The sequence below is a fragment of the Litoribacter ruber genome, assembly GCF_018500185.1.
GTDB lineage: Bacteria > Bacteroidota > Bacteroidia > Cytophagales > Cyclobacteriaceae > Litoribacter > Litoribacter ruber.
Genome location: NZ_JAHBGI010000005.1, coordinates 227,709 through 285,379, shown reverse-complemented (window position 1 = coordinate 285,379; position 57,671 = coordinate 227,709). Strand labels below are relative to the sequence as shown.

Below are 57,671 nucleotides of genomic sequence, written 5' to 3'. Positions count from 1 at the left end.
ATTCCCTTTTTCAAAGACTCGAAAGAAATAAGCATATGCGCCAATGGTACACCGATGATTCTTAAAACCGTGCTGTCGGTAAGGTCTCTCTGCAATCGGCTGATGGGAAGTTTGGCTGCCAGGTGCTCCAATAAGGCGTTGGCAATTCCAAGGTTTCCTTCTGCATTTTCAAAGTCGATCGGATTGACCTTATGGGGCATGGCCGATGAGCCCACTTCACCTGCCTTGATCTTTTGCTTGAAGTAATTCATGGCCACATATTGCCAGATGTCTTTGGAGAAATCAAGCAGGATGGTGTTGATGCGTTTCAGGGCATCAAATTGAGCGGCCAGGTTGTCATAATGCTCGATCTGTGTGGTAGGGAAACTCCTTTCCAGGCCGAGGTATTTGCTTACGAAATTTTCGGCAAATCCGTGCCAGTCATTTTCTGGATAAGCGATGTAGTGGGCATTCATATTGCCGGTAGCCCCACCGAATTTGGCAGAATACGGAACCTGCTTCAATAGTTCCAGTTGCTTTTCCAACCTGTTGGCAAATACAAGCATTTCCTTGCCAAGCTTGGTAGGAGAGGCCGGCTGACCGTGCGTTTTAGCCAGAAGGGAAATATCTTTCCAGTCCGTGGCCATCTTTTTTATCCCGGCCAAAACTTCATCAAAGGTTGGTAGGATGACTTTTTCCAAGCCTTCTTTCATCATCAGAGGCGTGGAGGTATTGTTGATGTCTTGGGAGGTCAAGCCAAAATGTATGAATTCCTTATACTGCTCCAGACCCAGCCGGTCAAATTTTTCCTTTAGGAAATACTCCACGGCTTTCACATCGTGGTTGGTGGTCTTTTCAATTTCTTTGATGTTCTGAGCGTCCTCCTCATTGAAATCGGCAGCGATTTTGCGCAGCTTACCGAAAAGAGAGGAGTCCACTTTTTCAAGTTGTGGAACGGGCATTTCACACAATGCGATAAAATATTCCACTTCCACGTGGACCCTATATTTGATCAGGGCAAATTCGGAAAAGTAATCGCGGAGAGATTCTGTTTTGCTCCCATACCTACCATCGATGGAAGAGACTGCAGTCAGCGTATTTAAAGTCATGAGTTTAGCTTGATTGGTTATTGACAGTACAAAGTTAAATCAAAAGGATAGAAATGGGGCACAAAGTTGAACTAAGTTAAAAAGAACTAGCGCATAGGGGGCGGGGGTGAAAAAAAACACAGATTACACGGATTTCACAGAAGGGGGCAAAATTCGGTCACAAAGTCTCTCAAAGTTTTAATTAAGTCGCACAAAGTAAAATTAGGCACTTTCTTTATACCCTCGACACTTTTTCTCTGGGACCTCTGTGCCTCTGCGGTTTTTTATTAATCGTCTTGTCGTCCTTGGTCCTTCGTATTTCGTACTTGTGAAAACATCTGTACTCTGAGATGTTTTATTAAAGGGTGAATGAATTTTTTATGTATAGAGTAACTATTATCATGTTTTTTCTATTTTTTCTAAGCCTTCAGGCCAGGGGGCAGACGGATCCGGATGGGTATGAATTTGAGGTGGAGATTTTTGAGATCGATGATGACATCAAAATTGATGGACGATTGGATGAGGGAGCTTGGGGCAGGGCCAAGAAAGTTACCGGCTTTATCCAGCAATTCCCTGACGAAGGGGACCCGCCTGCAGAGGAAACTGAAGTCAAAATCATATATGACCAGCGAAACCTATATATAGGAGCCAGGATCCACGATACCACAGAGAGTCCGCATATCATTTCTTCCCTGCAGCGAGACTATGATTTTTTTGAAAATGATGCCTTTGGGGTTCTTCTTGGCCCCTATGATGATGGGGCCAACGGTTTCTTTTTTGCTGTGAATCCTTTGAATATCCAGCTTGAAGCTTTGGTGACCAATGGCGATAATCTTCAGGAAGTGTAGGACAACCGGTGGACTTCTGCGGTGCAGGTATATGATGACTATTGGGAGGTCGAAATTGCCATTCCCTTTAAAACCCTTAGGTTTAATGAGGGTACAGATTATTGGAGGATAAATTTTATCCGGAATGACCGGAAGAATTTCCAGGCCTCCAGTTGGACGCCGGCTCCCATCCACCAAAACCTGATCAATTTAGCCTTTACCGGCTATATGCTGTGGGAAAACCCTTTGAGAAGTCGAGGACCCAATATTTCGGTCATTCCCTATGTGGCAGGTAACACCATGAAAAACCATGAAGCCGGTACCCCCTCGGAGCAAGGGGCGGCAGCCGGCTTGGATGCTAAAATAGCGGTAACCCCTGCCCTTAACCTGGACCTGACCCTAAACCCTGATTTTTCCACCGTGGAGGTAGACCAGCAACAGACCAATTTGGACAGGTTTGAGATTTATTTTCCCGAAAGGAGGCAGTTCTTTCTGGAAAATGCTGATTTGTTCTCTGATTTCGGTTTTACTTCCATCCGGCCATTTTTTTCAAGGAGGATCGGGATTGCTACCGATAGCTTGGGGCGGACTACTGAAAATAGGATTATTGGCGGAGCGAGGCTGAATGGGAAGATTGGGGATAACTTTCGGCTGGGGCTGCTGAACATGCAGACCGCCAGGGAGGAGGGTGTGGGATTCCCGGGGCAGAACTTCACCGTGGCTACCTTTCAGCAGAAAATGTTCTCCCGATCCAATATTGCCGGAATTTTCGTCAATCGGGAAACGACCAGCAGACTGGAGGGAGGCACATCCTTGCCAGATTACAACAGGCTCATCGGGCTCGACTATAATTTGGCCTCTCCAAACGATAGGTGGAATGGGATATTTTTTGTCCATAAGACATTTAGTCCGCACCTAAGTGGGGATGACTATTCCCATGCGAGTTATTTGAGATACAATACTAGGAGATTTGAAATCACCTGGAACCATGAGTATGTGGGTGAAAACTTCAATGCCGAAGTAGGCTATGTGCCGAGGGTGGGGTACTGGAGATTGGAACCCAGTGCGGAGTTTAGGATTTACCCCTTGGGGACTGCGGCTCAAGTGCATAAATTCAAAGTCTATTATGATCTATATAAAGACAGTAATTTTGGATTAAAAACCGACGAGAGGTTTACCTTCAATTACCGGATGGAGTTCAGGAATACGGCCTATTTGAATTTCAGGCTTTACAATGAATTTATTTACCTCTTTTTCCCATTTGACCCCACCCGTACCGATGGGGAGCAACTCTCGGAAGGCACTACGCATCAATACACCCGGGCAGGGGTGACTTTTGTGTCGGATGTAAGAAAGCGACTGAACTTTTACGCCAGTACTTACTATGGTGGTTTTTATAACGGGACTAGGGCATATTTCCGAAACGAGATCATCTACAGGGCCCAACCCTATGGGTCAGTTTCCCTTTTTGCCGAATTCAACAGCATTAATCTGCCAGAACCGTATAACAGTGCAAACCTCTGGTTGGTAGGGCCGAGGTTTGAGATCTCCTTCACCGAGGAGCTTTTTCTCAGTACTTTTATCCAATACAACAACCAGATTAATAATATCAACCTCAACACCCGTTTTCAGTGGAGGTTTAAGCCTGTTTCGGATCTGTTTATTGTATATAGGGATGATTACTTCCCCAACCTGCAGGTCAAAAACCGATCTGTTGTGCTGAAGTTGACTTACTGGTTGAATTTGTAGATAGAGAGAAAAAATGGGTCACGAAGAAAAAAATGGGTTACAATGAGGGCACAAAGGGGAATTGAAAATTAGGAATGAGGAATTAACGGTGCCTTTGTACCTAATTCTCCATTCAAAATTAATAAATTGGACACAAAGGGCTCCAAGGAAAAGAAGGGCACAAAGAAATGGACTGAAAGGAAAAGGATCACCCGTCACGCCTGTGCGCCGTGGAGTACCCCACTCTCCCATTCATGTACCAAAATTAGGGGGTTCAAACTTTCTTTTGCCGAAAATAATTCTTGAGGGTTTTGGGGTGGAATAAATCTATACTTTTGCGGCATGGTAATGAGGTTAGGAATCTTTTTGGTGATGTTTTCCATGCTGTCCCCGGTTTTGGCTGGGAAGGGTGATAAGGATAAAAGAAGGCCATTTGAGATGAATGTGGTCAAGACCGATCAGGAGATGAGGATTGATGGGCAGCTGGATGAGGATATCTGGTCTGAGGTGGATGCCGTGAGTGGTTTTGTGCAGCAATTTCCCGATGAAGGTGACCCCGCCACGGAGATGACCGAGGTAAAGATGGTCTATGATGACAACTTTTTGTACGTTTCGGCGGTGATGCATGATAAGACTCCTGGAGCCAACATCGTTTCCTCTCTGAAAAGGGACTTTATTTTTGCCGATAACGATGCCTTTGGCGTCATCCTAGGCCCCTATGATGACGGCAACAATGGTTTTTTCTTCTCTGTAAACCCTTGGAACATCCAGCTTGAAGGCTTGGTCAACAATGGGACCTACGTTTCTGAAGTATGGGACAACCGCTGGTATTCGGCCGTGCAGCGGTATGAGGGATATTGGACTGTGGAAATAGCCATTCCCTTCAAGACCCTGAGGTTTACGGAAGGCACCGATTATTGGAAAGTCAATTTCATCCGAAATGACCTCAAAAACTTTGAAACATCCTCCTGGGTGCCAGTGCCTATTAACCAACGGATTACCAATTTAGCTTTTACCGGATATATGAATTGGGAGCATCCCTTGAGGAAAACCGGCCCCAATATCGCCTTGATCCCTTATGCTGCTGGAAATACGGCGAAGGATTTCCAAGGCGGCACTCCTTCCGAACAGGGCGGTGCGGTAGGTATGGACGCCAAAATTGCGGTGACACCATCATTGAATCTGGACCTGACCGTCAACCCTGACTTTTCCACTGTGGAGGTGGATCAGCAACAAACCAACCTCAATCGTTTTGAGCTTTATTTCCCGGAAAGGAGGCAGTTTTTCCTGGAAAATGCCGACTTGTTTTCCTCTTTTGGGTTTCGACAGATTCGTCCCTTTTTCTCGCGGAGGATAGGTATTGCCACCGATAGTATGGGGAGGTCTTCAAACAACAGGATACTTTATGGAGCCAGGCTAAATGGAAATGTTGGGGACAATCTGAGGGTAGGTCTATTAAATATGCAGACCGCCCAAGAGGATGCGATAGGGTTTCCAGGCCAAAACTATACAGTGGGGACGTTTCAACGCAAGGTTTTCAGTCGATCCAGCATTGCCGGGATATTTGTCAACCGGCAGACCACCCACGTTTCGGAGAGTGGCACGAGCATGCCGGAGTTTAACCGGATGGTAGGGGTGGATTATAACTTGGCCTCGAGTGACAACAAATGGAACGGCAAGTTTTTTTACCACCAGAGCTTTAGCCCCCACAAAAGAGGGGATGAATATACCCATGCGTCTTATTTGGGGTACAATACCAAGAACTGGCATATCATGTGGAACCATGAGTATGTGGGCGAAAACTACAACGCCGAGGTGGGTTTTGTGCCCCGCCGAGGATATTGGAGACTTGAGCCGAGCATACAGTACAGATTTTTCCCGAAGGGGAAAAAAGTGCTACAGCATAGCTTCAGAGTAAGTTACGATGCTTACACAGATCGGGATTTTGGAATGCTGACAGATGAGTGGCGGACTTTTAACTACCGCTTGGAATGGAAAAATACATCTAGCTTGAATTTTAATCTCTTTAACGAGTATGTGTATTTATTTGCTCCATTTGACCCTACGCGGACGGGCGGTGAGAGATTGGCAGCAGGGACGGATTATAGGTATACCCGTGCCGGGGTGACTTACACGTCCGATACACGGAAGTTTTTCAATTACAGCATGCAGGTGTATCACGGGGAATATTTTAATGGCGATAGGTTTTATTGGAGGACAAACCTGAACTATAGAATCCAGCCCTATGGTAGTATTTCCCTGTTTGCGGAGTACAACAAGATTGACATGCCAGCCCCCTACAACAGTGCCGACCTATGGCTGGTGGGACCAAGATTTGAAGTTTCTTTCACCGATGAACTGTTTTTGAGTACCTTTGTTCAATATAATAATCAGATTGATAATCTAAATATCAATACTAGATTCCAATGGAGGTTCAGGCCGGTTTCGGATCTGTTTATCGTTTACACGGATAATTATTTCCCGGAGTACATGCAGGTAAAAAACAGATCGCTGGTCTTGAAGTTAACCTATTGGATTAATGTTTAATTAAGAAATATGCTATGCGAAATAGGGAAATAAAGGAATGCGGTACCTATTTCCTTATTTCTCTTTTAATTTATATTGCGCAAATGTTCAACTTATTCAGGAAAAAGAAAGAAGAAAAACCGAAGGGTAGCCAGTACCTTTCGCTGAAAATAAGAGAAGTGGTAAGGGAGACCCCAGATACGGTCACCCTATTTTTTGAGCAGCCAGAGCCTTATTTGGATTATAAGGCGGGTCAATTTTTGACCGTTATCCTGGATATCGATGGCAAGGAAGTGAGGAGGAGTTATAGTCTTTGTACCTCACCCTTCATGGATCCCCACCCTGGTATTACGATCAAGCGGGTGAAGGACGGGCTGGTTTCCAATTTCTTGAATGATAAAATGTTTCCCGGCAAGACGATTACGATTCTCAAGCCGATGGGGAATTTTACCACTGATTTGCATTCCAAAAACAGACGGCATTTCACCATGATTGCTGCTGGAAGCGGAATCACCCCCGTGATGGGGATCATCAAATCCCTACTGGTAAATGAACCAGAGTCCAAGATAACGTTACTTTACTGTAGTAGGTCCGAAGATCAGATTATCTTCAAAAAGCCTCTTGAGGACCTGCAGGGAAAATACCCTCAACTTGATGTGGTGCACAATCTTACCCAGCCTAGTGATAGCTGGAAAGGGCTAAGGGGCAGGATAGATGCTGAAAAGATCAAGGAAGTGCTCTCCACCCGTGCTTACCCTGAGGCTGAAAGCAAAAAGTTTTACCTTTGCGGTCCGGAAGCTCTGATGGCTACGGCCAAGGATACCTTATTGGCTATAGGGGAGCGCAAGGAGGATATTATTCAGGAGAGCTTCTACACTTCAGCTTCGGAAGATGCTGGTGATCCTACTGCTCAGGGAGTAGGGGAGGTGCCAGAGTTGGCCCGTACCGTTTTGGTGATGCTGGAAGGACAGGAATACAGCTTTGAAGTCACGCCTGATAAGACTATCCTGGAGGCCGGTCTTGATGAGGACCTGGACATGCCATACAGCTGCCAGAGTGGGCTGTGTACCGCCTGCATGGGCAAGCTGGTATCGGGTGAGGTGAAAATGGATGAGGATGCCGGGCTTTCGGAAAGCGAAAAAGAGGAGGGATATATTCTTTGCTGTGTTTCCAGACCGATGAGTGGGGATGTTAAAATAGCTATAGAATAAAAGAATAACCGCAGAGGACCAGAGGGCGCAGAGAAGAATTATTTTTGTGTTCTTTGTGTCTTTGTGGCTCAAATATAAGATGGAAAAATTAGTTAATCTAAAAGCCAGGTTCCGGGTGCTTGAGCGGAATGTACTCATTCTTACAGGACTGCCTTTGCCGGCATTTGCGTTTGCATATTTGCACACCAACAGCCCAAATATGGAGTTGAATCTGCCGGAATTACCTGTTTTGTTGGGGACAGTACTGTTGAGCTTGGTAATTGCATTTTTGGTATTGCAGTGGTTCAATTTCCACCAAGGGATCAAGAAAGTCAGAAAAAGCGAAATTTCTCTTGAAGAAAAAGTGGACAGGTATTCAGTTCTGACTATGCAGCGGTTTTACAAGCTCTTTTTCATAGGTTTTGCCTGTGCCATTGGTCTGCTGTTTTATGACAGTGCAGGCTTTACGATCGCCTATGCTGTAACCTTGGTGTACGTCTCCCTTGGCAAGCCTACCCCCGACCGCATCGCCAAGCTTTTGAGGCTTAAGGGCGAGGAAAAGGACTTGATTTACGCTATTAATCAGCGGGAGTAGGGGTTTCCCTTACTTCATTATTCGTCATTCGGCGTTCATCATTCATTATTATTTAAATATCGAATAATGAACAGTTCTCTTTTTCTATTGTATAAGCTCAAAAGTGTGGATTACAATTTCATCCTCTGAGATCCCTTCTTTTTCAGGATGGTTGGCTATAAGGTTAAGACCATTTTCGGTAATAAATGATAAATGGGGTAAATAGGTGTTTTCCTTGACCTTGTGTTCGGCAATCAAATTGAATTCTTTGTCGAATACATTGACAATAAAATATGGAAGAAATAAGCTGTAATCCATCCAATTGGCATTTTTAGGTAACTCTTCCCCAGGCCAGGCCAGCTCATAAAAAACATCACGGTAAGGATCATAGTGGAATGAGTGAGAGGCAGAAGTCCTGATCAATTCATTCATGTACTGGTCCACACTTTTGGAAGTGGCTCCTTCTTCATACTCATTGGAGTATTTGGTCAAAAGCGTGGAGGGAAGTTCTATGATTTCAGTTTCTTCTGATTTTATGTCATAAATATAAAGCTTTCTACTATACAGGTGTTTGAAATAAAGTTTGCCATCATGACTACAGATAGCGCTTTGTGATTTTTGCTTTTGTCCCTCAATAAGTTCACTGCCATACCGGAATGATAATGGAGAAATCGTAGCTTCACTTATGTCCAAGTGCAGGAAAGGGATGTATTCATTTAAAATTTGTGAACTCAAGGATTCAAAGGCAATGTAATTGGGAGGACTTTGGAAAAATAGCTTACCGTCCGATACGGTAAATTGCGTTCCATATCTGCTTAAAGAACTTGTGGGGGAATAAATTTCTGTGGGGTGGTCATAATCGAATTTGTTAAGCAGTTTTCCCTCATTATTTACTAAGGAGATTATATTTTTGTGAGAGGCAGGTATAAAAATACTGTCCTCCGAATGTATATGAAAGCCCAAAACATTCCCGATTCCATTGGGTCCTTCATATTCATATTTAAGCCATTGTGAAGACCTTCCTGTCTCCAAATCAAATTTACTGATTGAACTTCTATTTTGATTCCACCAGTAAAGATTGCCTTCGTGATATTGGACCGCAAAGGTGCTGGGGTCCACGTTGCTGCCAATTTTGATTGACAGACTATCGGATAGAATTAAAGAGTAGGCTGGTGAAATTTCTGAATTTTCACAGGAAACCAAAAATGTCAAAGAGAAAAATAAAATAATTGCCTTATACATTGTTTTATATTTAAAGGGAGGATAATTACCCTCCCTAAATTTAATTATTCTACTACAGGGCCATCATCACAACTTGGCTTTTGTATTGCACAATATGGACCAGTTGCCAGGTTTTCGCACGAAAATGTAGTTTCATTCCAAACCCACCAATCACTTGCATTCACGTTAAGTGTTAAGCCAAATGATAATAGTGAAACTCCCAAAATTAGTTTTACTTTTTTCATAGAACAAAGAATATGTTAGTGATAAAATATTTACAAATGCAATATGTTTTTTTTTTTTTTTTTAAATTGATGCAAGTGTTAGTTGAATTTTTTTATGAAGAAAAATTGGTTCACCCCGCTTTATAGTTAAATTAAAAATAATCAACCCAAATAACCATTAGGAAGAAGGTGCGAACTTTTCGGTAATGGGTTCTGCTGATCATGGTTTTGCACTGTTGGTTCTCCAGTGGCTCAATTTTCATCAGGGCATGAAGAGAAACCTTAAAAGCGACTTGCCCCTAGAGGATAAAATGGCGCGGTATGAAGTTTTGACCGCCCAGCAGTTTTAGAAGCTGTTTTTTGTCGGCTTTGCCTGTGCTGTGGGGCTTTTGTTTTTCCAAAGTGCCGGTTCTCCCTTGGCAAGCCCACCCCCGACCGCATCGCCAAGCTGTTGAGGCTGAAGGGGGAGGAGAGGGATACGATGTATGCTATTAATCAACAGGAGTAGTTTTTATTGGCAGGTTTCTAAAACTTCATTTATTTACCCTCGGCTCCACCCACAGCATCGATGCCGAAACCACAATCAACCCTAAAATCCACCAAGAGGATAAAGGCTTTTTTTCTGTAAGTATTTCGGTGCCACGAAGAGGGGGTTGGCTTCTAAGAAAGTGGGAAATAAGTTGGTTTTGGTGGACTTCCTTAAATTCATTTGCATGAATGTAAATCTCCAAGGAATCCGAAAGAGTGACCCAGCCATTCCCTGCAGGAATCCACTTTCCTTTTGTAATAAATGAATTGATGGGTGAACTTGCCATAAACACCGTGTCCTCATCGGCAATGAGTCTATTTATAGGATTGGAGGAATTGACCTCGATCTCGGTTGCAAATCCTTCAAAAACAGGCTGCTTTAGAGAGTAGTATTCGCCTTCTATGGGGCGCATAGGATCCAAGATCTGGCTCCAGATCTCACCATAGCGGACTGTGTCTCCTTGAAATGCTATGGGGAAGGTGTTTTCCAGTAGGCTGATCCCCACCTTTGCACCGCCCAATTCCTGATATGCCACAGCCCCATCATAGAATTCCCATTGGTTGGGTTTTTCCGCAAAGCGGAAAGGAAGTGAGGTTAGGTTACTTCCTACCTGCCTATTGCCTTCTTGGCTCACCCTGCTTAGCTGGAATCCCGTGCCCAATGCCCGGTTGATCTGTAAAATTTGGGCCTCGGTATTTTCGAAGTTGGTAAACAGTATGCTCGCACCCTCTTCCACTGCCTCGCTGAGGGCTGCCGTGTTGGCCATGCTGGGCTCAGTGATGTAAAACTGGATTTCCTCCCCACTAGTCTCTGCCAGTTGCTGCGCCTCAGCGGAGGTTTGGATGCTGCTGCTCAGATTTTGTCCCTGTGTGCCCAGCCATTCTGCCAATCGGCGGTTTTCCATGTCCGGATAGCTGAAAAGCAATTTGTAATGGATAGGTGCATTAGGTAAGGCAAAATACCTGACCAGGCCTTTCTCTTCGCCATTTACCCTAAGGCTAACCTCGTTTCTGCCAGTGGCTTTTGCCAGAAACTGTAGTTGAAATGACTTATCCCCCAAGATTAATTGAATGCTATCCAGCCTATCATCGCCCATATGAATACTGATCTCAGTGTCTTCTGCCACTACAATATTTCCTCTCACATATTGGCGTTGGCCCTGTCGGAGAATTCCCTCCCATTCAAGGTGTGAGAACACTCCGTTTTCATAAGCTCCCGTCCATTGTACACTTGACCCATAGAGCTTCGCTAAATCTTTGGCGTCAAAGTCATGTCCCAGTAAGTATACATCTCCTTTGCCTTTAAAATCTTCAATTGGAACCAATGTTTCTATCTTCAAGCTATCGCTGTATTGCTGGGCTAGGTCTTGGGAAATGTTTGGTGCATATACCAAGGCTTGCTGCCTAGGGTTTTCCTTTTCTATATAAGGAGCAAAAATGAGTAGGGCAATACTGAGTAGGAATATAACATTCAACCCTAGGCGGATGAGTTTTCTTGGTGTGGAAAGCCGCTTGGTGTTCAATACCCACATCACCTGAAGGGCTAAAATTACTGCCATCAAGAGCAACAACAATACGCTCCAGCCCGCGTCAAAAGGAAACTCGAAATTTATCATGGCAGGTTTTTCCATAAGTTTCTTTCCAGCTGTTTATTTCCACGGCTTTGTTTTGGCCGTGGTTGGTTTTTTAGAAAAGTGGTCAATTTCTGTTGTAATTTGGCTTTTTCATCAAAAGATAGCGCTTCTCCGCTTGCGAGCTTTTGGAGGCTGATGAGCTGGTTCCAGTCGTCCATGCCGGAAGTCTGCATCCGCACAGTCCAATAGTTGCCGAATTCCCGTACTACCTGCCTGTCGGCTTCAGCAAGCGTTTCTCTTTCCAGGAACCCAAGTATTTTTGCCGCCAATTGCGCCGTTTTTTCGGTGTCAAACTCCAGGGTTTTTAAGTCTTGGACATGGATTTTATCCAAATCCCCTGAAAGCCGCTTTTCGGCTTCTTTGATTGGGGGGGGATCAAAACCCGTCCGCCTTACATAGACTCTTGACTTTTGCTGCACCGACTTGAGCAGCTCCAAGGCTTTGTTTTGGTAAGGCAATGCTTTCTCGGGCTCAAACATCCTCAGATGCAATTCTGACTGCCACATGTTTTCCAAGGCAGCCTTAAGAATACCTCTGGTCGATTCTTCAAAGAAAGTGTTCGTCTCATCATCCTCATGGGCGTGGATGAAGTTTTCCAGCAGATTGCCCAGCCCACCGTCATCTTTACTTTGACTATTTGTTTCCTCATGCTCATGGCCGTGCCCGTGGTCATGCGAATGCCCATGGTCAGGCTCATGCTCACCTTCTTGGTCGTGCTTGTGCATAAAGCCTTCCAAAAGGTCACCGTCTCCATCAGCCATCGGGTCTCCGCCCCCTGCGCTGCTCTCAAATTCTTCACCCAAGTATTGGCCATAGCGCATACGCAACAGCTTTTGGTCATAGCCGATTTCATTGGAAGTGGAGTTGAATGCCTTTTCTGCCTTTTTGCCCCTTTCTGCTATAAGCTTTTCTGTATCTATTATGATCTGCCGCTGGCTGCGGAAATACTCGGGTAGCACCTGTACGGCCATGGTGGTGAGTTCTGCCTCACTCATGGCCGTGGTATCGCGGTATTTGATGAAAAAGGTCTCTGACCGTGCCGTGTTGGCTTCAGGCTGTCGGTTGTCCCTTGCCGCCCAGTAATAATACAGCTCATCTCCCGGCCGGAAATTTAGCGCTTTAAAATCCAGGGTCCTTTCCATTTGGGCACTCTTGAAATGGGTCTTTTCAAAAGGGATCCTAGTCTCCCTGAATTTCACATTTTCACCCGAACCCCTTGCCAGCGTGGCCACCAGGTAAACCTCCGTGACCAAAAAGTCATCACTAACTTTTGCTGATAGGGTAGTCCTCTGTTCGTCACGGATGGAATGGTAGGTGTACACCTCTTTCTGCTTGGGTTCAATTACCGGCGCCTTGTCCTGTATGACTTCAATCTTATGGAATGGCGTCCTTAAATGCTCCTCTTCTCCCTGAAATACCTGAATGGAATAGATTCCCGATGAAAGTGCTTTTTCCCTGAGGCTGAAAGAGCCATCCTTGGAGGAAAAACTCAACTTTTCTCCGGCTTGATTTACCAAGTCAACCTGTAGATCATCTGTCCAGTTGAAATCCAAGTTCCACTCCACCTGGCTACCTGCCATTACACTTAGGTCCATTTCCCGCTGCTTGGTTGGCTTCAGCCCGGTGTAGGGCGGAGGGGTGATGTGGATGGATGTTTTCTCTAACTGTAGGGCAGGCCGCTCGTTGCGATCGGCAGGGGAACTGCTGCTGATGAATGGTTGGTTTTCCTCAGTGATTTGATGTTGGGGTAAATAAGAGCTCAGGAAATAAATACCTACAGCAAAAATTAGCAAACCTAAAAACGGGATAAGGTTTTGCTTCCACACGCTAGGAATGATGGTGTTGCCTACTTTTTGGTTGAGCCTTTCAAGTTGGAGTTGCTCGGCGATGGTCAGCTGGTTTTTGCTCAGCAGATCCAGGCTATACTCCATTTGGTCTATGTTTCGGTGCAAAATCGCCAAGGCGCTTTCCCTTTGAGCAGCAAAAGCCCCAAAGACATAAGACAAGCCCATAAAAACCAATCCTGCCAAGCTAACAGCCACCCACTCGGAATCCAGAAACGCAAAAGAAAGTAACCCCAGAACAGAGGCCATGAGGAAGGCCTTGAGCAGGGCATTGGCTCGTAATTGCCATTGTACTTTTTCTATGGATTTCCTAAGTTGGTTCAAATGGGGGATATGGGGTTAGGGTTGAATATTCTTATTTGATAGAAGACGGAAGACCGAAAGCTTACGCCTACTACGTATATAACAAAGTGAAAAAATAATCATTCCAGCTCATAAATGCAGGTAATTTTTTTCAAACGGTGTCAAGAAATTTACCTTGGGAAAAAAATGCGAAAAAATACGGTTGAGACAAGAAAAAATACGTATATTGGAGAAAAGGAATAGATATGGGTATCGTCAATGATTTTCAGGTAATGTACGAGGTGGATCGGGGGGTATCCATTTCTCGCTTTGATATGCTTTTGGAGTCTTCCGGCCTCCAAAAGCAGGTTTTGGCGGGTTTGATGGGCCTCGATCCCCGCACCATCGATAATTACCGCAAGGCCAATAAGCGATTTGGAGCTTTGGAAGGGGAGTTGCTGCTCAAGCTTCATGGGCTTTTTGAATTTGGCCAGGAGGTGTTTGAGGGCAAGGATGCCTTTTTGCAGTATCTTTCTTCTCCCTCTTATGCCTTTCGCGAAAAACGCCCCTTGGATATGCTCAATACTTTTACAGGGGTGGAGCTGGTTTCCCGCGATCTTCACAAGATAGCCCATGGTTATGTAGCTTGATTGATGGAGCTTTTTAGGATTACGTATGAGGAGTTTGCTAACGAACTATTTGCGCCCGGTTTTGCCGGCAGGTGGAATAAGGATGGTGAAGCCGTCATCTATTCGGCCTCCTCGAGGTCTCTTGCCTGCTTGGAAAACTTGGTGCATAGACGGGTAAGTTCTCCTTTGAAGAGTTTTCGGACCATGGTCATTTATGCGCCTGATCAGGTTTCCATCCAACAGATAAGAGTTTCTGCCCTGCCAAAGAGTTGGAATCAGGACAGCTATTGCCCCAAATGTGAGGAGCTGGGATCAAGCTGGTTTCAGCAGAAGAAAACCTTACTTTTAAAAGTGCCCTCGGCCGTCATTCCGGATGAGTTTAATTATGTGATCAATACCAGGCACGAAGATTTTGCCCAAGTCAAAATCATTGATGTATTGCCGTTTTACTTTGATAAGCGACTTTAAACTCCTTTTCGGAAAGCCACAAACCGCTCGCCCAAGACCAAAAACAATAACAACATAATCAGCCAGGCATTCAGGTTGGCTTCTTTTTTTGCGGATTCTTTTGGGGAAGTTTTAAATATACGCTCCAATTGCTGCTTACTTACCTGAAGCTGGGGTTTGAGGTTCAGCGCTTCTGTCCACTTTTCCAAGATGAATTCAGGTAGTCGGCCACTTCGAATCAATTCACTTTCATCTTTATCCAGCTTGGTTGGCATAAAATAGGTGTTGGGCTGGATGGCCGGCCCCCAGGTGTTTTTTACGATGGCAATTTGGTTTTCTTTACCTTGGGCGGGGATGCCATCGGTGAAGATGATGTTGACCAGACTGTCGGCTTCCTCTGGTGCGGCTTCGAAAGTGAGGCCATATACCTCTGATATGGCCTGCAGGGAAGCTTCGACGAAGATAATTTCTTGCTCCTCCAAGTTTTCCGTTTTGTAGCTCACTGGTCCTTCAAAAACCAATTCTCCCTCTGTAGGCACGCTTTCACCTTGCCCAAGCTCACCTTCCTCAATCCTTAAGACCTGTTCGCCGGCAAGAGCGACAAAGGGTGCCCCCTCTTTAGGAATGTCCTGTTCACCTACATAGAGACTGACTTCCGTGGGGCTAACCAGTGTGGGGAGCTCTAGGTATTGTCCGTCAGGTTGCAGGTAAATGTGCAGGTTCTGGTCTTCTTCCAATTGGTCGGCCAGGAAACCGGGCAGGGCGTTGCGGTCTAGGGTGAGTTCAGTCGCCTGCTCAAGGCTTTCTACAGGTTGGAGGCCTTCGCTCATCCAGTACACTTGTTCCCCTTTTTCAAGCGCCTGCTCAATTTCAAACCTAAACTCTTCCACCAAGGCAGGGGTAGGTTCAATCAGGTGTACGGCGGTAGATTCAATTGGCTTTTCCAATTGGGGTAAAAACGGCTTGCTTAAAATAAAGGCCACCAGCAAAATGATCAGTATCCGAAGTACCAAAAGCAGTAGGTGGTCCAACTTGAGCCCTTTCTTGGGTTGCTGTTCTTTCTCTGACAGCCAGCGCATGGCAGCCCAGGGCATAGGCTTTCCTTTTCTGCTGTACCAGAGGTGGATCAGGATGGGTAGGCCAATAGCCAATGTCCCCCAAAGCATGATAGGCTGCAACAATTCCATCAGTATAGTTTTCTTTTTAACAAATACTGCCTGAGCACGTCCGCAATGGGTTGGTCCAAGGTGGTGCGCAACAGGTGGACCTGTGGGAGAAACAGGGCCTTTTCGAGCTGGTTGAGGTAGTCTGCCATCTCCTTTTGGTATTGTTCGCGGATGGACCCAGCGTCCATTTCGAGCGTGGAGCCAGACTCCAGGTCTTCAAAGCGGTAAAAACCTTTCAGGTCAAAGTTGATTTCCTGCTGTCCCAGTAGCTGAAACAGTACGATTTCTCTTCTCGGTTGGCTCAGCGAAGCCACCAGGTTGGTCCATTCTTCATTGGTTTGGAGAAGATCCGAAACCAGGATCACGAGCTCCCTTTCCCTAGACTGGAGTTGTGGAAAGGTTTGGGCACGGTCAGGCCATTGACCTTCGGCCCTCACATTTTCCAAGGTGAACAGCATACGCTGGAATGATTTGGGCGTTGTGGGTACCTCTTGCTGCACCTCCCCATTTTTGAGTGTGAAAAAGCTTATTTTATCATGCTGCTGCATGGCCAGGAAAGCCAGAGAGGCTAGTAAAACCTTGGCATATTCCAACCGCTTGATGCCATCTTCTTCGTAATTCATGGAGCCGGAGAGGTCCAGGATGAATTTAATGCTCAGGTTGCTTTCCACTGTCGACTCCTTGATGAGGTATTTTGAGGAGCGGGCAAATAGCTTCCAGTCGATCCGCTTGGGGTCATCGCCGGGTTCATAATGCTTGTATTGCTCAAATTCTGTCCCCGCCCCGATACGCCTGCCCGTATGGATGCCACCTTGCAACTCCTCGCTGATTATGCGGGCGGCAAGTTGAAGGTTGTTTAATTTGATAAGCTCGGCGGGGCTGTGACTCATTTAAACGGGATGGCTTTTAGTATTTGGGAAATCACTTGGTCGGTACTGATATTTTCGGCTTCCGCACGGAAATGCAAGGTAAGCCTATGTCTGAGGATGGGGTAGATGAGGGTTTGAATGTCTTCTGGGATCACGGAATAGCGTCCTTTCAAAATTGCCCTTGCTTTGGAGCATAGTACCATAGCCTGTCCCGCACGGGTGCCTGCGCCCCATTCGGTATACTTTTTCACAAAGTCCACCTTACTGGTTTCTGGTCTGGTTTCTCGTACGAAGGTGGTGATATACTGCATCAGTTCCGGGCTGATGTGCACCTGCCGGGTGAGTTTCTGCAGGGACTTGATGTCGGCAGCTGAGAAAATGGTCTGCTTTTCGGTTTTGTAAGTACCCGTGGTTCTTTCCAAAACTGCTAATTCCTCCTTTTCCGAAGGGTAGCCCAACTTGATGTAAAGTAAAAACCTGTCCAGTTGGGCCTCCGGCAATGGATAAGTCCCTGACTGCTCAATGGGATTTTGGGTGGCGATGATCAGAAACGGATCTGGCAAGGCATGGTCATTTCCTGCGTAGGTGACCATTTTTTCCTGCATGGCCTCCAGTAAAGCCGCCTGCGTTTTGGGAGGGGTACGGTTAATCTCATCGGCCAGCACCACGTTGGCAAAGATGGGGCCCTTGTTGAACTGGAAGAATTTCTTGCCTGTCTGGTGGTCTTCTTCCAGCACTTCCGTGCCTAGAATATCGCCGGGCATGAGGTCAGGTGTAAATTGAATGCGCTTGAACTTCATATCCAAAGCTTCAGAGAGGGTTTTCACCATCAGGGTTTTAGCCAGTCCCGGCACACCCTCCAGCAGGCAGTGCCCTCCAGCCATGAGTGCCACCAGAATCTCTTCGACTGCCTCTTCCTGTCCCACGATGGTTTTGGCAATCTCTTGCTTGAGCGCAGGGATTTTGGCTACTAATGCTTTATAGTGATCTAATTCTTTTGTGGTTTCCAATTTTATAGGGTTAAAGCGTAAACAACGATGTTGACACCGAATTTGGTGTTGTCTTCCCTTAGGAAGCGTTTGTTGCGGAAGTCGTAGTCCCATTCGCAGCCGTAATCCTTGTTGCTGTAGAGGACGCCGATCCTTCCATTGACCAGGATGGCCTTAAGGTAATCGTGGACCAGGTCGTCACCCCAGCCGTTGAGCTCAAAGGAGGTGGTAGGCGGACCGTCCTCAAACTTGAAAAAGCTGGAGTAGATGGCGTGGTCGTTGGGGATCTTTTGCAGGGCATCCTTGCCAAAGGTCTTGGCCATTTCGGCCTCAAAGGATTTGGCAAACAGGCCGTCAATGTCATGATTGCAGTCGTCGGCGAAGACAAAGCCACCGTTTTGGACATAGGTGCGGAAGTTGTTTCTTTCCTGCTCGGAAAATTCCACTAATTTATGCCCACTGATGTAGCAAAAAGGGCTTTTGAAGATCTCCGGGCTGCTGAGTTCTACGATCTTTTCTTTTTCATCAATGGGTATAGTGGTGTATTCCACCAGTGAATGCAGTAAATTGGACGGCATCCGCTGGTCGGTATCCCAGTTTCCCGAGTTGTATTTAATTCGTGTGAAAAAGAATTTTCGCATGATGAGTTAAAGGGACACGGAGTTCCACAGAGTTTTAAAGAGAGTTTCACAGAGGCTCCATCGCGGTCAATTTCACGCAAAGGTGCAAAGGAAAAGCGCGGAGGGCGCAAAGTTTAATCTCATCCGACATCCGACATCGGTCATCCAACATCGGTCATCCGACATCTCTGTGCTCTCGGGTTCTCCGTGGTTATTTAAATCAACTACCATAAAGGGCGCAAAAGTTCGCAGAGATTAAACCCTGTCACCTCTGCGCCCTTTTAGGTTGATTTTAAACTCAGTGAAACTCAATTTAAAACTCTTTTTCCTCTGTGTCCATTTTTCTTAGACAGCATCCGACAAACTTGTGAACGTGAAGTCCCGGATCTTCATGGCGGGGATCATGCTGCCGCTGACCCTTTGCTGTTGGCCCAGCTCCTCGATATTGTTGAGCATGATGATGGGGCTTTCGTTGAAGCGGAAGTTTTTAACTGGGAACTTGATCTCACCGTTTTCGATGTAGAAAGTACCGTCACGCGTAAGACCCGTATAAAGCAATGTCTGTGGATCTACAGCTCTGATATACCAGAACCTGGTGACCAGGATGCCCCTATCTGTGCTTCTGATCATGTCTTCCAACGACTTATCGCCGCCTTCGATGATGATGCCTGAAGGTGGGGCAACTGGTTCCACTCCTTGTTTTTCTGCCCAATAGCGGCTGTAGTACATGTTTTTCACCACGCCGTTTTCCACCCACTGGGTTCTTTCTCTAGGCAGGCCTTCACCTGTCCAAGGGGCTGATGGAATGTCCGGATGTGTTGGGTCAGAGTAAATGTTTACCCTTTCGTCGAAAAGCTTTTCACCCAAACGGGTTCCTCCGCCTCTCTTGCTCAAGAAACTTCTTCCCTCATCGGCACTTCTGGCATCCATACTTCTGGAAATCAGCCTCAAAAGGTCGCCGGCGGCAGTGGGCTCAAGGATCACCGTGTACTTGCCCGGCTCGATGGCCTGAGCATTTCTTGAAGCTTGGGCCTTTTGAAGGGCGATATTGGTTACACTACCGGTATCCAAAAGGGAAACGTCATTGAAGTCCCTGATGGCATATCCGGAGCCGGTACCGTCTTCTGTTCTTACTGTTACCGAAAAGTCCACAGAGGTACTCTGGTTGTAGCCAAAGTTGCCTTTGCTGTTGCCAAAAGCAGAAAAACCAGAATAATCCTCTAGATACCCTGCTGCGGTAAGGTTATTAGCAGATGTGGGGTCAATGCTGTCCGCTGCTGCCTTGGCCCTGAATTCAGGGTCGATCTTGTCAGTGGATTCGGAGAAAGTCCTGCTTTCTTCATACTCCTGAGGACCGAGCATAGGCATATACTCAGGGTTTTCGGGAGCGAGTTTTGCAATCTCTTCGGCTCTTTCTACTGCTTTTTTCAAAGACTCATCATCAAGTTCGTTGATGGTAGTGGAGCCTGAGCGCTTGCCGTACACCGAGGTGATGGCCAGGCTCAATTCATTGGATTCACCGCTGGTGTTGACGGTGCTTCTTGCATAACGGATGTTGCCGGTTTTGCCACCGGAAATCCTTACATCGGTTTCGTCCGCCGAAGCGTATGACAAAACCTTATCTATAATCTGTTTTGCTTCTTCTCTAGTTAAAACTGCCATGTCGCGTCGGGATTAAATGTTTCTACCTGTGTTGATGACATTCACGCCGTTAAAACGGGTGGTGGAGCTTCCGTGGGAAACGGCGCTGACCTGCGAAGGCTGGCCTTTTCCGTCAAAGAAAGTCCCAAACAGTCTGTAGTCATCCTTGTCGCAAATCTGCACACATGAATTCCAGAATTCCTGCGTGTTGGACTGGTAAGCCACGTCATTCAACATACCGGTGATCTCACCGTTTTTGATTTCGTAGAACAGCTGCCCGCCAAACTGGAAGTTGTAGCGCTGCTGATCGATGGAATACGAGCCGCGGCCTACGATGTAGATGCCGTTTTCCACATCCTTGATCATGTCATTGGCGCTGAGCTTGTCTTTGCCAGGGCGTAGGGAAACGTTTGGCATTCTTTGGAACTGAACAGAATTCCAGTTGTCGGCATAGCAACAGCCGTGTGATTCAGGTTCGTTGATGATATGTGCCTGGTCGCGGATGGCCTGGTAATTTACCAAAACGCCGTCTTTGATCAGGTCCCATTCCTTGGCTTCCACGCCTTCGTCGTCAAAGGCAACTTTGCCAAGAGAGTTTTCCTGGGTTCTGTCCGCCACGATATTGACAATGTCAGAACCGTATTTGAAGTCACCTGACTCCCATTTGTCCAAAGTGGCGAAGCTGGTGCCTGCATAGTTGGCCTCATAGCCCAATACACGGTCAAGTTCAAGCGGGTGACCCACGGATTCGTGGATGGTCAGGCCAAGGTGGTCAGGATCCAACACCAGGTCGTATTTTCCGGGATTCACCGATTTGGCTTTGAGTTTTTCGGTGGCATGCTTGGCCGCGGCAGTGGCATCCTCGACCATATCGTAGGAGTTTCTGTAACTCACCAAACCTGTGCCTGCTGGTCCTTCGGTTTTCTCGGAAGCAAGGCCGTCCAAATATTCGTAGCCCATGCCCATTGGTGCAGAAAGGGCGTCTCTGGTTTTGAAGAGCCCGGCCTCTCTGTCAACTGCAGTTACAGAAAGGGTAGGCCAGATTCTGTGGATATCCTGGTCGATATAGGAACCGTCGGTGGAGGCAAAGTATTTCTGCTCGTTGACCATGAAAAGGTTGGAGGTGACAAATGCCGCTCCGTTATCCATGGCAGCGCTGTTGGCTTTTAGTAAGAGATCTATTTTATCCTTAACTGGTATTTCGAAAGCGTTTTTCTCAATAGGCGTCTTCCAAGTCACCTCACCTACACCTTGAACTGGGGCAAGCTCCACGGGTTCCTTCTGAAGACGGGCATTTGCTTTGGCGATGGCCACGGCGGTTTCGGCCGCTTTGGCAATGCCTTCCTTGGTCACGTCATCGGTGGCCGCAAATCCCCAAGTGCCGTCTGCAATCACTCTTATGCCTGCCCCGAAGGATTCGGCATTGGTGATGTTTTGGACATTCTTCTCTCTGGTGAAAAGAAACTGTCTCAAGTATCGGCCAATTCGTACATCAGTATAAGTAGCGCCTTTGGATCGTGCGGCCTGTAAGGCCACGTCGGCGAGTTCTTTTTTGGCGGCATTGAGCATGCCTGGGTTCATAAGTTCTTCTGGGCTGACTTCCTTGCCGAAAGCCAATCCCGGAAGCATCATCGCACCCAATCCGAGACCGGACAGATGGATAAAATCTCTTCTTTTCAATTTACCTCCTTGTTTTGGTTGAAATAGAATATAAAGGTTAAGCTTTTTTTAAAGCTCGATTCTAAATTTAGACCGAAAGTTTGATTATAGCAAACTCAGATTACAAATGGCTCATATGCGTGACCTGAGGCGATTTTTCGGTTTTGGGCAGAAAACAGAGCGGTAATAATCTTGGAAAAATCTAATTTTAAAACCCCATTTCCTTATTTTCAGGTAGAAAATAGAAAATAGCGTTTCGGGGTAGAATAGCATTATTTTTTCTACCAAAAGCATTTATGGTAAGGGGTAAAAAATAGGTGTATTTTTTTTGAGGGGTAGGTTGTGGAATATGATTTTTTTAAGAAACCCTGCCTTAATTTTATTTCAAACTTAAACGCATATGAAAGCACCACGATTGATTACACTGTTGCTGATTTGGTGTGCCTGGAGCGCCAATCCGACTGTTTTGGCAAGTGTTGAGAATATTTCCTGGCTATACTTTCAAAGTACTTTTGACAAGGAAACCAATCAGGTTAACCTTGCCTGGAGCATGCTCAAGGAAAATGACCCGAACTTTGAAATTGAAAGGTCCATTAACGGTATCGTCAATTTTGAAGTTATCGGGACGCTTGAAAGTAAGGATGAGCTCAACGGTGAATTTCATTTCTTGGACAAACTGCTTCCCCTCTTGCCGACTAGGCTTTATTACCGGATAAAGGCCACTTCTCCGCGTGAAATGGAAAGCTACAGCGAACTCGTGATGGTGGAAAGCCCCGGTGTGCATCGGCTTTCGGACAACAGCTGGAGAGTGTTTCCAAACCCCATTGTTGAAAATAGCGCCAGGTTGGCATATGCGTATGAACTTGGACGAGGTGAAAAAATCAATGTGAAGATTTTTGACCAGTTTGACCGGAGCTGGGAGATACAGACGGATAGTCTGCAGCAATTAAATTTTGAACTTGACCGAATGTTGGCCATTTTGCCAAAAGGTCTCTTGATCTTTCATATCCAGACTTCCCAGCATCAGGAAAGATTGAAAGTGATTAACCGATAACCAATATGCAAAACATTTACCTCAAGTATTTTAAGGTAAGTCCTTACCCTTCCCTCCTTTTAAAACCTGCCGCTAAGGATAGTTATTTGATTGAAGATGTGAACCATGCATTTCTGCGTTTGCTCGGTGGGGAAAAGAAAGATCTTATCGGTAAAGACTATATAAAGTCTTTTTATTCCCATCATGAGGATAGGTTGAATATATCGGCCAGTATTCTCAAAACTTCTCTGGAATATGTGAAAACTTATAGGATACCTAAAAAGATAGAGAAGTTCCACTTTGAGCTGGAGACTGCTGACGGCCTGGTGGAGGAATACGCTTGGGAAATTGAGAATATTCCCATTCTGGATCAAAACAGCGAATTGAAATACATCCTGCAGGTTTCTAAAGAGTTGCTGACGGTGGAGGAAAATATTACCTTTCCTATGGAAAGCCAGTTGGATTTCAGTCTGATGGGATTCCTGTTGGGGATTTTCCGTCAGGAGCAGGAGTTGGAGGCCTCTTTGGGCAAAGCCCTAAAGCTGGTAGGGGAGGAGCTAGACGTGGAGCGGGCCTATTACTTTGTCAACGGTCAGCATCCCCAGTCCGGCAAACCGGCCACCAGCCAGCAGTTCGAATGGGCCAAAGACAGCTATTGGGATGAGTCGGAAAATATGGTCACGCAAAACCTCCTGTTTGAGGAAATTGAGGACCTGATAGAGCCTTTGGTTGACAAGGATTTCTTTTGCAGGAATATTTCAGGACTTAGGCCCGGCAACCTCAAGGATATATTGGATGACCAAAAGATCAAGTCCATTTTTATCCTGCCTTTATATGTGCAGAACAATTTCCACGGGTTTATAGGATTTGATGATTGTGTGAGGGAAAGAGATTGGAGCCCAAAAGAAAAGGAGTTCCTGAAATGTTTTGCCTCCCTTGTGGCCAATGAGATTGAAAAGAACCTTAAACTGGAAATGGAGCGCTTCGGCCTTACCGTGAGAGAGGACTTGGCTCCTTTTGTGGCAAATTCCCCCGAAGCTGTGTCTTTTGGCCAGTCGGGTACCTATCGTTTTTATGAAACCATTGTCGAGCATGGAGCCGAGCTGATTTCGATCATTGATGAAGCCGGCCTGATTTCCTTTATGAGTGGAAATTTGAAAAGACTACTCGGCTGGAAGGTGGAGCGGATTTTGGGTAAAGTGGCCTTGATGTTGGTCCATCCTGCAGACAGGTTTAGGGTGATGAAAAAGCTGGTTTTTATCAAGCCACTTCAGCAGACCAAATTCTCCCCCTTTCGGGTAAAAGATCATCTGGGTTTCTGGAAATGGGTGGAAGGCACGGCCATCAACCTGAGTAAGGACAGCCAAGTGCAAGGCACCATCCTGCACATGCGGGATGTGACCGACTTGGTGATCAATAACCAAAAGCTCAAAATCAGCAATGAGCGTTTTAAGTTTGCCATGATGGCCACCAACGAGATGATCTGGGACTGGGATCTAAGCAAGGACAAGGTGACTAGGAGCAAAGGCTTCCAGAAGCTACTGGGCACAGAACTGCAACCCGACATCAAAGGCTGGCTTTGGCTGAAGTTCATCCATCAAGAGGATATTAAGATGGTGAAGAAAAGGCTGCAAGAGGTGATGCAGGATCAAGATTGCCACCACTGGAAGCTGAATTACCGCCTTGTCAAAGAAAATGGTCAGGTCGTGTATGTGGAGGACCGTGGCTACGTGCTGCGTGACGATGCCGGCAATGCAGTAAGAATGGTGGGCGCCACCGCTGATGTGACCCAATCCACCAAGCTGATGGGGGAGGTAAAGCTTCAAAACGCCCAGCTCAAGGAAATTGCCCACGTGCAGTCCCACCACGTCCGCGCGCCACTGGCCAGGATCCTCGGTCTGGTAGATATGCTGGATCAAGATTTAGAAGAAGGTATTGATAACAAGCAAGAGCTTAGGGATGTGCTTGAATTCATCTCCGATTCCGCCAAGGAGCTTGACAAGGTGATCCAGGAAGTGATTAAGAAATCGGAGGAAGTGAGGGGGATTTAAATTTGAGAGAAATGGTATACGGCGGGATTTAACCGCAAAGATTTTGAAGAAGCGCTAGGTTATTTTAACAGTTAAACTTTGCGCTTCTTTGTTTCTTTGCGGTTGTTTTTTTTTACTTCTTCCCCACAGCAATCTTTCCCTCCTTGTATTTCAACTTGAATTCCTCGTCACCGTTTTTGTCAAAGCTTACCCAAGGGCCGTGCTTGAGGCCGGATTGGTAGTGGCCGATTTTCCAGAGCTCACCGCTTTTGCGGTAATATTTCCATTCCCCCTCAGGTCTGCCCTTGATGTACGGACCCTCGGCTTTGATCTCCCCGTTTTCAAAGAAATAGGTCAACGTGTTGGTAGTCCTGTCCAGGACCTCTTTCTCGCTTTCTTTTAACTTGATGTCTAGCATAATACTTCTGCATTTTGTTCACCAAGGGTAAATATAGGGAATGTGTTTAAACTACCGAATTGAGGTGTTTTAGCAAAGGTTGTATAATACAAATATCCTAGGATAGGGGAATTAAATTTGTGTTTCAATTCCCCCGCTGAAATTTTTCAGGCTTTCAGTCAGTGTGTTACAGGTTTTTTTGGTCTAAATCCTCCGTGCTTCTGACCACCTTGCCGATCACCTCATCCAGTTCATCGGTTGAACTTTTGATGTGGGGAAGCATTTCCTTAAAAGTTTCAAATGCATCTTCAGGGCTTTCGCTTTCCAAGAGATTGATTAGCCCTTTCAATCTGGCCAGTGGGGCTCTCACCACATGCGATTGCGTCCACGCGATCTCCCTGAGTTGTTGGTTTTGTCGTTTGATTTTGCTGATCATTTTCCTGGACTTGCTCACGTCCAATGCGGCCCCAATGATGCGCTCCGCCACTCCGTCGGTGTCCCTCAGGATACTTCCTCTATCCACCATATAAGCCATTTGCCCATCCTGTTTCTGGATTCGGTACTCAGCCTTCCACTGGAGCTGAAACCTGTCCTTCAGCGCTGATTCGATAGATTCCTTCACTTTATCACGGTCTTCGGGGTGGATGATGTCCAGCCAGTCCTGTGGTTTGGATCTTTTAAACCTTTTTCCAAACAGGGTCAAATAGGTGGAGCCCCTGGTTACCTCATCCTCATCGATTTGCCAATCCCATAGCATCTCATTGGTGGCCTGCATGGCCAGCTTGTATTTCTCGTTGCTGACACTCAGGGCCATTTGCCAGCGCTTCACCTCCGTAACATCCTGTATTATGCCCTCCCAAGCTGTAATGTTTCCAAGCCCATCCTTGATGATGTTTATTTTTTGGTTGACATACTTAGTAGTACCGTCATCCATGACAAGCCTGAAATGGTAATCATAGTAATCCTTGGCCGGTTCATGCTCGTTTTTGACCAGAAGGATATGCTTGTCCTCAGGGTGCACGCTTTCCAGGGATTTTTGGAAACTTGGCTCATAATACCCTATTTCTTTTCCATATATCTTATAAACCTCATCTGTCCATTCCATTTCCTTGCTGGCAAAATCATAATGCCAGTAGCCCACCTTGCCAATCGCCTGGGCTTGATTCAGCCGCTTGTTGAGAGTCAAGAGGTTGTTCTGCCATAGTTTGTTTTCGGTTACGTCTTTTCCGACCGCATAAAGTACAAGCTCGTCCAAATCAGAGGCTGTGCTCCAACTTATCCAGCGGTATCCCTTATGCTTGGTCAAATATCTGTTTTCAAAAATTGAAACATTCGTCCCCTTGAACCTTTCCCTGAGGGAATCTTGGGAGAGGTCAATATCATCGGGGTGGATAAAATCAAAGATAGACTTGCCTTTTATTTCTGATATCTCATACCCCAAGATGCAAGCAAAAGCCTGGTTGACTTTATAGAGCTTGTCCTGGTGAAGGATGCACATCATGTCCCCGCTGAGATCGAAGAAATTGTTGAGCTCCTCCATCATCCGTTTCTTCTCGAGCTCCATACCAAGCTTGTTCCCGAGCTCAAGTAGGGTCTCCTCAAAATAGTGCAGGTTGGACTGCGGTCCTTTTTCGGATAGAAAGGTCAACACCCCGAACACCACTCCCTGGCTCAGCATGGGGACACTATACCCCTGGTTTAATCCAGTGACATATGCCTCCTCTAGGCGCAGGCAATTAGGATTTGTGGTATGATCCTCCATATTCTCCAACTTGCCAGTCATCCAAGTTAGCCCGGGCAGTCCATCACCTTTAGCAAAACGGTCTATTTGTTTAGTCCTTTTACTAAATTCAACCCCCTTGCTGTCATTCTCTATAGAGGCTACCTTACAGATTTGGCTGTTGTCCTTAGAAACGATCCAGGCCTCGCTGAGGGATATCTGAATAAACTCATTAATGGCCTTTAATACTTCACGTATGCCCTCATTTATGCCAATGGATTGTGAAAATATATTTCGTACTTTGTGAAGCAGGTTTTTCCGATTTTCCTCATGCTTTTTGGCGGTGATATCCCTTTGGATAATAATGTAGTGGGAGATTTTGCCCTGATGGTTACGCATGGGGAAAGTTTCCATGGTTACCCAGTAAGGTTCTCCGCTTTTGCTTACCTTTTCTATTTCAATTTTGTTATAGCCACTGGGGTCAAATGCTGCAGCATGTATATCACATTCCTCAGGGTTTTTAAGAGATGAACGGAAGCTTACAATATTATTTCCCAAAACTTCCTCTTTTGTCCTTCCAGATATGGTTAAAGCCGCTTCATTTGCAAATATGATTTCTCCCTCAAAGAATGATTTTCCCGAGGCCTCGATTACATACACAGCATCTTTGGAGTTTTTGATGATTTGATCCATCAGCCTCAGCCGGTCCAGCTCCTCCATCCTTTCGGTGATGTCTCGGGAATTTACCAATACGCCATTTACAGCTGGATCATGTCTCAGGTCTGTGGCATGGCTTTCAATCCAGCGGAATTCCCCTGCTTTGTTGCGGAATCTATAGGGGCTCATTTTCACCTGCTTGAGCTGATCTATTTTGGCAAACTCCAGGAGCAATTCTGGAAGGTCATCGGGATGTACAAATCCCAAAGCACTTTTGCCTGTCAGGTCTTCAGGTGCATAACCCAAAATGGGCATGTAGGTGCTACTTACAAAAGTAAAATAGGCATCGTCAGTGGAGATCGCATACAGCTCCCCGCCCTCTTGGATTAGTGACTCAAATTTGCGGTGGGCAAATTCCACCTCTTTTGTGACTTCCTTGATGTGGGTGACATCCCACACCACGCCGTCATGGTATTTGCAATTGCCATCATCATCCAATACCTTGATGCTACGGTCTTCGACCCATTTTATCGACCCATCTGCACAGATAATTCGGTATTCAAGATGATGGTAGGCTTCGTCTGTCCCTGTCGCGTCAAAAGTGTAAGGCAGATCTTCTGGGTGAATTATCGAAGCAAATGTCCTTTCTCCTGACATGAACTCCATTGCTTGATACCCGGAATAATCCTGAATGTTTTCATTGATATAAAGCATGGTCCAGTCGGAATCGGGGAGGCATCTGTAGGCCGATCCAGGGATGTTATGAATAATGGTTTCAAATTGCTGTTTGGAATCAACAAGTGCCTTTTTGTTGAGGACCCTCTCAAGGGACACACTGAGGTTTACGACTATCGTCTTCAAAAAAGTGACATCCTCCAGCTGCCAGTTTCTTTCCTCCTGCATGTCCTCAAACATGATAATGCCCCAGAATTCCTCGTTGCAGAATACCGGATATAATATGATGGCTTTGGAGCCCCTAAGCGCCATCTTGTCTCTTAATGCGCTTTTCTTTAAGTCACTGACCTTGGATTTGTAAATGCGGTTTTTTTCCAGTGTGGCCAAACAATATTGGAAGTCCTCCGGGGTGAAGGATTCAAAGGTTTCCCTCATCCGCTCACTTTTTTTCCATTTGTAAAGCAGCCTGCTGGAGTATCTCTTTCCCTCCTTATTTACCTTGTAAAAACTGATAACATCCACCAGAATGGCGTTGCCCGTCAGCCGGAAGGCCTCCTGTATGGTTTCTTGGCCATGGTTGCTTTCCAGCAGCACACGGGTGACTTTATCGATTGTTTCGGTATAGATGCTTTTTTGGAGGGTATGCTGCTGCTGAAGCTTTTCCTGGGTCTTGTCTACCAAAATCCCATACACCCCCACCACTTTGTCCTGTACGGCCAATGGCATCAGGGTGGCCTCACAGTTGATTTTCCGGTTCCGTTTTGATCTCAGACTTACATGAAAATTGACAATCTCACGTTGGTGGCATTTTTGAAGCATCCCTTTTACCAAGAGCTCGTCATCTGGGTGGGTGATGTCGGAAAGGAGCAGTTTGGTGAGCTCTTCTTCTTTGCGTTCTGTCACAAACTGGAAATTGCCATTGGCCGAAGTGATGTAGCCATCATTATCCAGCTTGAAGAGCATGTTGGGGTGGTTGTCAAATATGCCCTTATAGATTTGCTGCTGATAGGTAAGGTTGAAGTAAATGGCCTTGTCCTTTTCCTGCAGGTGGATCTGCTCGGTCACATCGGTGATGGAGAGGATGATGGATTTGAGCTTTTTCCCCTCACCAAGAATCGGTGTGTTGATGATCCTCCATTTTCTTTCGCGTAAACTTCCGGTTTTTTGGGTAGGAATATAGACCCGCTGCACCTTCATGTCATGGGTTTTCTTTTTGGTCTTCACGAGTACCAATGAGTCCATCAGGTCGTCCAGCAACTCCATATTGTTGGTAGAAATAAATGGGCGGAAAGCCTCTCTGACCTTGGCTCCCTCGAAAAATGCCTCTGGTTTGCCTGCCAACTGACAAAACGTCGGGTTGGTTTTCAGGATCTTCATTGATGGTCTTTCTCCATCGATTATTAGGGAAGGGGTTAGGGTATTTTCATAAATTGCCCATATATCTGATTTTTTAAGCATTGTTATTCCGTAGAAATGAGGTTGACCAAAATCAATTATACAACTAAAACCAGAAGCAATTTAAGCGGACTTTTCATTGATGAAAAATTTTGTGAAAAGAAGCAGTTTTCATTCCTTAAACAGACAAAAAGCGGCTATATAAAAAGTTAATGTAAGTGAAACGCCAATAATTGGTGTTTTTAGATTTTTAAGGAACAAGCATGGCCTGACTCATACAATTGTATCTAGCAGGGGCAAAAGTGTATTTGGCTTGATAGGAAACAAACGGATTTGATTGGGATAGCCAATGTGTCAGGGAAAATAGGTTAAAAACATGCTTTTTTTCATGTACTAATTATTTTATATAGAGAAATAGGTGCTTGGAACCCTTGAAAGTGCTTCTTTTTTAGAATTTAGCTAATGATAAAATTTAACGCCACATTTGTAAAGAGTAATCATCCTTACTGCGATTAATTTAAATCACCCTTATGCGAATTAAACTTTCTCAAAGCCCATATTTTCAACTGGTGGAAAACCTGCTCGAAATGGCAGGCATACAGCTGGAAGCAGAGTGTGTCATCTTATCCGTACTCTGCAAAAATTTGGTGAAGGAGCAGGTCATCGTGCCTCAAAATTCTGCAGTGCTTCAAAATTCTGAAGGTTATAAGGTGGCAAGTATTTCTGACTATCTCTTGGAGGATGATTTTGAAAACTGCATTCAAGAAGGGCTCTTTTCTGATTCGGGGGAGCTACTGGGGCATATGTTTATAATCAACCCGGCCATTGAGTTTGGAGAAGATTATAACAGCACCGTTGCCATTATCAAGACCCAACTGATTGAGACCGTACACCTCATTATTAGTAACCATGAATTGGTATATAGAAATGAGCAAAATAAATCCCTGAAGCTTATTTCCAAAGTAAGCCATGAGATCAGGACCCCTCTTCATGCTCTTTTTGGCAACACCAGGGTGCTGTTGGATTCAGGCCTGAATAGTGAACAACAGGAAGTGGCCGAAAACATATTGAAGTCAGAAAAGCTATTGATGAACCTTGTCAACGAGGTCTTGGACTTTTCCGAAGTGAAGTCAGAAGACTTTTCTTTGGTGTGTAAGCCTACTTATATTTCTGAATTGCTGGAGGACGTCAAGGCACTTTATAGCCCAATAGCCAAGGAAAAAGGGCTCCACATTGAGATCGAGGAATCCGATGTAGAGCTTGCTGTGCTGGCTGACAGCATGCGCTTGAGTCAGGTGCTGGGCAACCTGATTAACAATGCCATTAAGTTTACAGGCTCAGGCAAAGTTACCCTGCGTGCCAACCGGATAAGCCACAATACCTATCAATTTGAGGTAGAGGATACCGGCAAGGGCATACCTGAGTCCTTTCAAAATAGTATGTTTGAGGAGTATACCCAAGCTAAGGAAGATTCCGAGTTTGGGACTGGATTGGGCTTGGCCATCTGCAAAACCTTGGTCAACAACCATGGGGGTGATATTTATGTAAAGAGTCCGGTATCCAATGGTTCAGAATCCATAAAAGGGGGCACCGTCATCTGGTTTACCATTGAGGCGGAAGTATCCAGAAAGGCAGATGAAAAGGAGAAAACCAATATCTCCCATAATTTTGCCAATAAGAATATTTTGCTCGTCGACGATGACGAATTGATCCAAACCTTGTCTACCCATATGTTAGCCAAAGAAGGGGTGGAGACCTATCTGGCCACCTCAGGCTTGGAAGCCCTTGACATGGTGAGGAATCACCATATCGATGCTGTCTTCCTGGATGTGGAATTAGGAGGAATGAACGGCTTCGAGACTTGCCAGAACTTAAAAGAATTGTTGGGGGAGCATACCCCAATTGTCATGTTTTCCTCACATAGAGACGATAAAACCAAAGAAAGGGCTTATGAGGCAGGATTTACCCATTTCCTGACCAAGCCTTTTAATTCCAGAACCTTACAAAAAACCTTGAGAGATTTAGATAAGTGAGTTAGTTTGTGGTTAATTGTGGTTAGTTAAAACCTACTGCCGCTGTGGCAGTAGGTTTTTCTTTGCTATTGAAAGTCTACTGAGGCTTCTGGGGCATGAAAACTTTCTTTCGGGTTGGGCTTTGGGCTTAGCAATTATCTTTTTCTTTTAAAAATTTTTTGCTTCCTGTCAGCATCCACAAAATCCAGTCTGTGGTCGGAGAAAAGAAGGGATTCCCTGCTTCCCAAGGCCAAAAAACCAAAGTTGCACAGGCTTTCGTAAAATAAGTTGATCACCCTGTTTTGCAGGGTGTTGTTAAAATATATCAGCACGTTGCGGCACATGATGAGCTGAAACTCATTGAAAGAACCGTCAGTCACCAGGTTGTGGGTGGAGAAGACCATATGCTTCTGCAGGCTTTGGTCAAACAGGGCCGCCCCATATTTGGCTATATAATAATCCGAAAAGGCATTTTTGCCCCCCGAGGCCATGTAATTGGCCGTATAGGTCCGCATCTGGTCGAGACTGAAAATGCCTTTCTTGGCATTATGCACCACCTGCGGGTTCAGATCCGTGGCATAAATAATGGACCGGTCCAGCAGCCCCTCTTCCTTGAGCATGATGGCCAAGGAATACACTTCCTCTCCCGTGGAGCAGCCTGCCACCCAAAACTTGAGCATGGGATAGGTGGCCAACTTGGGCAAAATGTTTTCCCGAAGACTCAGGAAAAATAGCGGGTCACGGAACATCTCCGTTACATTCACGGTGAATTCCTGCACAAACTGCGCAAAGGTGCCCTCATCGGACAACAGCATTTTTGCCAGTTCGGTAAGGTCGCCTTTAAACTTGTGCGTTTCCATATAATGCTTCACCCTGCGGCCGGCAGAGGAAGGGGCATAATTGCGGAAATCAAAGCCGTAGTGGCTGTGGAGAACATTCATCAACTGCGTGACGTCCTGCCGATCATCTTGTATTGAACCTACCATAGTGTAAAGTTATTGGTAACTCCAGACTTTTAACAAAGATACAAGTTTTTGAATATTTACAGGCCTGCTGACATAATCTAACATGTTTGCCAACAGGCATTTTTCCCTGTCCCCTTTCATTGCTGTGGCTGTAAGGTCAATGCTGAATGTGTGGAATTGAAAGAATTAGAAAAATACCGGGATTGGAGTGGGGCTGGTGTAACTTGGTACCTCGTGCTTCTAATTTCGTGCTTAGTAAAGGGGTACTAAGTACAACGTACCAGGTACCAAGTACTCACAGCATCAGCGGTCGGTTTGTAGCCATTTTGCCCGGCTGAGGCAATCTGTCGTCTCTATTCTCGTCGCCCTCCCTCCGAGCTTCGCTCCTTAGATGGGGTGTGTTGGGATGACGATTGGTTCCGTAAAACCTTCCAGGTCTGGTGAAAATGATAGACATGGAAGGTTTTTTTCACGCACTACTAAACTGGGAAGTAAGAAATAATGAATGTCGAATGATGCTTGCCGTGGAGGGAATAAGGAAATAAAATCAGACTTTGCGCCCGTTGCGCCTTTCCTTTGCGCCGATGCGTAAAATGGACCGTGAAGAGGTATATCCAAAAATACCCCAAAAGGGGGATGCGTAAGGGGGATAGAATGGGTAAATTTATATCATGATAAAGGAGATAAAAGATATGCACAGCGTGTGGCAGTCGCTTATCAAGGATGATAGGCAAGTCACCACCCTTCCATCCATGAATTTTGATGAACTCATCAGCTCCATTTTTTCACTGGGTCCCTTTTATTTCTATATTCTGGACTTCTATGATATGTCCGTCTCCAATTTTAGCAACGGCTTTGAAGAAGCCCACGGTATTGATCCCAAGGATGTCAAGCACATCAACCAGGTGCTTGCCCTCACCCATCCCGATGACATGGAATTTGTGGTCAAGGCCGAGGATAGGGCTTCCAAGTTCATTTATGAGACCATTGGATCCGAACACATAAAATCCTATAAGGTGTCCTATAACTTCAGGTTCAAGACCAAAAAGGGCTCCTACGAAATGTTCAACCACCAGTCTTTGATTCTTTCGGTAGACGAAAAGGGGAATCTGGGCAAGTCGCTGAACATCCATACCAACATCCACCACCTTGGTCGCAAAAACAACTACAAGCTTTCCCTTCTTGGACTGGATGGGGCGCCCTCCTACATGAACCTTGACGTGCTGGGCGGTACTGATGAAAATGAATGCAGCAAAAGCTTCCTGCTGTTCTCCTCACGTGAGATGGAGGTAATCAAACTGGTGGCAGCAGGCCTGCAAAGCCTCCATATCGCCGACAAGCTCAACATCTCCCCCGAGACCGTCAAAAGCCACCGTAAGAATATTCTAAGTAAATCCGGATGTAAAAACTTTAAGGAGCTGGTATCGCAGGGGGTGAAAGAGGGATGGCTGTGAGTTGGGAAGTGCGAAGGGGGTGGGGGTACTAAGTACCAGGTTGTTTCGTCTTCCGTCTCCGGTCTTCCATCTTTTTATTTTACAATAAAGTTTTGTTAAATTGATCAAAATCTTTTTTATTGCAGGTAATCAATACTTTTTACCTAATGAAAAAAGGTTTGGATTTAATGCACAAGGTGTGGGAGAAGCAGCTAATAGACAAAAGAAGCCCCATTAACCTGCCAAATTTTGATCTGAAGGAGGTCTTCAGTCCCGTTTTTGCCTCAGGGCCCAATTATTATTACCTAGTGGATTTCTCTGATTTCAGCATTACCACCATGAGCCAGGGCTTTGAGGAAGCCCATAGGTTCAGCCCCGATTTCATTGAGAAGATTGACGATGTACTCGAACTCATCCATCCTGATGATGTGGAGTTTGTATCCAAGGCCGAGGACAAGGCTTTTAGACTGATCCGTGAGAAAATAGGGGTAGAGAAAATCAAATCCTATAAATTCAGCTACAACCTCCGCTTCAAAGTAGGCAATGGAGGATACGAGATGTTTAACCACCAGTCCTTGGTCTTGTCAACGGATGAAAACCACAATTTTATCAATGCCATAAACATCCATACCAACATCAACCATCTGGTGTGTGAAAACAGCAAGACGCTCTCCGTTTTGGGCATTCAGGGGGAGCCCTCCTTTATCAATTTGCCGGTGGATGACCGTACAGATCTACCCACACTGTTTGATAAAAACCTCTTCAGCAAAAGAGAAAAGGAAATCATTGAACTCATAGCCGAGGGCCATGACAGCACCGGAATAGCTGAGAAACTGTTCATCTCCCGGGAAACGGTCAAATCGCATAGGAAGAATATTCTGAAGAAATCCGAATGCAAGAATTTCAATGCCTTTTTGCTCAAGGGGCATGTGGAGGGGTGGATTTAATGGGGGAAGGTGTACTAAGCACCAAGTACCAGGTACCAAGTACTCCCGGCATCAGCAGTCGGTTTGTAGCCATTTTGCCCGGCTGAGGCAATCTGTCGTCTCTATTCTCGTAGCCCTCCCTCGAGCTTCGCTCTTCGGATGGGGTGTGTGGGGATGAGGGTTTTATCGTGCATATACACTTCATTCATCATTCATCATTCATCATTTGATTTCGTGACTGTCCTGATATTTTACTTCGTCTTGCAGTCTTCCCAGGTCTAACGGGGCGTAGCTGTCTCTTTTCTCGGAGTAGGTCTCGTTGAGGACTCTTATGTAGCTGTCCAGTTCATTGGCCGTGGCGGTAACGTGCTGACAGATGGCTTTGACTGTCTCGTCCTGTATGCTGTCCTTGTCCACCATGGTGGTGAGGCCCATAAGGTTGGCTACCGGCTTCCTTAAGACATGCGAGATGTCAAAAATGATTTTTTCCAAGGTGGCCACGTAGGCCTTCTTCTCGGAGATGTCCTGAAAAGTGCCGTACCACACCACGTTGCCGTTTTCCAGACGCTCCGGTTTGGCATATACCCAGTGCCAGGTTTCCCGGTCCTGGTAGTGGGAGGCGGTGATGCGGTATTCCATGTCCATCATGGTTAGTTCTTGGAAGGATTTGATTATTCCTGCCTGCAGCATGGGCACATCGTCCAAGTGAACGACTTCAAAAGCCTTCATGGCATCTTTATGCAGGTCTTCGATATCCAGGTCCGGGTGAATTACAGTTATACCCTTGCTGATGAAGGGAAACCACATTTTGCCTTCGGGAGCCATCTCCAACTGAAAGATGATCCCCGGAAAAGTATCTGTTAGTTGAAGGATCTGGGCGTTGATCCTTTTGAGTTTCTCGTATTGGTGCTTGATGGTACGTTTGTATTCGATAAACCTCATGGCTTTTTTAGCCAGGATCTTCAAACCTTCAATTTGCTTTTTGCTTAGGATCCTTTCCATTTTATCTATCACACAAAGGGCCCCTATGCCGTGACCGTCCTCTGTACGCAAGGGCACTCCCGCATAAAACCGGATATGGGGATCGCTGGTTACCAGTTTATTTTCCCGGAAATTCATGTGATTGAGGGGATTATGCACTATGTAGACCTCCTCACCGCTGTCAATGGCGTGTCTGCAAAAAGACTGTTCAATAGGAGTGGAGACCAGGTCGGTTCCCACTTTGCTCTTAAACCACTGTTCGTCTTTGTCTACCAATGAAATAAGCGATACGGGCGTGTCGCAAATCAAAGATGCCAGTTGTGTGATTTCGTCCAGTTCCTGCTCGGGGGGTGTGTTGAGCAATCTAAATTTCTGTAAGGCCTCTATTCTCGCCTTCTCCCTACTTGTCATCTTGTAAGCTTTACTTTTCTGGCCTTAAATAGCGAAAACATTTTTAGTTATGCAAGTTTTTCGTCATTCGTTCACTTCGTGCCTCGTACTTACAGCGGGGTACTAAGTACAACCAGGTACCAAGTACTCCCAGCATCACAGCAGTCGGTTTGTAGCCATTTTGCCCGGCTGAGGCAATCTGTCGTTTCTATTCTCGTCGCCCCCCCCCTCCGAGCTTCGCTCTTCGGATGGGGTGTGTTGCCGGCGGGCAAGCATTATTCCTCATTCATCATTCTTCATTTGTTTTTTCTGTGTCCCTTTTGCTTCCAAGAAAAGCTCAGCTATACCAAAAAAGAAAAGCAGCAGGATCCCCGCTGCCATTCCCAAACTATAACAACCTTATGCAAATCCATCTTTGCATTTCGGAGGCAAAGTTAGGGAGCGAAGGGCAACTGTTATAAGAATTTTATATGAGTGGGGAAGGGCTGATTTTCAATGGCTTGTGCTTGGCGCTTATATTTATTATGCCTTCTCTGTAGATAAATTCAATTATTTATTAACCTTTTTGTGATAAAATAGTATATAATTGTAATTTTTAGATTAAAAAATGGATGATATGAATAGTCAATACGGTAACATTAGGAGAAAACTGGAGCAGCTGGAGGAGCAATTGGAGCTGGGGCAAGTGGATGGTCTGGAGGAAAGAGTAGAGGCAGTGTTGGTGAAACTTAAGAGACTGGGGGGTAAACTGAATGATTTGAGTTCCATGGAATATTTTGGCTTGAGATCGAGGATTCAGGACCTGTTGGATGAAGCAAAGTCTGACGGCGGTTCCCTTTTGGACCGGATGTATCCTTTCGGGGAAGAGGAAGATTTCGATGGAGAGCCTATGGCAGTTGGTTTTTAGTGCCGCTAAACAAACTTTTAAGCCCTTTTCAGGGTGAAGTAGAAATTGCTGCCGTTACCGTATTTGGAGTCCACTTGGATCTTGCCGGAATGGATTTCCATGACGCGGCGGCAGATGGCCAGACCTATGCCGCTGCCTTCGATGTTGTCGCTGGCGATGCGGACGAGGAAATCAAAGATTTTCTTCTGATGCTTCTTTTCGATGCCACGGCCATTGTCAATGACGCATATTTTGACCGCCTCACCCATGGGCTCGGCAATGATGTGGATCACAGGCACGGCATTGGATCTGAATGTCAGGCTATTGTGAATAAGGTGGAATAATAACAACTGCAATTGTTTTTTGCACCCAGTTACAAGGGGCATTCTGCCTAGGCGGAAAGTAGCGTCACTGTAATTGGGGTTCTTTTTAAAATCCTCCACTATTTTTCTGCTTATTTCATTCAGGTTGACTTTGGAAAAGGTGGGGTGGGGATCCAAGTGGAAATAATCGGAAAGATCTCCCATAGTTCGGGTAGCCGAGTAGCTTATGTTTCTTAATGCATGAAAAATATGTCGGCCCTCATGGAGGATCAAGGCCTTTTCATGCAGGACGTCAATGTTGTATTCCAATTGTTTGACCTTAGTGTTTACGCCCAAAGCCTCATGAAACAGGGCTTTCTCGTAATCTGATACCATACTTTTGCATCGATCGTAATATTCCTGAATCTTGTCATGCTCTTTTTGTAAATAATTTTTTGAGGCGTTGGATTCAGTATGGTTTTGCAGGGTAAGGATATATTGGGGTGGGCGGTCTTCGTCTTCCTGACGGATCATCCGGCCATGGATCAGGCATTCCAGTTTGATGTCATTTACCGTCAAGTCCACAAATATCTTCTGAATGCTGCCCAAGGAATCCAACAGGGGGAAGTATTGCTTTTTAAGAAAAGAGGCAGTGTGCGGGTTGGCCATCTCATCGATGGGTCTTCCTTCCAGTTCGGATTTGTTAAGTCCCGTCCATTCTGCAAATGTATCGTTGAGTGAGGTTATCCTCCTGTTTTGGTCGAGGAGAATATACCCGCAGGGGGCCATTTCGTATAGCAATTTGTAGTCTAGGGAATTATCCTGAGTTGCCATAAAAATTCCATTTTAGGTGGTCAATTTTACCTCTAGCTATCATCATGCCATTACTTTGTGAGAAGGGTATATCGGAGAAAGTAGCAGTGGGTTAGGTGGGGTTCTGTTAAACTATCTCAAATTATCCGGAAATAATGTGGAATATTTTTGTCATAAATAAAATAAATTTAACTTTGGGCATAATTTATTGGCTTATAACGTGCAAGCGTGTAGACATCGATTTTTATGACAGATGTATTAAAAAGGAATAATGTAAAAAGGTTTGGCCAGGGTCAGCAGGCCATAGTATTTTCGCATGGTTACGGCTGTGATCAAAACATGTGGAGGTTTGTGGCTCCGGCCTTTGAAAATGATTATCAAGTGGTCCTGTTTGATCATGTGGGGTCTGGACAGTCCGATCAATCCCAATATGACTATCAGAAATATGGTTCATTGGAAGGGTATGCCGAAGATGTGATAGATCTTCTGGAAGAGTTGCAGCTTAAGGAGGTCATTTTTGTGGCCCATTCGGTAAGTTCCATGATCGGTGCCTTGGCAGCTGCCGAGAGGCCCGATTTGTTTGAGAAACTAATCATGATAGGGCCCTCTCCTTGTTACATTAATGACGAGGCGTATTTTGGGGGTTTTTCCAAGAGTGATATTGATGAGCTGGTGCAGACCCTGGAAAACAATTACATGGGCTGGTCAAGCTTTATCACACCGGTGATTGTGGGCAACCCTGAGCAACCGCAGCTTTCGGAAGAACTCAATAGCAGCTTTTGCAGTATGGACCCAGATATAGCCAAGCATTTTGCTAGGGTGACTTTCTTGGGTGACAATAGGGAGGATTTAAAAAATGTACTGGTGCCCACATTGGTGGTGCAAACCCATCCAGATGCAATTGCGCCCCTGGAAGTGGGGCGTTATGTTGAAAAGAATCTTCCGAAAGGGGAATTGATTCAGTTAGATGCTTCGGGACACTGCCCGCACCTGACGGCACCGGAGCTTACAATTGAAGCGATCAAAAATTACCTGGGTTGAATAATAATGCTAAAATAGAGGATATGGTTAATTTTTTCCAAAATGCACCTTGTGGGCTGCTTACCATTTGGACAGATGGAAGAATAATTGAAGCCAATCAAACGCTGTTGAACTGGCTAGGGTATGACCGTTCAGATGTAGTGTCGGTCAAAAGTTTTCAGGATTTTCTCAACATAGGGGGAAGAATGTTTTTTGAAACGCATCTGCTGCCTCTTTTGCAAATGAAAGGGGAAGTAGCTGAAATCAATATGGAGTTGAAAGGTAATGGCTCCAAGACCCTTCCATCTCTTCTGAATTTAAAAAAAATGATGTCTCAGGAATTGGCTTCACCGGTTTTTTGCATTTCGGTTACCAATGTTAAGCAGAGGATCCTGTACGAACAGGAGCTGCTTTCTGCCAAGAAAAAAGCAGAAATAGAGGCGAAAAAACTAGGGGAACTAAATAAAGAGCTGGACAGATTTGCCAATTCCGCTTCAGAAACTCTCCTAAATCCAGTCAGTGCAATTACGGATATGTTGTCTATTCTGAAAATTAAAAACCTACTGAAGCCCAACATGCAGGCTGATGAGATTTTTTCGGTAATGAAAGACAATTCTGACCGGATGAGGCAAATGCTGCTAGATTTTAAGGAATATTTATCTATAATTGATAAAGGTCCAAATTCCGAGACCGTCGATCTGAATGAAGTATTCGACCTGGCTTTAAAAGAGGCGACTGGAAAAAATCAAAGTAAAATCTCTTTATTCAAAGATGACCTCCCAAAAGTCAATGGAGTAAAATCCCAGCTTCAAATCCTATTCAAACATTTGATCTCCAATGCTGTCATATACCGTTCTTTTGCCGTTCCAGTGATTTCAGTTTCCTTTGAAGAGAAAGGCGATTATTATGTCATTAAGATCAAGGACAACGGGATGGGGATCGAACAGGAAGATTACCTTGTGATATTTGATTTTATGCACCGGCTGCATGCTTATAAGGATATTCCAGGAACCGGCATAGGTCTGGCTACCAGTAAAAGGATAGTCGATAATCACGTTGGCAAAATCTGGGTCAACTCAGCAGTGGGCAATGGCAGTACCTTTTGTTTTACTTTGCCGAAAGGTTAGAGGGGTTTAGGGGTTATTCATATGTTCCAGCTGGTATGATTTTTGCTTCAGAATTTAGTTGTGTACGCCTAGCCCAATCCTGGTTCACACTACTACTGTCCTAAAATGTTGAGGGATAGTTTTTTAAACTTAAACAAAAGTCTAGAGAGGTTTTTTTGATTAGTTGAACTTTTTAAATAAAAAATGATTTTTAAACAGGTTTGTGGGTGGAAATCCTTAAAATTTACGGCTATAATTGGCTGTTTTCCATAAAATTTAGAGTGCTTTAACAAAATGTAATTATATTTGAGCACTCAAAACCTTGCACAAGTATGAATTTCATAAAGAATCTGTCAATTAAGACCAAGTTGATGCTGATTGCCATGATCCCGATCTTGGCGCTTTTTTATTTTTTGGTGATTCATTTGCAGACACAGTTCCAAACCAGGGCCAACATTCAGCAGGTTCAGGAAGATGTGTTGAGGACAGCCAAAATGTCGGACCTGATTCATGAGTTGCAGGCTGAGCGGCTTTATTCTCTGGAATATATACTTGGGGATAAAACCGTCATCGGACCCCGATTGGCTGCCGAACAGAGAAAGACAGATGCCTCTCTTGAGGTTTTTCTACAAGAAGTAAGCTTGACTGAAGAGGAAAGAGCAGGGGAGGCTGAATTCCACAAAATAATGGCTGGCTTGAGGGCTTATGTGCAATCTCCTGGGGCTGAACTTGATTCGGTACAGGCCCAGTTTGCCTTTATCAACAAGGCTTTGGTTGATGTGGCTCATGAAACCGTGCTGACTACCCAAAACTCGGAGGTAAGAAGGTTGCTAAATGGTCACATCAGCTTGATGTATGCCAAGGAATTTTTTGCGCAGGCTAGAAATGAGCTGAACCAAAATATTAGAAGGGGAGGCTTCAATGGGCCGGATTACAGTAACTATTCAGCCGCGGTTGGAAAGTATGAAGTCAAACTGGAGAGTTTTATGCGGGCCAGTTCGCCGGATGTAATAGGTTATTACAATACCCAGGCTGAAGTAAATCCACAAATTAACAACACTATTGACTTGCTCAAAGCTGCTACTGCGGATTATTCTCTCCAAGATTTCGATATGTCTGCCCAGGAATGGATGCAAAACGCAACCGGGTACCTCAATTTGTTGAAAGGGGTTGAGGACCGTTCCAGTGCGGCTATTCGAAACTTAGCCCAATCCCAACTGGATGCGGTAAATACCACTATTTATACATCTTTTGCCATAGTTCTCATATTTTTGGCCCTTATAGCATTTTTTGTAAACTATATAATTAACAATCTTACCTCCGCATTTCAGCGGATACAGGCTGCGGCCAACAGGATCGCGGAGGGTGACTTGGAGCTTAAACTTGACATTGATTCCAAGGATGAAATAGGAAGTCTCAGCCAGTCATTTAATGAGATGGTAAATGTGACCAGGGACTACGTGTACTCGGCTGAAAATATTGGAAAGGGCAATTATGACATCCAAATCCCCGTAAGAAGCGAGAAGGACAAGCTGGGAATTGCCTTGAATAGCATGAAGGATGACCTCAAGCACCTCTCTTTGGATAATGAAAATCGAACTTGGCTGCTTACCGGTAATTCTGAATTGAATAATTCCATCAGGGGGGACAGGGACCTGCGTGAGCTTGCCCAGAATATCATCAGCTTCCTGGCTGAATACCTGGAGGCCCAGATCGGCGCCATCTACCTCAATGAAAACGGGGCGCTTCACCTCTATGGAAGCTATGCCTTCAACAACCGTAAAGGCAATACCAATGTAATCGAATTTGGAGAGGGACTGGTAGGCCAGGCGGCCTTGGAGGAAAAAACGATTGTTTTCTCCAACATTCCTAAGGATTATCTTCCTATCACATCCGGTTTGGGTACTAAAGAACCTAATCATATAATAGTTTTCCCGTTTATCTATAATGGAGAACTTAAAGGGGTGGTCGAATTGGGTACTGCCGATGAATTTACTGATCTGGAAAGAGAGTTACTGGAATTGATGGGTGAGAACATCGCCATCGCCTTCCATACCAACCAGTCTAGAACCCAGACCAAAGAACTTCTAGAAGAAACCCAGCGACAAGCCGAAGAGCTTGAAGCCCAGCAGGAGGAACTCCGCCAAACCAATGAGGAGCTCCATACCAAGACTTCCATGCTTGAGCAGTCTGAGGTTGAGCTTAGAGCCCAGCAGATTGAGCTCCAGCAGACCAACGAGGAACTTGAAGAAAAAGCCACCTTACTGACTGATCAAAAGGGTAGACTGGAGAAAGCTAAGATTGAGCTGGAGACCAAAGCCAAGGAGCTTGAAATGAACAGCAAGTACAAGTCTGAGTTCCTGGCCAACATGTCGCATGAATTGAGAACCCCGCTGAACAGTATCCTGATTTTGGCTGAACTTCTTGCCGACAACCGTGCCAAGACGCTGTCAGACAAAGATGTGGAGTTTGCCAAAAACATCCACAGCTCTGGAAATGACCTGTTGAACTTAATTAATGAGATACTGGATCTTTCTAAAGTGGAATCCGGTAAAATTGAACTGGAAGCAGAACAGGTGGAGCTGGATGAACTGATTAAGAAAATTTACAAACAATTTAGAGAGCTTTCTGTCAAGAAGAATATAGAGTTTGCTGTCAATTACGAGGATGATGATGTGAAGCAACCTATTGTTACGGATAAGTTGAGGCTGGAGCAGATCCTCCGCAACTTGCTTTCCAACGCCTTCAAATTTACCCCTTCGGAAGGACAGGTGACTTTTGATGTTGAAATCGTGAGGTCAAATGGAAACTTCGGCAGCAAGAAGCTGAATCAGGATCCAAAAGTCCTGGTGTTTAGAGTGACGGATACCGGAATCGGGATTCCAAAAGATAAGCAGGGAGTGATATTTGAAGCCTTCCAGCAGGTGGATGGCTCTACCAAGCGGGAGTTTGGGGGCACTGGCCTGGGATTATCCATCAGCCGAGAAATCGCTACCAAATTGGGTGGGGAAATCCAACTGGAAAGTGAAGAAGGAAAGGGCAGTGTTTTCACCCTGTACCTACCGTTGGATAGTGGATTTATCATCGAAGATTATACTTCCCCGGTAGAGGATCTGGATGATTTACTCGAAGAGGCCAGTATCCAGAAGCCAGTGGAAGACCCCACTGCCGGAGTGGTGGTGGAGATTGAGGATGATAGGCACAAGATCAAGGCTACGGATAAGATTGTCTTGATCGTGGAGGATGACCTGTCGTTTGCCAATGTGTTGCTCAAATTTGTAAGGGAGAAAGGCTATAAGGGTATCATCGCCCACCAAGGAGATGTTGGGTTGAGTCTTGCACGACACTACCAGCCGGATGCCATGTTGCTGGATGTGAAACTTCCGGTGATGGATGGTACGGAGGTGCTGAGAAAGATGAAGACCGATCCGCATTTGCGCCATATTCCTGTCCAGGTAATTTCTGGCTATGACAAGCGTAAGGAAGGGTTTGAATTGGGGGCATTTGACTTCCTTCAGAAGCCTCTTTCACAGAAAGATCTGACCGCATCATTTGGAAGAGTAGAGGAGTTTATAAAGAAAAAGCTCAAGAAACTTTTGATCATAGAAGATAACGTGCAGCACAATAATGCCATTCAGGAATTGATTGGAAATGGGGATGTGCGTTCCTTCCCTGCCTTCAGTGGCAGAGAGGCTGAAGATATGCTCAACAGTGACAATTTTGACTGTATTATCCTAGATCTTGGATTGCCGGATATGACGGGCATCGAGCTGATGGAACGCATCAAGGCCAATGAAAAAATCAGAAAAACACCAATCATAGTCTATACCGCCAAGGACCTAAGCAAAGAAGAAGCCTTGAAACTTAATGTGCTGGCTGATACTGTCGTATTGAAAACCGTGGATAGCCATGACCGCCTGTTGGATGAAACCAGCTTGTTCCTGCATAGGGTAGAGTCCAAACTGCCGGCAGAGAAGCAGCAGATCATCCGTAAGCTGCATAGGACCGATGAGGTACTTAAAGGCAAGAAAATCCTTATTGTGGATGATGATAGCCGTAACATTTTCTCGCTTACCAATGCTCTGGAAGCGGAGGGTCTGGTGTGCATCACAGCGGAGAATGGTAAGGTAGCCGTAGATACCATCCAAAAAGAATCCGAGATAGACCTGGTGTTGATGGATGTGATGATGCCTGAAATGGATGGCTATGAAGCTACCCAGACCATCAGGAAAATGTCGCAGTTTGACCACATTCCAATTATAGCCCTTACGGCAAAAGCCATGAAAGGTGATCGTGAAAAGTGCCTAGCATCTGGAATGTCTGATTATGTATCCAAGCCAGTGAATATCAATCAATTGATCTCTTTACTGAGAGTTTGGATGTATAAATAATAAACAACTGATATTATATCCTGTTTTAGAAATGTGCGTAGTATTACAAATCTGTGCATGATCTTTGAAACTAAATGAACACCTGAAAGACATCCTTTCAGGTGTTTTTATATAAAACCTTTAAACTGCTGCATTATTCACTCATTTATTGAAAATGAAATCGAGATCCACCGCCTCTTCGAGGATCTCAATTCCGCATACGGCTTCGACTTTACGGAGTATGCGAAGAGTTCTGCTATGCGGAGGGTTATGTATTTTATGGAAATCCATAAGATCCCCACTATTTCTGATTTGACCAGGATATTGCTCCGCAATGAGCATGTGTTTGCCAGCTTTGTCCAAGAGTTTACCGTCAACGTCACCGAGATGTTCCGTGATCCGGAATTTTATCAGGCCTTGCGGCAAACGGTAGTTAAAAAGCTATCGAGCTACCCTGTTATCAAGATTTGGATTGCAGGCTGCTCCACGGGGGAGGAGGCCTATTCCACGGCAATCTTACTCGAAGAGGAGGGGCTGCTGAACAGGTCCATCATTTATGCAACGGATCTGAATCCAAGGGTGGTGTTTTTGGCTAAAAAAGGGGTGTACAGTCAAGAGCTCATGGAGCTTTATGGCAAAAATTACAATGAGGCAGGTGGGAAAAAATCACTATCGGATTACTATACGGCGGATTACGGTTCAGTTATATTCGACAGCAGGCTGAAAAAACACATGGTGTTCTCTGTCCATAATCTTGCTGCCGACACTTCTTTCAATGAATTTCAGCTCATCCTATGCCGCAATGTGTTGATCTATTTCAACCAAAGCTTACAAAATAGGGTGTTTAACCTTTTTCATGACAGTCTCTGTACTTTTGGCTACCTAGGTCTGGGAAGCAAGGAATCCATGCTTTTCTCCGACAAACGCCATGATTTTGTGGAAGTGGATAGAAATAGGAAGATTTTCAAGAGGAAGTATTAATTTATTGTACTAGGTACTAAGTACAAGTACTAGGTGTCAGATACCAAGAAATCCAGATGGCGCTCAAGATTCAGTTTTTCAACTGTAGCTTTACCAAGGCGCAGCCTTTCAACGAATGAACCCGATGTTATTTTGCGCAGCTAAAAAACGAGGAGCCGTACCCCTTCGCCGCGAATACTTTGTACTTGGTACCTAGTACTTAGTACCCCCCCCCTTCCACCAATCCTCAAAGCACTATATCCTATTATTCTTCACAAAAGCCCTCAAAACCGTCAAAGCCGGATGCTGTTCTTTTTCCCCTAGAAAATTATAAAAATCCACATCTCCGGTCGACTTAAACCCCGTCAACTCCCTTGCTTCATCAGGGGAAATTGAATGGTAGCCCATTGACCAGTCTGGGAAAAGCCGTTCTTCCAGATCCCCTTCCTTCAATCGGATAATACCCCTATGCCTGGGGTCCTGACCGATAGTTTTGTACAAGGGCATCACCTTCTCTTTTTCTCCTTCCAAAATCTGGATTATGCTCCCATCCATGTAAATGAGCAGCCCTGTAATTCCCTTTTTCTGGTTGTTTTCCCTGCTCTTCACCAGAATCTCTTGCAGCTGCTCCTCGGTTAATTTATGGACGGATGAACTCAAATAGACGATATAGTGCATTTGGTTGTAGGTATGGGTCATTTGATTGCGTAAAGTTTAAAAGTTTTAGTTGAAAAAGCAAATGGCTAGGGCACCACGAATTCACGGCGAAGGCCATTGGCTGCGTCAATGATTGGATTACTGTTAAACTTATCCGCAAAGCAGGGACCTGCCTTTGTCGGCAGACAGGCTCTGTGCAACTCAGTGCTAAACTCTGTGTCCCTTTTCTTTCCGAGAACTTGTCCTGTCTTCGGTCTTCCGTCTTCCGTCTCCTCCCAAAAACTGGTACACTTTTTATGCTTAATTAATTGCATCCTCATTTTGGTATGCCTAATTTTGTAACATGCAAATGAAAGATCCAAAAACGGTTACGGTCTTCTTGACCAGATTGCTGGCAGTGTTCCTGCTGGTACTTTCTTTTGCTGACCATGAGGATAGGATTTTTATAGGCAAGGATTATCAATCCGCAGCCGTGGAAGCGCTGGAGTTTGATGACATCGACTTTCCTACCTCCGTATCCAGAAGTGATTCCCAACCCTATTCCAAAGTAGAAAGGGCTGTAATCCTTCCCTTGGCCTTGATTTTTAACCTGGAAATAACTAAGGAAATCCCCAAGGTCTCCTTCCCCATACAGTATATAGGTATTCATTTGCCACTACAGGTCCTTCTGGACCGCATTGCCTGCCCCAACGCGCCCTAAGTGCCCTATTGTTTTCTTAACTAACTGACCATATCCTATGGTGGTCTAACTTGTACTGCTTTGTTGGCAGTATGGCGTTCGCGCATATGTTATCCTAATCTATTTATTCTATTATTATGCAATTCTTAAGCATTCTTAAGGCTGAGACGGCTGTCTTGTTGCCTGTTAGAACAGTTATGACCCTGTTTGTTTTTGTCGGACTGGCCCTTGGTGCCAGCTCCTGTAACCAGGGCCACAGTAAAAACGACGAAAAAAATAAAATACCCCAAATTCCGGTCTTGGAGCTTCATCCCCAGTCCATTGAGATTCCCCAAACCTATATCTGTGAAATACAGGCTGTACAGTTTGTGGAAGTAAGGGCCAAAGTGGAAGGCTTTGTGGATAAAATCTACGTGGATGAAGGTGAGTTTGTCAAGAAAGGCAAACCCTTGTTTCAGCTCACCTCCATGGAATTCAATGAGATGGTCAACGGTGCCAACGCACGGCTTATGCAGGCCCGGGCAGAGGCCAAAGCCGCCAGCCTGGAAGTGGAAAGGCTAAAGGTGCTCGTGGAAAAGGATATCATCACCGCGTCGGAACTGGAACTGGCAAAGTCCAAGCGGGCTGTGGCTGAATCTGCTATTGCAGAAGCTGAATCTACCCTCAACAATGCCCAAACCGGGCTTTCCTATACTACGATAAGGGCGCCATTTGATGGCATTGTCGATAGGATCCCCTTCAAAATCGGAAGCTTGGTGACTGCCGGCGATCTGCTGACCAATATCACAGACATCTCCGAGGTGTTTGCTTACTATAAGATCAATGAAAATGAATACCTCAATTACATGCGGAAAAAGATCCAGCAGGAAGGTGAAGATAACGTCATTGAAGACCTGTCCCTGATCCTATCCGACGGTACCACCTATGCGCATAAAGGGCAACTGGAAACGATGGAGGCCGATTTTGAAAGAGGCACGGGCTCCATTGCTTTTAGGGTGCGATTTCCCAATCCCAATAGTCTGCTCAAACACGGGGCAAGCGGCAAGATTGAAATGACCAACCAGCTCGATGATGTATATCTTATTCCCCAGAAGTCCACTTTCGAGATACAGGATTTCAGCTATGTCTATGTGGTAAATGCTGATAACGAAGTAAAGGTCCGAAGCTTTAAGCCTATCAAAAGACATGATGTGTTTTATGCCGCATCAGGTTTCGAACCGGGCGATAAGATTGTATTTGAAGGCATACAGCAGGTAAAGGACGGGGTGAAAATCCAGCCCCAACAAGTGGAATCTCAGGAAGTCTATGGAGAATTGAATAGTCAGCTAGGGGAGGGGCAAGGTTGAGATGTTAGAATTGTTTATCAAAAGGCCCATACTATCGACCGTAATTTCGGTCTTTATTACGCTACTGGGAATTTTGGCGCTGACTTCACTGCCCATTACCCAGTTTCCCGATATCGTACCCCCTTCGGTCACCGTGACGGCCCGATATACTGGGGCCAATGCTGAAGTACTTTCCAAGGCTGTGGCCACCCCGCTGGAAAGGGCTATCAACGGTGTGCCGGGGATGACTTATATGTCTTCGGTAAATACCAATGACGGAGTCACCGTAGTGACGGTGGTTTTTGATGTGGGTACCGATCCCGATCAGGCTGCCGTAAACGTTCAAAACCGGGTTGCCACAGTAGTGGATGAGCTACCTGAGGAGGTGATCCGTGCCGGGGTGCAGACAGAGAAGGAAGTAAACAGTATGCTGCTTTACCTCAATCTGTATAGCTCGGATACTTTGCAGGACGAGCGCTTCGTCTATAACTTTGCCGATATCAATATCCTTCCTGAACTCAAAAGGATTGATGGGGTAGGCTTTGCCGAAATCATGGGGGCAAGGGATTATTCCATGCGTATATGGCTCCATCCGAGCAGGCTGGTATCCTATGGGTTATCTCCCCAAGACATCACAGAAGCCATCCGCAGGCAGAATGTGGAAGCCGCACCGGGTAAATCCGGTATCAGCTCTGACCAGTCTCCCCAAATGCTTCAGTACGTATTGAAGTATACGGGGAAATTCAACCGGGAAGAAGATTATGAAAATATCACCTTAAAAGCATTGCCGGACGGCTCCTTGTTGAAAATCAAGGATGTGGCGGAAGTGGAATTTGGTTCCCAAGATTATAACATGGTATCGATGACGGATGGCCGGCCTTCTGCCTCCATCATGATCAAGCAGCGCCCAGGTTCCAATGCCCGTGAGGTGATTGCCAATATCAAAGACAAAATGGCCGAATTGCAGGACAGCAGCTTTCCGCCATCCATGGAGTTTAACGTGAGTTATGACGTTTCCAGGTTTTTGGATGCCTCCATTTCCAAGGTGTTGATCACTTTGCTGGAAGCTTTTCTGCTGGTTTCTTTGGTCGTGTTTATTTTCCTGCAGGACTTCAGGTCTACCCTGATTCCGGCGATAGCCGTGCCTGTTTCTTTGGTGGGAACGCTCTTTTTCATGCAGCTATTCGGGTTCTCCATCAATCTTTTGACTCTCTTTGCGCTGGTCCTAGCCATTGGGATAGTGGTGGATAATGCCATTGTGGTGGTAGAAGCCGTGCACGTGAAGATGCATGAGGAAAAAATGAATGCCTATCAGGCCACCTTGGCGGCCATGAAGGAAATCGGGGGAGCTATCGTGGCTATCACCTTGGTGATGTCAGCGGTGTTTGTGCCGGTCGGTTTCCTATCTGGACCGGTGGGAATATTTTACCGACAGTTTTCGCTCACCTTGGCCATTGCCATTGTGATTTCCGGGGTAAATGCGCTGACCCTTTCACCAGCTCTATGTAGCATCATGCTCAAACCCCCACACCATGAGGGGAAAAAAAGCTGGCTGCAGAGGTTTTTCGACAAGTTTAATGAGAAGTACGAACAGTTAGCTGGGAAATATTCAAAGGTGCTTTCCAAAATCGTGGGAAGAAGAACGGTTACATTTGGAGCTCTCGGGCTGTTTTTGGTTGCCACTTTTGGGATGGCCAGTGTAGTGCCGAGCGGCTTTATCCCTACAGAGGATCAGGGGATGATCTATGTCAATGTCACCACACCTCCCGGGGCCACAGTGGAAAGAACCAAAACGATCCTTGATGACGTTCAGGCGGCATTGCTACCCCTTGAGGAGGTAGAAACCATCTCGACCTTGGCTGGCTACAGCTTGCTTACCGAAACGGCCGGTGCCTCCTATGGCATGGGCATGATCAACTTGGTGAGCTGGTCTGACAGAGCGGAAGGAGTTGAAGAGCTCATTCGGGAATATCAGGAAAGGACCACCCACATCACTGGTGCGGAAATCCAATTCTTTTCTCCGCCCACTGTTCCTGGTTTTGGAAATGCCTCCGGATTTGAACTGCGCCTGCAGGATAAAACGGGGGGAAGTCTGGACCAGACTTCCCGCACCACCCAGGAGTTTTTGACTGCCCTGAATGAGCGGGAAGAACTAAATGAGGTCTTTACCAATTTCGACCCCAGCTTTCCACAATACGTACTTCATGTGGACCATGACAAGGCCGCCCGCTTGGGTGTGTCCATAGATGGGGCCATGGAGACGCTGCAAAGCCTGGTGGGGAGTTTTTATGCCTCCAATTTCATCCGCTTTGGTATGATGTACAAGGTGATGATCCAGGCGGCCCCACAGTACCGGGCCAATCCTGAGGCTATTTTGGAAATGTTTGCCAAAAGCGACAACGGCAACATGGTGCCTTACTCCAGCTTCATTAGCATGGAACGGGTGTATGGTCCCGAGCAACTCACCCGCTACAACATGTTTACTTCCGCCATGATCAATGGGGATGCGGCTCCCGGATTCAGTTCGGGCGATGCTATCAAGGCCGTGGAAGAAACGGCCTTGGATATCTTGCCGAGGGGTTATGATATAGATTGGTCGGGGATGACCAGAGAGCAGATCGAGTCGGGCAATCAAGCTATTTATATATTCTTGATTTGTCTGTTGTTTGTTTACCTGCTTTTGGCAGCACAATATGAGAGTTACCTGTTGCCTCTTCCCGTAATCCTTTCCCTTCCGGCCGGTGTCTTTGGGTCCTTCCTTTTCCTCAAACTCACTGGCTTGGAAAACAACATCTATGCACAGGTTTCCCTGATCATGCTTATCGGCCTATTGGGGAAAAATGCAATCCTCATCATTGAGATAGCCATTCAGAACCGGGCGAAAGGAATGGGCATCATAGAATCAGCCATGAAAGGCGGTGTGGAAAGGCTGAGGCCGATTCTGATGACTTCATTTGCCTTTATATGCGGACTTATTCCCCTAACCATTGCAACAGGAGCCGGGGCCATAGGTAACCGGACCATAGGTACTGCTGCAGCGGGGGGGATGTTGATAGGCACCCTGGTGGGGATATTTATCATCCCTGGATTATACGTGGTTTTTGAAACCCTTTCCAGCAAGTTTAAGAAGCCTAAAACTGAAAATGTATTGAATTAATCATGAGATATTTATTGATAATCATATCGGCTTTCTTTTTCCTACAAGCCTGCAAGGTGCCTCAAAAGGCCGTGGGTGATATCCAGTTGGATGTCCCCGAGGCTTATCAGGTGGAAGGAGAAGGAATTGAAACAATTGCCGTGGCCCCTTGGCAGTCCTTTTTTGAGGATGATCACCTAAAGGCGCTTATAGACACGGCTTTGGTCTATAACCAGGATTTGAGGAAAACACTCGAAAACATCCGAATAAGCCAGGCCAGGCTTAAGGCCGCAAGACTAGGCAGGTTGCCTGAAGTAAATGCCATGGCGGGAGCTAGTGTGCGCAGGTTTGGCGACTACACCATGGATGGAATAGGAAATACGGATACCAATTTTTCCGAATTTCTTCCCGCCGACAAACGCCTTCCTTCTCCTTATCCAGACTTTATCATAGGAGCTGAGTTCGGGTGGGAGCTGGATATTTGGGGCCGTCTTTCAGGTCAGAAAAGAGCTGCTGCTGCCAGATACATGGCCTCCGAGGAGATGCTGCGCAATGTCCAAACTTGGCTGGTGGCCGAAGTGGCCCATCAATACTATGAAATGCTGGGTTTGGATGAGGAGATTGCCGTTTTGGAGAAAAATATTGAGTTGCAGGAATTGGCATTTGAACTCTCCAAGGATTTGAAAAATTCAGGTAAGGAAAACCAACTCGCCGTGGACCAATTTGAGGCCCAGATGCTCAATTCCAAATCTTTGCTTATTCACAAGAAAAGGGAATTGAGAACAGTGGAGCTGAATATCAGTGAGCTATCGGGGAAATACCCGGAGCAAATAGAAAGGGTAGGGTTGGATCCTGCTTTTGCCAAGCCTAGGGCTATTTCCTTGGGCCTGCCAGCAGATCTGCTCAGACTTAGACCTGATGTGAGAAGGGCAGAACAAGAACTGGCCGCCAGCCAGGCCGATGTCAACGTAGCCCGTGCAGACTTCTTTCCCTCTCTTCAGCTCTTTGGAATGGCTGGTTTTAATGCATTTGATTTCAGCAAGCTGTTTTTGAATCCAGCCTCCTCGGTGTATCAGCTTGGCGCCGGTCTGTCCGCACCGATTTTCAATCGCAGGCGTATCAGATCCGCCTACGAAGAGGCCACGGCCTCCCAAAAACTCGCCTGGCTGGATTATGAACAAACGGTCCTGAAAAGTTATTTGGAAGTGCTTGATATGGTGAATGTGTATTCCACTTTGGAGGAACAATTAACTGTCAAGAAACAGGAAGTAAACGTACAGAAGCGGTCTGTAGAAAACTCCAATACCATGTTTTCAGTGGGCTATGCCAATTACCTGGAGGTGATCAATAGCCAAAGCAGGGCACTGAATGCTGAATTGGAATACATTGAGCTGAAGCGGGAGCAATTGCAGGCAATTGCTTCGATGTACCGCTCTTTAGGGGGCGGGTGGAATTGATCCATTTTTTTTAATTGCAGTTAGCTGTCGGCCTTCGGGTCGGCAGCTTTTAACCACTCTCATACACTTTAGAAATCATGTTAGAAATCATAAAACAGCGTATTATAACCACTCACCCCATCACAGGGGATTCCGTGGAATTTGTCAGTACCACCAGTGAAAATGACGGTACTTGCAATATCATGCATGTGCGGTTAAACCCTACTTTCAAGGTGCCCAGCCAATATCATAAAAAGACCATCCACGTATTTAAATGCCTGGAGGGTGCTTTGTGTATCCGGTTAAAAGGAGGTGAATTGGAGATGTTGCCAGCTGGAAGGTCCTTTACAATTTTGCCATTGACTCCTTACGCACTTTTGAATCCAGGATTAAATCCTGTCAAATTTGAGCATAAGATAATTCCTGGAAGAAGGGGATTTGAGGATGCTTTGATGATTTTTCATGGTATGCTGAAGAAAAAGGAGCTGGTAAGTTTTGGGACAAGAAGTTTCCTAAACTTCATCTCAGATACGTACACGGTTTCATTTACCGAAAAAATGCTCCATCCCTTAAGAAGATACTTGGCTTCAAAAGCTTTAAGAGATGGAGCGTATAAGAACTTGTTGGAGAAATATGGACGTGCCAATGGACTAGTTTTCAATCACGATACTCCCCGAGGCAATGCTTCCCCGGATGGTATGCCGGGCGTTGTTGTCTACCCGGAGGGTACGTGAGCGGGAATTGCCGATGGTCACCGAACCGCTGGCTGCCGAAATGTCAAAGTTGAAATCCTGAAGGTTGCTTGGAGTCTGGATCTTTATGGAGCCCGAACTGCCCTCCAAGTAGGTAGCTACTCCCAAACCGGAGTTTTCAGCTTTGGCACTTCCTGAAGTCAGATTAATAGTGCCGATCTCGTGCACATCAGTCATATTTATCCTTCCGGAGGTAATCGAGGCATCCACTATGCCACCTACATTAGTGGCCTGAAGGCTGCCTGAAACAGATTTGTAACTAACATCCCTGCCAATACCATTAAGTTCTACCTTTCCAGAGGTGGTTTCGCAGAAAAGGCTGCCACCGATATTATTGGCTTTTATGGTGCCAGAAGTGCCTTCTAAGTAAACATCACCATCTACATTATTCAGCTCAATACTTCCGGAAACAAAACCAATGTGCGTTTCAAAACTATCAGTATCTTCAACCCTGATTTTGCTCGCCACAGTATTGATGAAAAGCTGTATGTCGCTGGGACCGGTAAGGTTGATATGGCCACGGCTGTTGTCATTTTGGTTTCTCCGTCTTTTGGGGGGTTGGTAGGAGATTTTCAAAGTGTTGCCTACTGTTACGAAAACAAGGTCCTGGCCTCTGTCTTCCTCTGCCTCCAGCCGTGCTTCCATTTCAACAGTTGGGGAGTCCGCGCCTTTATAAACCACATCCAACACACCGGCTTCGATTTCTATCATGCTGATGCCTTCATATGATTTTTGCACGTCTACCAAAGTCTGCCTTTGGGCAAAAGTGCTGAAAGCCATTAGGAGGCCTATAAGAGTTATAAATAATGATTTCATGGGAAAGAAGTTGAATAAGAAATAATGTAATTTAAAGAATGATACCAAAGCTCATGGCATTTACCTCCGGCCCTCGATTGGACTGGAAGACGTGGTTGAGGTCATAGTTGAAGAAGAAGTCCAGCCAGCTGACGCCTAATTCACCCCTAATACCGTAGCGGAGGTTTTCCAGATACATATCGCTGCGGTCAAAATCTTTGTTTCGGCCATTGTCTTGGTAGACAAACTTGCCCCTGCCTCCCAGGCGGTAACCCGCATGAGGGCCGGCACCTATCCTGAAACCGTTGTGTCCGGTACTGATCTTTGGAATCAGCGCCAGGGTTAGGTAGGAAGCAGCAATTTTGGACTTGATTCCACCCGCTCTTTCCAAAAATTCCACACTTTCAGCCCCTTTGATGGCCTGGATGTTGTCATCGGCAAATTTGAAGTTGTGGAAATGCACTCCAGCGAGCCCCTTCACATAGAAGTTGTTGCTGACTTTCATCTGTCTCACGGCATTCAAACCTACCATCCAACTGCCCCACACTCTCACATCGGGTGCTGCAGATTCTCCATTCCAAATTCCCTTTCCAAGGTCGATGGTAAAATAGGAGCGGGAGATGAGGTTTTGGCCATCTTTGTAAATGGCCTCACTGCTGTGCTCATAGGAGAAATCCACATTGGTCCTATTGCGGTTTTGGGATTGGTCTTCATAAGTTTTGGTGTGGAATCTCATGTTCCCTTTTAGCATGGGAACCTTCGATTCATTTTCTTCGACCAAAACCTCTTTGTTCTCCTGTGCCTGAGCCAAAAAGGGTAGCTGCAAGCAAAGGAAGGCTAATATGACTAAATTGACTTTTTTCATGACTAAAAATGCTTCGTTGATTTAAAATACCAATCCAAAGGAAATAGGATTCAAGCTTGGGCCCTGTCCTGGAAGGAAGAGTTCGTTGAGATCGTAGGTGGTGAAGAAGGTTACGCTTCTAAACCCAACCTCGCCTCTGACACCATAGCGAAGGTTGTTGAGGTACGAACCAGCGCTTTCTTTTTCTCTTCTGCGACCTGAAGTCGGCAGGTCTCTATAGACGTACTTGCTTCTGCCGCCTAATCTGTACCCCGCATAAGGTCCGGCCGCGACTCTCAAACCGTTTCTGCCTGCATCGTTCATTTTGCCAAAATCCAATCTGAAGAGGGTTTGGGCGGTGAGGTAAGAGGCAGAAACCTTGCTTTTGAAACCTGCTACATCGTCTCTTAGGACCCAGGCAACATTTCCATCTTGGTTGAGAGCCTGGAATCGGGTGTCTTCAAATTTGAAATTGTACCACTGCACACCCAGTCCGAAGTCCCAATAGGCGCCTTTGGCCACTCTCTGGCTGGCCATCCAGTTGAGGCCTACATTCCAGCTTCCCCAGCCTTTCACGGAGTAAGGGGATGCACCGCTTGGGAAATTGCCGTCTTCCAAATAGTTGTTGATACCTAGGTCAAAGTTGAAATAAGTCCTGAATCCCGGGTCTACTTTTTTAGGCTTTCGGTCTTTGGATTCCACCCTTACATGGGTTTTGTCCCCGCCTTCATCCACGATCACACGGAACCTACCTACCGAAACCTCCGTTTCCTGGGCATCTTCTCTTACGGTCACGATTTCCTTGCCTTTAAGCTCCACTACGTGTAACTTGCCCGTTTTCTCATCCATTTCAAGATTGAGTTCTCGGATAATCTGATTGACATCCAGGGTTTTGAGACGCTCAAAATCTGCCTGATTGTCTACCAGAATCACAATCTTGCCGGATCTGCCAAAGTCAACTATGACGCTGTCCTGCTTCGTCTGGTTCCCTTGGTCCTGACCAAAGGCCATTTGTATCAAGGCCAATAATAAAATGGCTAAAAGGTACTTTTTCATCTGTTTAAAATTGAGAGTTCTAATTAACCGCCAAGGACGCTAAGCTTCGCAAAGAATGGGATGTAATCAACTCTGTGCGCCTTCTGAGTCCTCTGATCTTCCCGATCCGCTTCGCGCCATGGGGAAAGTTCTGTGGTTTTTTTTAATTAATTTCTTTGCGTTTTTTTAATTCTTTGCGGTTAGCTTATTGAATTAATTTTTGTTTTTCCTTGAGGTAATCGTTGCGAAGAGACTGTTTTTTGCATCCTGCAGGTCTGCAAAACCCTGATCTACTTTATTGAATATATTTCCTACTTTTTCAATCTTGTTTTCGAGCTCGTCGATAATGGTCTCTTTTTCCTCTTCCTTGCTCAACCCGCTCGAAACTATCCTTACTCGCACCACATCTGCATCAGCCAATAAAAGTGACTGGTCTTCCAGCGCTGGTATTTCCAATTCCGGGATTTGGATTTCCTCAATCTTGATCGCTGCCACTGGCTGTCGGATTTCTTCGGTTGTCCTTTTTTCCACTTGGACTGGTGGAGCTTGCCGTGGTGCCACTGGCTTGGTCACTTCCTCGGCCGGTTCACTCACGGGAGCTTTTGGCGTTTCGGTTGGAATGGTCTCCTCCACAATTTCATCCAAGGTTTCCGGTTCCACTTCTCCGGTTACTATCTCATTTTGCTCAGTGAACTGCTCTGCGACTGGATTGGTCAATTCCTCGGTGAGGTTCAGACTTGTCCAGATCAAGGCGACCATGGTGAAAATCAAAGCCATTGACGCGGCGATCCTCAACCAGGGGAAAGCGGCTTCTTGCTTGTTGCCAAGCTGTCTGTCCAGTTTTTCCCAAGCCAATCCGGAAGGCTTCACTTGATGGTTTTCCAGTTTTCTTCTGAAAAGCTCGTCTATATTTGGCTGTTGCTTATCCACTGATGCTCCTTTCTTTTAAGTTCTGGTCTGTTAGTTTCTGTTTCAATATTGCCCTGGCTCTGCTGAGTTGGGATTTGGAAGTGTTTTCCGAAATCCCCAACAGATCTGCGATTTCTGGGTGACTGTACCCTTCGATTGCATACAGGTTGAAGACCGTCCGGTAGCCTACCGAGAGCTCCCCGATCATGGCCAGCAGGTCTGCTGTTTCCATATCGGTAAACTCATAAGGCGTCAGGTTTGCCACCGATTCGCTTTCCTGGTTTACTTCCATTAGCAGGTTTCGTTGGTTTCTCAGGGTGAGCAGGGCATTGGTTACGATTATCCTTTTCATCCATCCTTCAAAACT

Annotated in this window: 47 protein-coding genes (2 of these 47 cut by a window edge); 23 read left to right on the top strand and 24 right to left on the bottom strand. The window is 45.7% G+C overall.

Annotated features, from left to right (window positions below):
- A protein-coding gene (purB, locus tag KIH41_RS09700; RefSeq protein WP_213944735.1) for an adenylosuccinate lyase crosses the window boundary here: on the bottom strand, positions 1-1,088 show its 5' portion. 256 nt of this gene lie to the left of the window's left edge; the window shows 1,088 of its 1,344 coding nt (coding positions 1-1,088); its start codon is at positions 1,086-1,088; the stop codon falls past the left edge of the window.
- A gap of 359 nt (positions 1,089-1,447) precedes the next feature.
- Here purB and KIH41_RS18145 point away from each other — a divergent pair, with 359 nt between their 5' ends.
- From KIH41_RS18145 to KIH41_RS09680, 5 genes are all read left to right on the top strand, one after another.
- Entirely contained in the window at positions 1,448-1,915 is a 468-nt protein-coding gene (locus KIH41_RS18145) for a DOMON domain-containing protein (RefSeq protein ID WP_246539050.1), read from the top strand.
- Positions 1,916-1,936: 21 nt separating this feature from the next.
- Positions 1,937-3,643: a DUF5916 domain-containing protein gene (locus tag KIH41_RS09695; protein WP_317194935.1), complete on the top strand. Its 1,707-nt coding sequence runs from the start codon at positions 1,937-1,939 to the stop codon at positions 3,641-3,643.
- 327 nt (positions 3,644-3,970) lie between these two features.
- Positions 3,971-6,169, top strand: a complete 2,199-nt coding sequence (locus tag KIH41_RS09690; protein ID WP_246539047.1) for a DUF5916 domain-containing protein — start codon at positions 3,971-3,973, stop codon at positions 6,167-6,169.
- A gap of 83 nt (positions 6,170-6,252) precedes the next feature.
- Positions 6,253-7,359: a ferredoxin--NADP reductase gene (locus KIH41_RS09685; protein ID WP_213944736.1), complete on the top strand. Its 1,107-nt coding sequence runs from the start codon at positions 6,253-6,255 to the stop codon at positions 7,357-7,359.
- A gap of 79 nt (positions 7,360-7,438) precedes the next feature.
- A complete protein-coding gene (locus KIH41_RS09680) occupies positions 7,439-7,933 on the top strand; it encodes a hypothetical protein (RefSeq protein WP_213944737.1) in 495 nt (164 codons plus the stop codon).
- 84 nt (positions 7,934-8,017) lie between these two features.
- On the opposite strand, the gene KIH41_RS09675 is transcribed toward KIH41_RS09680, so the two are convergent.
- Together KIH41_RS09675 and KIH41_RS09670 are read right to left on the bottom strand one after the other, a co-directional pair.
- Positions 8,018-9,154, bottom strand: coding sequence for a DUF4221 family protein (locus KIH41_RS09675; RefSeq protein ID WP_214162268.1), 1,137 nt, complete (start codon positions 9,152-9,154; stop codon positions 8,018-8,020).
- A 44-nt stretch (positions 9,155-9,198) separates the two neighbouring features.
- Entirely contained in the window at positions 9,199-9,378 is a 180-nt protein-coding gene (locus tag KIH41_RS09670) for a hypothetical protein (RefSeq protein WP_214162267.1), read from the bottom strand.
- Positions 9,379-9,563: 185 nt separating this feature from the next.
- Here KIH41_RS09670 and KIH41_RS09665 point away from each other — a divergent pair, with 185 nt between their 5' ends.
- Positions 9,564-9,707, top strand: a complete 144-nt coding sequence (locus KIH41_RS09665; RefSeq protein ID WP_214162266.1) for a hypothetical protein — start codon at positions 9,564-9,566, stop codon at positions 9,705-9,707.
- Positions 9,708-9,890: 183 nt separating this feature from the next.
- Here KIH41_RS09665 and KIH41_RS09660 read toward each other — a convergent pair whose 3' ends face one another.
- Entirely contained in the window at positions 9,891-11,501 is a 1,611-nt protein-coding gene (locus tag KIH41_RS09660; protein ID WP_214162265.1) for a hypothetical protein, read from the bottom strand.
- Positions 11,498-13,687, bottom strand: coding sequence for a hypothetical protein (locus KIH41_RS09655; RefSeq protein WP_214162264.1), 2,190 nt, complete (start codon positions 13,685-13,687; stop codon positions 11,498-11,500). The genes KIH41_RS09660 and KIH41_RS09655 overlap by 4 nt, the downstream gene beginning before the upstream one ends.
- 224 nt (positions 13,688-13,911) lie before the next feature.
- Between KIH41_RS09655 and KIH41_RS09650 the strand changes: the two genes are divergently transcribed.
- Both KIH41_RS09650 and KIH41_RS09645 read left to right on the top strand, forming a co-directional pair.
- Positions 13,912-14,295 (top strand): antitoxin Xre/MbcA/ParS toxin-binding domain-containing protein, encoded by a 384-nt coding sequence (locus KIH41_RS09650; protein WP_214162263.1) that lies wholly within the window; start codon positions 13,912-13,914, stop codon positions 14,293-14,295.
- Positions 14,296-14,298: 3 nt separating this feature from the next.
- Entirely contained in the window at positions 14,299-14,742 is a 444-nt protein-coding gene (locus KIH41_RS09645; protein WP_214162262.1) for an RES family NAD+ phosphorylase, read from the top strand.
- Here the strand turns inward: KIH41_RS09645 and KIH41_RS09640 are convergent.
- The 6 genes from KIH41_RS09640 to KIH41_RS09615 form a co-directional block, all read right to left on the bottom strand.
- Entirely contained in the window at positions 14,739-15,908 is a 1,170-nt protein-coding gene (locus KIH41_RS09640; protein ID WP_214162261.1) for a BatA domain-containing protein, read from the bottom strand. The two genes, KIH41_RS09645 and KIH41_RS09640, sit on opposite strands and share 4 nt — an antisense overlap.
- Positions 15,908-16,777, bottom strand: a complete 870-nt coding sequence (locus tag KIH41_RS09635; RefSeq protein ID WP_214162260.1) for a DUF58 domain-containing protein — start codon at positions 16,775-16,777, stop codon at positions 15,908-15,910. Before KIH41_RS09635 ends, KIH41_RS09640 begins: the two co-directional genes overlap by 1 nt.
- The gene (locus KIH41_RS09630; protein ID WP_246539045.1) at positions 16,774-17,766 is read right to left on the bottom strand and encodes an AAA family ATPase; all 993 of its coding nucleotides are present in this window, start codon (positions 17,764-17,766) and stop codon (positions 16,774-16,776) included. Before KIH41_RS09630 ends, KIH41_RS09635 begins: the two co-directional genes overlap by 4 nt.
- A 2-nt stretch (positions 17,767-17,768) precedes the next feature.
- Entirely contained in the window at positions 17,769-18,386 is a 618-nt protein-coding gene (locus KIH41_RS09625) for a DUF4159 domain-containing protein (RefSeq protein ID WP_213944747.1), read from the bottom strand.
- 324 nt (positions 18,387-18,710) lie between these two features.
- Positions 18,711-20,027 carry a TldD/PmbA family protein gene (locus KIH41_RS09620; RefSeq protein WP_214162258.1) on the bottom strand — a complete coding sequence of 439 codons (1,317 nt, stop codon included), beginning with the start codon at positions 20,025-20,027 and terminating at the stop codon, positions 18,711-18,713.
- Positions 20,028-20,039: 12 nt separating this feature from the next.
- Positions 20,040-21,686 carry a TldD/PmbA family protein gene (locus tag KIH41_RS09615; protein WP_213944749.1) on the bottom strand — a complete coding sequence of 549 codons (1,647 nt, stop codon included), beginning with the start codon at positions 21,684-21,686 and terminating at the stop codon, positions 20,040-20,042.
- A 379-nt stretch (positions 21,687-22,065) separates the two neighbouring features.
- Here KIH41_RS09615 and KIH41_RS09610 point away from each other — a divergent pair, with 379 nt between their 5' ends.
- Together KIH41_RS09610 and KIH41_RS09605 are read left to right on the top strand one after the other, a co-directional pair.
- Positions 22,066-22,719: a hypothetical protein gene (locus KIH41_RS09610; RefSeq protein WP_214162257.1), complete on the top strand. Its 654-nt coding sequence runs from the start codon at positions 22,066-22,068 to the stop codon at positions 22,717-22,719.
- Between the two features lie 5 nt (positions 22,720-22,724).
- Positions 22,725-24,749, top strand: coding sequence for a PAS domain-containing protein (locus KIH41_RS09605; protein ID WP_214162256.1), 2,025 nt, complete (start codon positions 22,725-22,727; stop codon positions 24,747-24,749).
- A 112-nt stretch (positions 24,750-24,861) separates the two neighbouring features.
- Here KIH41_RS09605 and KIH41_RS09600 read toward each other — a convergent pair whose 3' ends face one another.
- A complete protein-coding gene (locus tag KIH41_RS09600) occupies positions 24,862-25,146 on the bottom strand; it encodes a toxin-antitoxin system YwqK family antitoxin (protein ID WP_214162255.1) in 285 nt (94 codons plus the stop codon).
- A 166-nt stretch (positions 25,147-25,312) separates the two neighbouring features.
- Positions 25,313-29,635, bottom strand: coding sequence for a PAS domain-containing protein (locus KIH41_RS09595; RefSeq protein ID WP_214162254.1), 4,323 nt, complete (start codon positions 29,633-29,635; stop codon positions 25,313-25,315).
- A gap of 467 nt (positions 29,636-30,102) precedes the next feature.
- On the opposite strand from KIH41_RS09595, the gene KIH41_RS09590 reads away from it, so the two are divergent.
- Positions 30,103-31,605, top strand: a complete 1,503-nt coding sequence (locus KIH41_RS09590) for a response regulator (protein WP_214162253.1) — start codon at positions 30,103-30,105, stop codon at positions 31,603-31,605.
- Positions 31,606-31,739: 134 nt separating this feature from the next.
- Here the strand turns inward: KIH41_RS09590 and KIH41_RS09585 are convergent, their stop codons facing one another.
- On the bottom strand, positions 31,740-32,570 hold the full coding sequence (locus tag KIH41_RS09585) for a CheR family methyltransferase (RefSeq protein ID WP_213944755.1): 831 nt from the start codon (positions 32,568-32,570) through the stop codon (positions 31,740-31,742).
- A 274-nt stretch (positions 32,571-32,844) separates the two neighbouring features.
- On the bottom strand, positions 32,845-33,006 hold the full coding sequence (locus KIH41_RS09580) for a hypothetical protein (RefSeq protein WP_214162252.1): 162 nt from the start codon (positions 33,004-33,006) through the stop codon (positions 32,845-32,847).
- Between the two features lie 214 nt (positions 33,007-33,220).
- Between KIH41_RS09580 and KIH41_RS09575 the strand changes: the two genes are divergently transcribed.
- Positions 33,221-34,003 (top strand): LuxR C-terminal-related transcriptional regulator, encoded by a 783-nt coding sequence (locus KIH41_RS09575; RefSeq protein ID WP_246539043.1) that lies wholly within the window; start codon positions 33,221-33,223, stop codon positions 34,001-34,003.
- Positions 34,004-34,149: 146 nt separating this feature from the next.
- Positions 34,150-34,929, top strand: a complete 780-nt coding sequence (locus KIH41_RS09570) for a LuxR C-terminal-related transcriptional regulator (RefSeq protein WP_214162251.1) — start codon at positions 34,150-34,152, stop codon at positions 34,927-34,929.
- 201 nt (positions 34,930-35,130) lie between these two features.
- On the opposite strand, the gene KIH41_RS09565 is transcribed toward KIH41_RS09570, so the two are convergent.
- Entirely contained in the window at positions 35,131-36,300 is a 1,170-nt protein-coding gene (locus tag KIH41_RS09565) for a GAF domain-containing protein (RefSeq protein ID WP_214162250.1), read from the bottom strand.
- Between the two features lie 595 nt (positions 36,301-36,895).
- On the opposite strand from KIH41_RS09565, the gene KIH41_RS09560 reads away from it, so the two are divergent.
- A complete protein-coding gene (locus KIH41_RS09560; protein WP_214162249.1) occupies positions 36,896-37,186 on the top strand; it encodes a hypothetical protein in 291 nt (96 codons plus the stop codon).
- A gap of 17 nt (positions 37,187-37,203) precedes the next feature.
- On the opposite strand, the gene KIH41_RS09555 is transcribed toward KIH41_RS09560, so the two are convergent.
- On the bottom strand, positions 37,204-38,301 hold the full coding sequence (locus KIH41_RS09555) for an ATP-binding protein (RefSeq protein ID WP_214162248.1): 1,098 nt from the start codon (positions 38,299-38,301) through the stop codon (positions 37,204-37,206).
- A 225-nt stretch (positions 38,302-38,526) separates the two neighbouring features.
- On the opposite strand from KIH41_RS09555, the gene KIH41_RS09550 reads away from it, so the two are divergent.
- The 4 genes from KIH41_RS09550 (at position 38,527) to KIH41_RS09535 (ending at position 45,757) form a co-directional block, all read left to right on the top strand.
- Positions 38,527-39,321, top strand: coding sequence for an alpha/beta fold hydrolase (locus KIH41_RS09550; protein ID WP_213944761.1), 795 nt, complete (start codon positions 38,527-38,529; stop codon positions 39,319-39,321).
- Positions 39,322-39,344: 23 nt separating this feature from the next.
- Entirely contained in the window at positions 39,345-40,427 is a 1,083-nt protein-coding gene (locus KIH41_RS09545; protein WP_214162247.1) for an ATP-binding protein, read from the top strand.
- 311 nt (positions 40,428-40,738) lie between these two features.
- Positions 40,739-44,797 carry a response regulator gene (locus tag KIH41_RS09540; RefSeq protein WP_214162246.1) on the top strand — a complete coding sequence of 1,353 codons (4,059 nt, stop codon included), beginning with the start codon at positions 40,739-40,741 and terminating at the stop codon, positions 44,795-44,797.
- A 111-nt stretch (positions 44,798-44,908) separates the two neighbouring features.
- Positions 44,909-45,757, top strand: a complete 849-nt coding sequence (locus KIH41_RS09535) for a CheR family methyltransferase (protein ID WP_317194937.1) — start codon at positions 44,909-44,911, stop codon at positions 45,755-45,757.
- Between the two features lie 234 nt (positions 45,758-45,991).
- Here KIH41_RS09535 and KIH41_RS09530 read toward each other — a convergent pair whose 3' ends face one another.
- Positions 45,992-46,435 (bottom strand): BLUF domain-containing protein, encoded by a 444-nt coding sequence (locus KIH41_RS09530; RefSeq protein WP_214162245.1) that lies wholly within the window; start codon positions 46,433-46,435, stop codon positions 45,992-45,994.
- A gap of 44 nt (positions 46,436-46,479) precedes the next feature.
- The gene (locus tag KIH41_RS09525; RefSeq protein ID WP_214162244.1) at positions 46,480-46,707 is read right to left on the bottom strand and encodes a hypothetical protein; all 228 of its coding nucleotides are present in this window, start codon (positions 46,705-46,707) and stop codon (positions 46,480-46,482) included.
- A 35-nt stretch (positions 46,708-46,742) separates the two neighbouring features.
- On the opposite strand from KIH41_RS09525, the gene KIH41_RS09520 reads away from it, so the two are divergent.
- From KIH41_RS09520 to KIH41_RS09500, 5 genes are all read left to right on the top strand, one after another.
- The gene (locus KIH41_RS09520) at positions 46,743-47,093 is read left to right on the top strand and encodes a hypothetical protein (RefSeq protein ID WP_214162243.1); all 351 of its coding nucleotides are present in this window, start codon (positions 46,743-46,745) and stop codon (positions 47,091-47,093) included.
- 176 nt (positions 47,094-47,269) lie between these two features.
- Positions 47,270-48,418: an efflux RND transporter periplasmic adaptor subunit gene (locus tag KIH41_RS09515; protein WP_214162328.1), complete on the top strand. Its 1,149-nt coding sequence runs from the start codon at positions 47,270-47,272 to the stop codon at positions 48,416-48,418.
- Between the two features lies 1 nt (position 48,419).
- The gene (locus KIH41_RS09510; RefSeq protein WP_214162242.1) at positions 48,420-51,554 is read left to right on the top strand and encodes an efflux RND transporter permease subunit; all 3,135 of its coding nucleotides are present in this window, start codon (positions 48,420-48,422) and stop codon (positions 51,552-51,554) included.
- 2 nt (positions 51,555-51,556) lie between these two features.
- The gene (locus KIH41_RS09505; RefSeq protein WP_214162241.1) at positions 51,557-52,990 is read left to right on the top strand and encodes a TolC family protein; all 1,434 of its coding nucleotides are present in this window, start codon (positions 51,557-51,559) and stop codon (positions 52,988-52,990) included.
- A gap of 77 nt (positions 52,991-53,067) precedes the next feature.
- The gene (locus KIH41_RS09500; RefSeq protein ID WP_214162240.1) at positions 53,068-53,703 is read left to right on the top strand and encodes a cupin domain-containing protein; all 636 of its coding nucleotides are present in this window, start codon (positions 53,068-53,070) and stop codon (positions 53,701-53,703) included.
- Here KIH41_RS09500 and KIH41_RS09495 read toward each other — a convergent pair.
- The 5 genes from KIH41_RS09495 to KIH41_RS09475 all read right to left on the bottom strand — a co-directional run.
- Entirely contained in the window at positions 53,620-54,537 is a 918-nt protein-coding gene (locus KIH41_RS09495; RefSeq protein WP_214162239.1) for a DUF4097 family beta strand repeat-containing protein, read from the bottom strand. The genes KIH41_RS09500 and KIH41_RS09495 overlap by 84 nt on opposite strands.
- A gap of 31 nt (positions 54,538-54,568) precedes the next feature.
- Positions 54,569-55,381, bottom strand: coding sequence for a hypothetical protein (locus KIH41_RS09490; RefSeq protein ID WP_214162238.1), 813 nt, complete (start codon positions 55,379-55,381; stop codon positions 54,569-54,571).
- A gap of 21 nt (positions 55,382-55,402) precedes the next feature.
- Positions 55,403-56,416 (bottom strand): hypothetical protein, encoded by a 1,014-nt coding sequence (locus tag KIH41_RS09485; protein ID WP_214162237.1) that lies wholly within the window; start codon positions 56,414-56,416, stop codon positions 55,403-55,405.
- Positions 56,417-56,608: 192 nt separating this feature from the next.
- Positions 56,609-57,325, bottom strand: coding sequence for a hypothetical protein (locus KIH41_RS09480; protein ID WP_214162236.1), 717 nt, complete (start codon positions 57,323-57,325; stop codon positions 56,609-56,611).
- Positions 57,318-57,671 carry the 3' portion of an RNA polymerase sigma factor gene (locus KIH41_RS09475; protein WP_213944774.1) on the bottom strand. The gene runs 216 nt beyond the window's last position, so the window shows 354 of its 570 coding nt (coding positions 217-570); its start codon lies off the right edge, out of view; it ends in the stop codon at positions 57,318-57,320. Before KIH41_RS09475 ends, KIH41_RS09480 begins: the two co-directional genes overlap by 8 nt.

Coding starts and splice junctions, on each gene's coding strand:
- KIH41_RS18145 (WP_246539050.1), top strand. CDS start 1,448: ATGTATAGAGTAACTATTATCATGTTTTTTCTATTTTTTCTAAGCCTT.
- KIH41_RS09690 (WP_246539047.1), top strand. CDS start 3,971: ATGAGGTTAGGAATCTTTTTGGTGATGTTTTCCATGCTGTCCCCGGTT.
- KIH41_RS09685 (WP_213944736.1), top strand. CDS start 6,253: ATGTTCAACTTATTCAGGAAAAAGAAAGAAGAAAAACCGAAGGGTAGC.
- KIH41_RS09680 (WP_213944737.1), top strand. CDS start 7,439: ATGGAAAAATTAGTTAATCTAAAAGCCAGGTTCCGGGTGCTTGAGCGG.
- KIH41_RS09675 (WP_214162268.1), bottom strand. CDS start 9,154: ATGTATAAGGCAATTATTTTATTTTTCTCTTTGACATTTTTGGTTTCC.
- KIH41_RS09670 (WP_214162267.1), bottom strand. CDS start 9,378: ATGAAAAAAGTAAAACTAATTTTGGGAGTTTCACTATTATCATTTGGC.
- KIH41_RS09665 (WP_214162266.1), top strand. CDS start 9,564: ATGGGTTCTGCTGATCATGGTTTTGCACTGTTGGTTCTCCAGTGGCTC.
- KIH41_RS09660 (WP_214162265.1), bottom strand. CDS start 11,501: ATGATAAATTTCGAGTTTCCTTTTGACGCGGGCTGGAGCGTATTGTTG.
- KIH41_RS09650 (WP_214162263.1), top strand. CDS start 13,912: ATGGGTATCGTCAATGATTTTCAGGTAATGTACGAGGTGGATCGGGGG.
- KIH41_RS09645 (WP_214162262.1), top strand. CDS start 14,299: ATGGAGCTTTTTAGGATTACGTATGAGGAGTTTGCTAACGAACTATTT.
- KIH41_RS09640 (WP_214162261.1), bottom strand. CDS start 15,908: ATGGAATTGTTGCAGCCTATCATGCTTTGGGGGACATTGGCTATTGGC.
- KIH41_RS09635 (WP_214162260.1), bottom strand. CDS start 16,777: ATGAGTCACAGCCCCGCCGAGCTTATCAAATTAAACAACCTTCAACTT.
- KIH41_RS09625 (WP_213944747.1), bottom strand. CDS start 18,386: ATGCGAAAATTCTTTTTCACACGAATTAAATACAACTCGGGAAACTGG.
- KIH41_RS09620 (WP_214162258.1), bottom strand. CDS start 20,027: ATGGCAGTTTTAACTAGAGAAGAAGCAAAACAGATTATAGATAAGGTT.
- KIH41_RS09610 (WP_214162257.1), top strand. CDS start 22,066: ATGAAAGCACCACGATTGATTACACTGTTGCTGATTTGGTGTGCCTGG.
- KIH41_RS09605 (WP_214162256.1), top strand. CDS start 22,725: ATGCAAAACATTTACCTCAAGTATTTTAAGGTAAGTCCTTACCCTTCC.
- KIH41_RS09600 (WP_214162255.1), bottom strand. CDS start 25,146: ATGCTAGACATCAAGTTAAAAGAAAGCGAGAAAGAGGTCCTGGACAGG.
- KIH41_RS09595 (WP_214162254.1), bottom strand. CDS start 29,635: ATGCTTAAAAAATCAGATATATGGGCAATTTATGAAAATACCCTAACC.
- KIH41_RS09590 (WP_214162253.1), top strand. CDS start 30,103: ATGCGAATTAAACTTTCTCAAAGCCCATATTTTCAACTGGTGGAAAAC.
- KIH41_RS09585 (WP_213944755.1), bottom strand. CDS start 32,570: ATGGTAGGTTCAATACAAGATGATCGGCAGGACGTCACGCAGTTGATG.
- KIH41_RS09580 (WP_214162252.1), bottom strand. CDS start 33,006: ATGTCTATCATTTTCACCAGACCTGGAAGGTTTTACGGAACCAATCGT.
- KIH41_RS09575 (WP_246539043.1), top strand. CDS start 33,221: ATGATAAAGGAGATAAAAGATATGCACAGCGTGTGGCAGTCGCTTATC.
- KIH41_RS09570 (WP_214162251.1), top strand. CDS start 34,150: ATGAAAAAAGGTTTGGATTTAATGCACAAGGTGTGGGAGAAGCAGCTA.
- KIH41_RS09565 (WP_214162250.1), bottom strand. CDS start 36,300: ATGACAAGTAGGGAGAAGGCGAGAATAGAGGCCTTACAGAAATTTAGA.
- KIH41_RS09560 (WP_214162249.1), top strand. CDS start 36,896: ATGAATAGTCAATACGGTAACATTAGGAGAAAACTGGAGCAGCTGGAG.
- KIH41_RS09555 (WP_214162248.1), bottom strand. CDS start 38,301: ATGGCAACTCAGGATAATTCCCTAGACTACAAATTGCTATACGAAATG.
- KIH41_RS09550 (WP_213944761.1), top strand. CDS start 38,527: ATGACAGATGTATTAAAAAGGAATAATGTAAAAAGGTTTGGCCAGGGT.
- KIH41_RS09545 (WP_214162247.1), top strand. CDS start 39,345: ATGGTTAATTTTTTCCAAAATGCACCTTGTGGGCTGCTTACCATTTGG.
- KIH41_RS09540 (WP_214162246.1), top strand. CDS start 40,739: ATGAATTTCATAAAGAATCTGTCAATTAAGACCAAGTTGATGCTGATT.
- KIH41_RS09530 (WP_214162245.1), bottom strand. CDS start 46,435: ATGACCCATACCTACAACCAAATGCACTATATCGTCTATTTGAGTTCA.
- KIH41_RS09525 (WP_214162244.1), bottom strand. CDS start 46,707: ATGCAATTAATTAAGCATAAAAAGTGTACCAGTTTTTGGGAGGAGACG.
- KIH41_RS09520 (WP_214162243.1), top strand. CDS start 46,743: ATGAAAGATCCAAAAACGGTTACGGTCTTCTTGACCAGATTGCTGGCA.
- KIH41_RS09515 (WP_214162328.1), top strand. CDS start 47,270: ATGACCCTGTTTGTTTTTGTCGGACTGGCCCTTGGTGCCAGCTCCTGT.
- KIH41_RS09510 (WP_214162242.1), top strand. CDS start 48,420: ATGTTAGAATTGTTTATCAAAAGGCCCATACTATCGACCGTAATTTCG.
- KIH41_RS09505 (WP_214162241.1), top strand. CDS start 51,557: ATGAGATATTTATTGATAATCATATCGGCTTTCTTTTTCCTACAAGCC.
- KIH41_RS09500 (WP_214162240.1), top strand. CDS start 53,068: ATGTTAGAAATCATAAAACAGCGTATTATAACCACTCACCCCATCACA.
- KIH41_RS09495 (WP_214162239.1), bottom strand. CDS start 54,537: ATGAAATCATTATTTATAACTCTTATAGGCCTCCTAATGGCTTTCAGC.
- KIH41_RS09490 (WP_214162238.1), bottom strand. CDS start 55,381: ATGAAAAAAGTCAATTTAGTCATATTAGCCTTCCTTTGCTTGCAGCTA.
- KIH41_RS09485 (WP_214162237.1), bottom strand. CDS start 56,416: ATGAAAAAGTACCTTTTAGCCATTTTATTATTGGCCTTGATACAAATG.